The organism is Bacillus sp. B2-WWTP-C-10-Post-4, assembly GCF_009183805.1.
In the GTDB taxonomy this organism is placed as follows: Bacteria; Bacillota; Bacilli; order Bacillales; family Bacillaceae_G; genus Bacillus_A; species Bacillus_A cereus.
Genome location: NZ_WEII01000029.1, coordinates 1 through 51,493, shown reverse-complemented (window position 1 = coordinate 51,493; position 51,493 = coordinate 1). Strand labels below are relative to the sequence as shown.

Sequence of the window (51,493 nt, the reverse complement as noted above, 5' to 3'; positions counted from 1 at the left end):
GAAATAAGAAACGGATAATTGTCGGAATATATTCGATTTCCGTTCATTTTTATGAAATATGTGTACTTTTTGTTAGATTCCTTCATTTTGTGCATATACAATAAATGTATATAGAAATAAGAAAAGGATGATGTACGTGAAGGACACTGTTTTACAAGAAACGATTTCTCCACAAGAATTACATAAAGTTGTTCAAAAGAATACAGCTTATTATGACTTTAAGTGGGGTAAAGTAGAAAATCCAGCGCAAGGGAATACATGGAATTGGGTAGCCTTTTTCTTCCCAACTTTTTGGTTAGCTTATCGAAAAATGTATAAGTTATTTATTATATTTGCGTTATTGGCTATACCTAGTATAGTTATACCCCCTTTTATAGATATTCCAGATGGGATTTATGTAACATTTAATTTAGCTCTTCAATTAGGAATGATGATATTTACTGGATGGCAAGGAAACCGTTTATATTACAAGCATGCTGTTCGTGTTTTTCGTAAGGGAGAAGATGCGTCTGATCATGAGAAGGCGTATTTCTTACAATCAAAGGGTGGCGTGAGTATTGCTGGTATGATTGGTTTACAAGTTATAGTCGGGATTGTGTTTGGGTTAGCTGCGTTCGGGCTGTCCTTTTTACCAACTGAGCCGAATATTAAAAACGTTGTTCGTTCAACTGGTGAAGGGGTTACTTTAGAGATTATGACTGATAATCCAACCTGGAAGTTTGTGAAGAAAGAAAAAGATTATGATGTAGTAGAGTTTACTGGCTATGATTATACAGAGAAGAAAAACGTGAAAATTAAATTTGCTGTTTATTTCGATGAAGATTATTTCGAGTGGCAAGAGGTATATGAAAATAATAAGAAGTTAAGTGAAGAAGAAGTAGAAGAATATCAAATTTATATTGAAGAAAATAATTGGGGTTTCTAGAGGGAACTCGTTCATTTTGAAAAGAAGAATCTTGTGAAGGTTCTTCTTTTATTTATTAGGGGGAGAGAAATAATTTCAGCATTAATAGAAGCTCTAATAGGATCTATTAGTTTAAGTACGGGTTTACACACGAAAAAGATTGATGCTAACATACTTTACTTGCAGCAGTATGAATGGTTTCGAATCATATATGAAGACGAGAAGTATCGAAAGTTATTTATTACGAACTACAAAGTTCGCTCATATTTACAAAGTAAGCTAAGAGTTCGATTGCTCGTAAAAAATAAAAATGCACAACGAAGATTTTTAAAATTAGTAGAAGAACAAATAGAAAAACGGCATACAAATTGAAATTTTGTAAAATACAATAAAAAATGAGAATTTGAGGTAGGGTTGTCAATAACGTGAGACTATGGCACTATAAAGAAATGCTATACAAATTTTATTTATCGAGATGTAAACATCATTTTTGATTTTTACGTATAAATAATGAACGGAGGAAATGGATTTATGGCTACTTTACCAAATTGTCCAAAATGTAATTCAGAATATACGTATGAGGATGGCGTTCTTTTCGTATGTCCAGAATGTGCTCATGAGTGGGGCCAAGAAGCAGAAGCTGAAAATAATGATGGTGCAAAAGTTGTAAAAGATGCGAACGGAAACGTTCTTCAAGATGGCGATGCTGTTACTGTTATTAAAGATTTAAAAGTAAAAGGAACTTCTTCAGTTGTGAAGATCGGTACGAAAGTAAAGAGTATCCGTCTAGTTGATGGCGATCACGATATCGATTGCAAAATCGACGGTTTCGGAGCTATGAAGTTAAAATCACAGTTCGTTAAGAAGGCGTAAGTAAATAGAAGAGGAGGCGAATAGCCTCCTCTTTTTATTATGTCACTTTTTGTCGGTAAATCGATATTTCGTACAAAATCGTTGATATATTCTGAGTTATGATAGATATATTTGAAAAATCGTTGATATATTGCAAGTTATGATAGATATATTGAAAAAATCGTTAATATAAATTCACTCACCGAGAACTACGCACGATTTACCTCGCATCATAGTCAACCTCTTTCAATTGACATCGCTTATTAAAGAACGTTTTATATCCAAGCTGTAAAAAGATAATGACAGCAAAGGCAGTACTTCCAGAAATACCGAGTATGATGGCGATTTGATATTGAATGGCTGTGAATGGTGATACACCGGATAATATTTGACCAGTCATCATGCCTGGTAAGCTTATAATTCCCATTCCGACCATAGAATTAATTGTTGGTAAAATAGCAGAGTCAAAAGCGTCTCGAATGAGCGGAGCAGCAGCTTCTTTCGGTGTTGCTCCGAGCATAAGTGCACCTTCAATTTGACCTCTTTGCGATTTCATATTGTTTAAGAACGTATTTGCACCAAGAGAAACACCAGTCATGGCATTCCCAACTAACATTCCTGTAATAGGGACGATATATTGCGGAGCATACCAAGGGTCATGACCGATAATAACAAAGATAAATAGTAGAAGTGGCCCAATTGATCCGGCGACCATGGAAAGGGCGGCTACTCGTTTTAATTCTTTAGACATTGGGATGTTAACCCGTTTATAAATATTAAAAATTGCAAAGGTAGTAATAGAAGTGATGAGAGCGATTGTATAAAATGGATTACTGTTTTCAAATACGTATGTAAGGACATATGCAACAAGTACGAGCTGAATGGTCATACGGAATGTTGCGAGCGCGATTTGTTTTTCGCGAGGTATTCCTTTTAATTTTACAAGTCCAATTAAAATAAGAATGAAAATATAGGCAGCTGCAAGTTGCCAAATTTGGAGTTCAATAACGCCCTTCAACTGAGAGCACTTCCTTTCTAGTTGCACCCTTTGTTTTGCTAATTTCAATAATATCGTCTGCAATTTCTTCTGGAAGTTGTTGTGAGTGTGTGATGAAGATAACTGTTTTTTTCTTTTTTCGTGCTAGATCAGTAAATTGTTTCATAACGCGGCGTTCTGTATCACTGTCTAATGCTGAAGTTGGTTCATCTAATAAATAGACAGGCGGATCCATAAGTACGATACGTGCAAAGGCAAGTCTTTGTTTTTCACCGCCGGATAATGAGGAGGTGCTATCTTCTAATTGCTTGTCTAAGCTAACGGTTTGTAATGCACTCCGCAGGGCATCATCATTTGGAAATGGTTTTTCAGAAAGACGAAGTCCCATTAATAGGTTGTCTTTAACGGCTCCATCAAAAATAGGTGGAGTTTGCCCAAGCATAACTACGTCACGACGTAATTGAATAGGGTGATAATCAGAAATTAATTTTCCGTTATATTCAATTGTACCGGATGTTGGGGATTGTAAATCGTTTAACATGCGAAGCAACGTGCTTTTTCCGCTTCCGCTTTCACCGATAATACAAGTAATCTTTTCTTTTCGAATCTGTAAATAAGGAATGTGTAGTATATCTTTATATATAACGTCTTTTAATATAAACATAAATCGCTCCTTTCTGATTCTAGTTATATCGTATCAAAAAAAGAAGGGAAAATGGTTATAACGAACAACGTTTTTTCTTCGTCTTGAGTTTTATTAATAAGTTAAGTAAACAATCTAATTCTTGGCTGAAAGAAATCACTTTATCATGAGTGAATCCGTATCGTTCAACGAGATAGATTAGCTCTTTCTTTTTCGCTTCTATTCGATTGTTTAGTTTCGATAAGTTCATAAGTGGAATGTAATGCCTCCTACAAAAGTATTTATCACATGAAAAATAAGACCGAATGAACTCGGTCTTAAAGGAAGTAATAAAACAACTTACAAATAGCATACAATGTTTATCAATATTTTTTAATATAAAAATGAAAAATAAATCATTATAAATATTGAGAAAGATGTGTCTGATAATTTTTAAAAACTGATGCAAAGAGGCTGCCTACATAGTAGACAGCCTGTAAGGTATTAACCTTTATGATATTTGTACATCCAAAGAAGACCAGATTTTAATAATCTCGGTACACGTCCCATTAATGGTTGGTTTGCTAGTAAACCAAAACCGTGCTTCTTACCAAGAGAACCGAGAACACCTTTTAATTTAATTACAGGTAGTTCATCCGGGAGTGATTCATTATTCCAACGTTTTAATAATATTTGGACAATTTGTTCTCCTTGACCTTCAGCAAGTTGGGCAGATGGTGCATGTGGAAGTGCTGCGCAATCTCCTACAACGTAAACATGATCGTTATTTGGAATATTATGATATTTAGTTAAGACAACCCGTCCGCTACCATCTTGTTCAACTGGAAGGTTTCGAACAACTTCATTTGCTTGAATACCAGCTGTCCAGACGATTGCATCACATTCAAGTGGTTCATCGTGGTTGTACACAATATTTGGTTCTACTTTTGTAATGTTAGAGTTTCGTATGATGTTAACTTTATGCTTTACAAACCATTCTTCTACGTATCTACTTAATTTCTCTGGATATGGGAATAAAATTCTATCTTTTCGATCAAATAAATAGATTTTTAAATCAGAACGGCTTTCACGAAGTTCACTTGCTACTTCAACACCACTTAAGCCAGCACCAACGACAGCTACTGTTGCATTTGGTTCTAGACTATTTAATTGTTCATATGTCTTACGTGTTTGTTCAATTGATTGTAGACTATGTGTATATTCTCTAGCTCCAGGAACGTTATGATATTTATCTTCACAGCCAAGTCCGATAATTAAATCATCATATTGGATCGCTTCGCCGCCATCAAGATGAACAGCTTTTTCTTCGAGGTCAATATTTGTTACTGTGCCGTATTGAATATTGAGGCGTGGGTGTTCAGGAAACGGTATACGAATATGCGTTTCTGAAATAGTACCCGCAACTAATGCATAATATTCAGTTTTGAAGCAATGATATGGTACTTTGTCGATTAATGTCACTTGTACATCATCTGGAAGTTGGTTGCTTGGAAGTAGCCTTTGCAGAATTCTCATTCCACCGTAGCCGCCACCTAGTATTACGAGGTGTTTCATGATGGATTACCCCTTTTCTGTTGAAATATCCCCTAATCATAAAATTTTATATTAATAAAATATTTTGACTTTACTCAATCAAATTATATCGAATTTGTGAACAAATAACAATGCATGAATGAATACTCTGTTGTACAATAAGAAGAAAAGTAAACTGTTTTTCTTTTTAAGTTACTCTTTCATTGTAAGTAGCATGTTATATAGAAGAAATCATCTACTTTGAAGTGAAGTAATGAAGTAACTAAATAGTTTAGACTGTGTAACGAAAACAACAAGAAACAGCTTAGTTTTCTTCTTATAGATAAAGTGAAAAGGTAATTTGTTTTGTAGTACAGGGGGGAGAATTTTGATTAAACCATTAATTGAATTTTGTGTAGGTAACCTTGCAAGTGGTTCACAAGCAGCTCTAGAAAAATTAGAAAAAGATCCGAATTTAGATGTAATGGAGTATGGTTGTTTAGGATATTGTGGCATTTGTTTTGAAGGACCATTTGCACTTGTAAATGGTGAAGTTGTACAAGGTGCAACAGTAGAAGAGCTTGTTAATAATGTATATGAGTATTTGGATGAAAATCCAATGTTTTAAGGTGTTGCGAATTAGTAGCACCTTTTTCATTAGATAAAACTTTATTTCGTGGGGAAGACTAATACTGAGTATTAGTCTTCCCCAATCGAAAATAGTAGGATAAATAAAAAAAGGCCCTTTTTAGAAGGGCTTTTTTCTTACACAAATTGTGTAAGAGTGGCTCATCGCCAAACGTTGTCAAATATGAGAAACGGGGGACATTCATATTGTGTTCTAAAAGCATGCATTTTATACTTAACATAACAAATTATTTTTGGAGTGAATATAAATGAGCCAATTTTCTTTTACAAAAATGCATGGTCTTGGCAATAGTTATATATATGTAAATATGTTTGAAGAGCAAATTCCTGAAGAAGATTTAGCCCTTGTGGCCGAAAAGGTTTCAAATATTAATACTGGTATTGGAGCAGACGGGATGATTTTAATTTGCCCTTCAGACGTAGCTCCGGTGAAGATGCGTATGTTTAATAATGATGGTTCTGAAGGAAAGAGCTGTGGTAACGGTTTACGCTGCGTAGCGAAATATGCGTATGAGCATAAACTAGTAGAAGAAACAGTTTTCACAATTGAAACGTTAGCTGGTATTGTAACGGCTGAAGTAACAGTAGAAGATGGTGTCGTGACATTAGCAAAAATCGATATGGGAGCACCTCGTCTAACACGTGCAGAAATACCGATGCTTGGTGAAGGTGAAACACCATTTATTCGTGAAAACTTCTTATACAATAATCATCGTTATGCATTTACAGCTGTTTCAATGGGAAATCCGCATGCGGTTATTTTTGTTGATGATGTAGAAAAAGCACCTCTTACAACACTTGGACCAGTTCTCGAGACACATGAAATGTTCCCAGAGCGAGTAAATGTTGAGTTTATCGAAATTTTGAATAATGACGAGATGAACTTCCGCGTTTGGGAACGTGGATCTGGTGTAACGCAAGCTTGCGGAACAGGAGCGTGCGCTGCAGTTGTAGCTGCTATTTTAAATGGAAAGATGGAACGTGGTAAGGAAATTACAGTCCATTTAGCTGGCGGCGATTTAATGATTGCGTGGACTGAAGAAGGAAACGTGTTGATGAAAGGACCTGCGGAAGTAATTTGCCGCGGAGTGTATGAGTACAAGATAGAAGCGTAAAGATGTATAATGAACTAAGAACAGAAAGGAAGGTGTATTTCATGATTGAAGTAACAGAACAAGCAGCTTTTCAAATTAAAGATATGTTAAAAGATGCTGAAGATGGAGAGAAGTATGTGCGCCTTGCTGTACACGGCGGCGGATGTAGCGGTCTTTCTTACGGCTTAGGATTTGAAGTAGAACCAAAAGAAGACGACACAGTGCTTGAGTTTTTCGGTGTTGAATTTGTTATCGATACAGAAAGTGCTCCAATTGTTAAAGGAGTAAAAATTGACTATAAACAATCTATGCTTGGCGGCGGATTCACAATCGACAATCCAAACGCAATCGCATCATGCGGATGTGGATCATCTTTCCGTACAGCATCGAATGCTGGTAAGCCAGAAGAGTGCTAAGTTTTTAGCAGAAATAGAGAAAGACCTTTTTAGCGATAGAATAAAATCGTTAGAAAGGTCTTTTCTTTTTGCGTTAAAACAGGAAATGTATGTAAAGTTACTTTAGATCTTAATTTAAATGTTATTATATATGGTATATATGATTAACGCTGTGAATTCGAGATTCATATTGTTCATTTTAAGATAAGATTATGTAGAAAAAATGTAAACTTTGAACCGAATGGAACTGTTACGGATGTAGTGGAAGACGGTTTACCACGATAATAAATTAGTTACAGGAAGAATTGTAGTAAAGTTGTCTTTGATTTTATAAAGTTTTTGGGAGCATCTCCGAATATAGGTGAAAAAATAATTCTCTTAGCCATGTTAACTACAGTATTAGTATTTACCGAAGTTTCTTCCAAATTCAATAGCGTTATCGTGGATGTTGTTGTCGTATTATCTTTGTTGATATATACCGCAGTAGGGCAGCAATTGTAACTGGACGTAAAAGGACGCGGAGGAGTAGCAGCTTCCTTTTAAAAGAAGGAGGAAAATATGATGGAGGATATTCTTGAATTTATAGGGAGATACGTAATTAAACCTATTATTAGTTTAGTGAGATATCTTGTAATAGAGATTATAATTGAGGGCATAATAGAAGGCGTAATAAACGGTATAAGGAAATTACGTGATAAGTGGCGAAATTGGCGTGAAAGACGTTATTGGCGGTAGTGTAGCTGATGAGCGTGAGAAACAAAAACGTTATACAGAAGCTTAATGGAATGACAATTTCTAAAGTGAAGAAATAATTATTATCTTACAAAAGTGTAATGTTCATGTCATGTTTTTGAATTTCTTCTTTAAGCTCCGGGCTTTAAGATAAGAATATAAGAAAAAACATATGAGGTGAAGGAAATGAAAAGATACATTGCACTATTTAGTATTTTAGTTGTATTTGCAAGTTTGTTAGTTGGTTGTGATTTAAACCGTATGGGTAAAGATGAGTATTATGTTCAAATTACAGTAGATGGAAAAGAATTTGATAGTAAAGATAGTAATGGGCAGAAATTTAAAGATTATGAATATAAACTGACTGGCTTTGATAAAGACGGTAAAGAGAAAGAATTAGAATTCATAGCTCAAAAAAATCTTCGTAAAGAAGCATTCCTACGCGTATACCACTCAGATAAAAAAGGTGTAACAGCTTGGGAAGAAGTGAAAAAAGACGAGCTTCCAGCGAAAGTGAAAGAAAAACTAAGTGTGAAATAAGACAGATAAAAAGGAATTGACGAACAGGGTCAATTCCTTTTTTTGTTTTCAAATTCTTCTTCTGAAATGACTTTAAATCCGTGTCTTTTAAATAAAGCAGTTGTCACTCCGAAACCAGTTTGCTTATTACCGTTAAATTCTCCAGTGTAAATCGTAGAACTACCACAAGATGGGCTGCGTTCTTTTAAAATAATATATTCTGGGTGTAAATCTTTAATTTGTTCTAATGCTTTATAAGCACCATTTACGAAAGCTGCTGTGACATCTTCACCATTTTTTGTTATCACTTTCGCTTTTCCGTCTAAAACGTCGTCGCCATTCCCGCCAATAATTTCAGCGGAAGGACGAGGTGTTGGTAGTCCTCCTAATACTTCAGGGCAAATGAGGACTGTATCTTCTTTTTGCAGAAGCTCCTCTATTTTTGAAACAAGATTGTCATTCCCGTCATAACGGCAAGCAATCCCACCTAAACAAGCGCTAATTACAATCATATTTTCATCTCCATTAAAAAATATTAACTATCACGCCAATTTCGCTTCCTGCCTCTTACTTATAAATGAGGTGATATAAATGGGAAGCTTATATAATTTAATGAAACCATATAGTGAATTTCAAAGTAAAGAAGAGTTTAATACATATCAAAAACAAGTTTTGAAGTGCTACCGATTTCAATTGAATAAAACTGATTCTATCATTATTCATTTTTTAGGAAAATATGCGGTGAATGAGAAACAAAAAACAGTAGGAGTCGCTTGTCCATTAATGGGGACGATTGCGACGAATGTTGGAAAGAGTATTCGTACAGTACGCCGTTCAATTGCAAAGTTAGAGGAACTAGGAATTATAAAGCGTGTTGCAACAAAAGAAAGGCATAAACGCGGCGGGTATAGTGCGAACTTATATGTATTTCTTACATCTGCGATTGACCGCATGGATGACCGTATGAAAATGTCCGCTTGTAAAACTGAGGATAATGCAACTGGCTGTAGTAAAAATGAGCAAAAAATTGCTGGGAAAACAATTCTTTCTAAAAACATTTCACAAATAAAAGAGAAAAGAAAAGGAACGTATGAGCTTGATGAGACGTATTGCCGTCATGATATACCGAAGCCTTTTATATACGCACTGGTGCCGATGACGAGTAATCCGAAGAAAATTAATATATTTTGGAGTAAGGTCGAGCTTGCGTATAAAAAGAGTGGGTTACTAGAACAAGGTGTTTTACTAGAGCAAATATTAGCTGACGAAGAAGTGTATGGAAATTTAATTTGGCGCGTGAAAAGTGTTGTAAGAGCATATAAATATGGGGAAATTCGTAAAGACATTGGGGCACTTTTATACAGTACAGTGCGAGATTTATTTTTAGAGGTTGGATTAGAATGGGGAGCAGCATTAAGGAGAAGTAAGGGAATATCACTATTTGATCCATTCAAAAAAGAGTCATGCGTATAATACATGACTCTAAGTGGCTAATCGAACTTCCTTACAACTGGAATACGAATCGCTACAAATAGTACGAAGACGATAACAGCTATTGCACCACTTTTCATAACGGTTACGATTGGAATTCCCATTGCAAGTGCAAGTGATGTGAATGCATAAGAGAGCGGGATAAAGCCCATTGATGATAGCATAAGTAAACTCATTACGCGTCCCATCATTTCTTCTTTTACTGTCGATTGAATCATTGCCATAAGCGGTACAATCGCCATTGCGATTGTAATACCATAAAACATGCCGGCTAATAGTGCTTGCCAAAGTACGGTGCTAAAGTTGATGGCTAAGAAGAATACACCAGACAATAGCATCATGATAATACAAAATAGACCGCGTCTACGATTAATATTTTTTAAACCTACAATGATAGCACCGATTGCCATTCCGCCGCCTACAGATGCTTCTAAGTAACTAAACTGGAGCGAATCACCATGCAGAACGTTTTTAACAAAAAGAGGGAAACCAACTTGCATCGGGCCGATTAAAAATAAGTTTAAAAAAGCGCTACAAATAAGGAAAGTTGAAAGGAATGGCGATTCCTTTACATATAAGATTCCTTCTTTAATGGAAGTGAACATACCTTTAGCTGTATCTTTTTGTTCTGGCATCGTAAATTGTATTTTTTGAACGAGTATGGCAGCGACAATCAGTAATAAAATCGTAATGGAAAAGATTGTCTCATAGTTCGTAAATTTAATGAGAATACCACCAAGTACAGGGCCTAAGATGACCGATGCTTGGTTCGTCATTTGTGTAAGCGAATTTGCTTGTGTTAACCGGCTTTTTTCTACCAATTCCGGTAAGATAGATCCATCTGCTGACCAGAAGAAAGCATCAGCAAGTCCAAAGAATAAAGCGAATAAAGCAAATGTATATAGTGTTACATCACCAACGATAAACCATGTGAGAATGGTTGCGACAAGAATCGCTCGAATGATATTGGAGTAAAACATAATGTTTTTTTTCGGGAATTTATCAGCTACAGCGCCGCCGACAATCATAAAAATAAGCCTTGGAACACTAAGAGCTACGAAAACAACACCGAGTGAAGCTTCAAGGTTTAATGTTTTTGCTATGTACCACGTTTGTGAAAAAGTAAAAAAGGCTAAAGCAAAGCTTGAAAAAAGAGTAGCTGCCCAAAGAAAAAGGAAATTCGTATTTTTTAATAACGGTTTTCCGCTTCCTTCTAAAGCAGTTTTATTTTGTTGTAGTTCCTCCATATTGCTTCCTTTCTATGTGACGAATTTAAACTAAAAAACTTATTAACAATCGTTTTATACAGTTTCTAATATTTCTATACTGCACTTTCTCATTGTAGACAATAATAATGAATTTGCCCAGTAGCTATTTAACGACAAAAAAAGATGCCGAATGGGCATCTTTTTTTAGGCTAACGCAATATAAATATCCAATTGTGCATGATTTGGGTCTAATGCTCTTTCATCGTAAAGCTCAAAATCTGTTGTGAAGGCACGTTTATTTTCTTTCGACCATTTCCAAATATATTCCCAAGCTTCACAAACGACTTCAGCAACTGGTCCCTTTCTTGTTGTAAATACCGCATATGTAGCGGCAGGTATTGTTAAAGTTGTCATATTTTCAGGAACGTCTTCTAATGAAGAAACGGGCGTACCGATTGTAAATGTATATGTACCAGTTTCATCTGACTCGTAGTTTGAGTAGAAAGCGAATGTTTCTTTCGTTTGTTGATTTGGGATGTGATGCATCATTTGTTCTTGAAAGTATTGGTTCCAGAGTTGTGGGATTTGTCCTTCAGTAGATGCCTCTTTTTCATTAGTCGTCGTAACCGAAACGCCGATTGCGTGGAAAGCTTCTTTTTTTACGATAATGGGTTCGTGTAGCATAAAAAATTCCTCCCTTTAAAAAGAACGTTTGTTCTTATTTTAATATAACATATTTTTACATGTAACGGTTGTTATTTTTAGAAAATTTTAATCATAAAAAACAAACTGAAAATAACTAAAAAATGGTAAATTTTCTATTGTATGTATAAATAGGATGAGGAGTATGTTAAAATTTTTAAGTATCCTTTAACTGTTATATAAACCTATACAGCACGGTGTTTTTACTATATTAAAAGTATGGTAAAGGTTTGTATAAGTGTCCGGTATATATGCTATTTTTGATAAATTAAAATAGTAATATTCTATGAGATTTATATTGTTGACATTGGGATTTCAACGATACATTTTCGTAGGTCGGATTGTTGCGAGTGGATATATATTGCTATGTATTCGTCTACTAAATGAAAGGGTTACTGCAATTTAGTAGACGGATAGCAAGTATATAGAAAGGAGAAAGGTAGAAAATATGAAGCAAGTATTGAAGTGTTTTAATGTCGTAACAATGATCACACTTCTTCTATCCATCATATTGCCTTCGCCCAGTGCTTTTGCTACAGAGATAAATAAAAAAAGCTGGGATGAGTTACAAGGAAATGATGTGAAAATTAAGGCAGATCAAGTGAATGCTGAAATGTATAAGGGAGAAGTAGCGGAGAGGGAGCACGTATTTCAATATAAGATTGAAAATACGGGAGATACACCAATCCGAGAATTAGTAATTAAACAAAATAATGACAATGGAATTGAGTTTCTTTCGCAATCTGTGAAAGTAAACGGAGAGAAGTTACTTGAAAATAAGGTAGCGGATTTCTATGTAGAGGAAAAAGATAATGGAGGAAAGGTTCTTTCTTCTAATCTTAAAATTCAAGATTTAAAATCACATGAAAAAATGACTGTATTAATAAAAGCTCGTCGTGCGCAACATTTTAATAAAGAGTATAAGCAAAAAATTAGTGTGCAAAAGGATCAACTACAAATAGGAAACATGTCTGTAGATGTTGAAGGGCTTCCTTCTGAAGAGAAGTTAGAAGCTAATACCGATGATGAGGCTGACAGTAGTAAGAAAGCTATCGGATCAACAACTGATTCAAAAACTAAAGAAGTGGATGGAAAATTAAAAGTATCTGTAGAAGATAAAAATACATCTGCACAAAAAACAGAAATAGAGAAGATAAAACAACCTGAGGCTGAGAAGCAACTAGAAAAAGAGAAAAAGCAATCACCTTTAGCAGTAAAGCAGAGTGATGCAGAAGTACAAGCTGCATCAGAAAATGCTTCGAAGGTTCAAATCCAAACAGGAGATAAACAAGGATTTGGAGACCCGTTGTATTCTACAATTGCTCCTGGTAATTTAGTACAGACTGGTAATGTGACGCTTGGTTTGACATCTGATCATTATGGCAGACAAAGTATGGGTTATAAAACGAATAAAATGACGGTTGATGTTGATAACGATGATAGTACTTTTAATTCGTCAACAGGTGCATTTCCTAACATTCCTGCTGGAAGTAAAGTGAAAAAGGCGTATTTGTTTTGGACAGCTGCTATGGGGACTCCGAGTGATGCAAGGACAGATTATAGAGTTAGCGATGAAGATGTAAGACAACCCGTTAAAATGAAGATGGGAAATAAGCAATACGCTGAAGTAAGTGCTGATAGTATACGAAAAGCGGATTCTTTACCGTATATTGCAAATCACTATGGCAGTGGTGCAGGATACGTAGCGTATGCAGATGTAACAAATGTAATTGCACAGCAAGGTATTTCTCAAACGGTGACAGTTGCAAATGTGCCACAAATTAAATTTGAAAAAGGTAGTGGCTATTACTGGGGTAACTGGAATCTTATATTAGTTTATGAAAACTATAAAGAAACAGTAAAAGACATGAAGATTTGGGAAGGGCTAGTCTCTCAAAAAAGTACAGCTTGGACAGATATTAGTGTTAATAAAATAAACACACCAAAAGAAGGCGCTTTTAAGGCGAAATTTAGTTATTTTTCATCGCAAGGTGATCCAGCTGATAATGATGGATATGCCTATGATTATGGAGAGTATGATTTTGGGTTAGGGTATCAAAAGTTTAAAAATATTAAAGGTAAAGATAATGATGTTAATGACTCATCTATGACAGAAGTACAAGTAGATGGTACTAACGAATTTGTTACGAAAAAATACCCAGGATATAATCCAGATTGGACAAATTCTTTCAGTACAGATATTCATACGTATCACCTTGAAGGACCCACTCAAGTGAAAAATGATTTAAAAGAAGCAAAAATGCGTTTTAGAGCATATGGTGGTGGCGGTGATATTTACGTATTAAATAACGCTACATTCGTTACAGAACATAATGCTCCAAACTTACAAGTTGATAAAAAGGCATTAGATAGTGCCGGAAAAGAAATTAAGGACGTTAAAGCTGGTGAAGAGTTTACGTATCAAATTGAAGTGAAAAATGATACGAAAAATAACCAAGCGCCGGTATCAAATGTAAAAGGTTTTGATAAATTAGATGATCGTTTAGAGTATGTTCCAGGGTCTATTCAATATGTTTCTGGAAGTAATAAAGGAAATAAAACAGATAATGCAAGCGATGATGAAGCAGAGTTTGTAAATAATCAAATTGATTTCCGTGTTGGTGAAGGTGCAGATGCTAAAAACGGTGGTGTTTTAAAGCCGGGTGAAAGTACCGTTATTACATTCAAAGTAAAAGTGAAAGATTCTGTACAATCAGATACAACAGTAAAAAATGTCGTTGTTGTAAAGGGACAAGATAGTGCCGAGATAAAGTATGAAACTGAGGACGATGCAAATGTTACGGTTACTACCCCAAAAGAAGTTCCAGGGGAAATAGAGGCGAGAAAAATAGCTTCTAATAAAACACCGAAGTTAGGTGATGAGGTAGAGTATCGTATTACATTTAAAAATAAGATAAAAGATGGACGTCTAGATGTATTGACGATTGAAGACGAATTACCAAGTAGTCTTGAATACGTGAAAGATAGTTTGAAAGCCGAAGGTGTAAAACCAGAGCCAGTAGAGCTGAAGTTTGAAAATGGCAAAGTAATTGCAAAGTATCCAGAAATTATGGATATGGAAGAAAGAAGTATCGTCTTTAAAACAAAAGTAAAAGAAACTGCAAAAATTGGTGAAGAAATTGTTAACAAAGCAACCGTTAGTGATAAAACAAATCCACCAAAGGATCTAGAAGAGAAGATTACACCACAGCATAAGGCCGGTAAAATTGATGCAAAGAAAAAAGCAACAAATAAGAAGCCGAAGCTAGGAGAAGAATTTGAATATCAAATTAGCTTTAAAAATACGGTGGAAAACGGAAAACTAGATGCAATTACAATAGAAGATGAAATTCCAGCTAACTTAGAATTTGTTCAAGGCAGTGAGAGAGCTGAAGGTACTGAACCAAATCCAGTAGAGTTAAAAGTAGAGAATGGTAAGGTAATCGCAAAATATCCAGAAATTACGGATACAAAAGAGCGAAGCATCGCCTTTAAAGTGAAAGTAAAAGAAGAGGCAAAAGCGGGAGAAACGATTGTTAATAAAGCGGTTGTGAGTGAGCCAAATGGACAGTCTGAGCATCCAGAAGAAAAGATTACGCCGGATTATAAATACGGTAAAGTGGATGTAGAAAAAAACGTAACGAATCAAACACCAAAACTAGGAGAAGAAGTGGAATACCGAATTACATTTTATAATACGGTAGAAAACGGAAAACTAGAAACGGTGTTAGTAGAAGATACACTACCTAAAGGTGTTGAATACGTGAAAGATAGTTTGAAAGCTGAAGGTATAAAACCAGAGCCAGTAGAACTAAAAGTGGAAGATGGCAAAGTAATGGCAAAGTATCCAGAGATTATGGATACAGAAAAAAGAAGTATTGTTTTTAAAGTGAAAGTAAAAGATTCGGCAAAGGTAGGGGAGGCAATTGTAAATAAAGCAATTGCAAAAGATCCGAAAAATGAGCCTGTTGAATCGAAGGTTGTTATTACACCGCAAAGTAAAAAAGGTGAAATTGCTGCTACAAAGGTAGTTAATAATAAGAAGCCGAAGTTAGGTGAAGAAATCGAGTACCGCATTAGTTTTCATAATACGGTTGAGAACGGAAAACTAGAAACGGTGCGAGTGGAAGATACAATTCCAAAAGGTCTTGAATATGTAGAAAATAGCATCAAGGCCGAAGGAGAAGCACCTGGACCAGTAGAATTAGCTGTTGAAAATGGGATAGTCAAAGCTAAGTATATCGATATTATGGATATGAAAGAAAGAAGTATCGTCTTTAAAGTAAAGGTGAAGGAAGAAGTAAAAGTAGATAAAGAGATTGTCAATAAAGCAATTGTTGATGATACGAAAAATCCACCGATTGAACCGGAGGAAAGAATTACTCCGCAACATAAGGATGGAATAATTGATTCGAAGAAGACAGTAGATAATCCATCACCAAAACTAGGAGAAGAAGTAGAATACCGAATTAGCTTTAAGAACACGGTAGAAAACGGAAAACTAGAAAAGGTAATAATAGAGGATACAATTCCTAACGGTTTAGAGTATGTAAAAGGCAGTGAAAAGGCTGAAGGTGATAAACCAGCTCCATTAAAGTTAAGTGTGAAAGATGGAAAAGTTATTGCTGAATACGACAATATTACGGATATGAAAGAAAGAAGTATTGTCTTTAAGGTAAAGGTGAAGGAAGAAGCGAAAGTGGGGAAGGAAATCATCAATAAGGCAATTGTTGATGATATGAAAGATCCGAAAGAACCAGAAGCGAAAATTACACCATTACACAAAGATGGAAAAATTAAAGCGAAGAAAATCGTAAATAATGAAACACCGAAGTTAGGAGAAGAAGTAGAATACCGAATTAGTATGAAAAATACGGTAAAGAACGGAAAGCTAACAGACGTGACAGTAGAGGATACTTTACCAGAAGGTTTAGAGTATGTAGAAAATAGTTTGAAAGCAGAAGGTGCCGGAATAGATTCAGTAGAGCTGAAATTTGAAAACGGTAAAGTAATGGCAAAATATCCAGAAATTACGGATACAGAAGAAAGAAGTATCGTTTTTAAAGTGAAAGTAAAAGAAGAAGTAAAAGTCGGTAAAAAAATCATTAATAAAGCAACTATTGATGATTCGCAAAATAAGCCAGTTAATCCGACAGCGGAAATTACTCCTCAGTATAAAGATGGAAAACTTGAAGCAAAAAAGATAGTAAATAATGAAACGCCGAAGTTAGGAGAAGAAGTGGAATACCGAATTAGCTTTAAAAATACGGTAGAACATGGAAAGCTAACAGAGGTAAAAATAGAAGATGATTTACCAAATGGATTAGAGTATGTGAAAGATAGTTTAAAAGTAGAAGGTTCTAAGCCAGATCCAGTGGAATTAAAAATGGAAAACGGTAAGGTAATGGCAAAGTATCCTGAGATTACAGATACAAAAGAGAGAAGTATTACCTTTAAAGTGAAAGTAAAAGGTAAAGTGAGCGATTCAATTGTTAATGAAGCGATTGTGAGCGATACGAAACATCCGCCAGAAACACCGACAGCAGAAATTATTCCGCAACATAAAGACGGAAAAGTGAAAGCGAAGAAGACGGTAAATAATGAAACGCCGAAGTTAGGAGAAGAAGTAGAATACCGAATTAGTTTTAAAAACACGGTAGAAGACGGAAAACTAGCAGAGGTAAAAATAGAAGATACTTTACCAGAAGGTTTAGAGTATGTAGAAAACAGTGTGAAAGCAGAAGGTACTAAGCCGGATCCAGTAGAATTGAAAATGGAAAATGGTAAGGTAATGGCGAAGTATCCAGAGATTACGGACACAGAAGAAAGAAGTATCACTTTTAAAGTGAAAGTAAAGGAAGAAGTGAAAGTCGGTAAAAAAATCGTTAACAAAGCAATTGTTGATGATACGAAAAATGAACCAGAAACACCGACGGCAGAAATTACTCCGCAGCATAAAGACGGAAAAGTGGAAGCGAAGAAGACGGTAAATAATGAAACGCCGAAGTTAGGAGAAGAAGTAGAATACCGAATTAGTTTTAAAAACACGGTAGAAAACGGAAAGCTAGCAGAGGTAAAAATAGAAGATAATTTACCAAATGGATTAGAGTATGTGAAAGATAGTTTACGAGCGGAAGGTACTAAGCCGGATCCAGTAGAACTGAAAGTGAAAGATGGAAAAGTAATCGCCAAATATCCAGAGATTACGGATACAGAAGAAAGAAGTATCGTCTTTAAAGCGAAAGTAAAAGAAGAATTTAAAGTTGGTGAAGGCCTTGTCAATAAAGTAGTTGTTGATGATACAAAAGATCCAACAACTTCAGAAGTAACAATTATGCCAGAATATAAAGACGGTAAGCTTAAAGCAGAGAAATTTGTAAACAATAAAAAACCGAAATTAGGAGAAGAAATAGAATACCGAATTAGTTTTAAAAATACGGTAGAAAACGGAAAACTAGTAGAGGTTAAAGTAGAAGATGAAATTCCAGCTGGATTAGAGTATGTAGAAAACAGTTTACAAGCAGAAGGATCTAAGCCTAGTCCGGTAGAATTGAAATTTGAAAACGGTAAGGTAATGGCAAAGTATCTAGAAATTACGGATACAAAAGAAAGAAGTATTATCTTTAAAGTGAGAGTAAAAGAAGAGGCAGAAATAGGCAAGGAGATTGTTAATAAAGCAATCGTAGTAGATACAAAAAATGAGCCCGAAGAGCCTCATGTGGAAATTACTCCGCAATATAAAGATGGTAAAATTGCTGCGCAGAAAGTGGCGAATAATCATAAACCGAAACTAGGAGAAGAAGTAGAATACCGAATTAGTTTTAAAAGCACGGTAGAAAACGGAAAACTAGCAGAGGTAAATATAAAGGATGTATTACCAAATGGTTTAGAGTATGTGGAAGGCAGTATCACGGCAGAAGGTTCTAAACCGAAACCAGTAGAGCTACATGTGAAAAATAATAAGGTAATGGCAAAGTATCCAGAAATTACAGATACAGAGGAAAGAAGCATTGTCTTTAAAGCGAAGGTAAAAGAAAGCGTAAAAGTGGGAGAAGAAATCGTAAATGAGGCAATTGTAGATGATACAAAGAATCTGCCAGAAGAGCCTTATGTACCGATTACACCACAATATAAAGATGGGAAAATTGAGGCAAGAAAAGAAGTAAGTAACCATGAACCGAAGTTAGGTGAGGAAATCGAATATCGAATTATTTTTAATAACACGGTGAAAGATGGAAAACTAGCAGAGGTAAAAATAGAAGATAAAATTCCAGCTGGATTAGAGTTTGTAGAAGGAAGCGAAAAAGCTGAAGGTGAAGAGCCAAAACCAGTGGAGTTGAAAGTAGAAAATGGTAAGGTAATGGCAAAGTATTCAGAGATTATGGATACGCAAGAAAGAAGTATTGTCTTTAAAGTGAAGGTAAAAGATTCGGTTACAATAGGGAAGGACATTACAAATAAAGCGATTATCCATGTTGATGATCCGAACCATCCAGTAATTGATCCGACAGCAAAAATTACACCACAATATAAAGATGGTAAAATTGCTGCTCATAAAAAGGTGAATAATCATAAACCGAAGCTAGGTGAAGAAATCGAATATCGAATTTCATTTAATAATACGGTGAAAGATGGAAAACTGGCAGAGGTTAAAATTGAGGATGAAATTCCGTTTGGTTTAGAGTATGTGAAAGATAGTCTAAAAGCAGAAGGTGATAAGCCGGCCCCAGTAGAGTTGAAAGAAGAAGCTGGTAAGGTTAGTGCGAAGTATGAAAATATCACTGACATGAAAGAAAGAAGCATTATCTTTAAAGTGAAGGTGAAAGATTCTGTTGAAGTGGACAAGGCAATTGTAAATAAAGCAATTGTTGATGATACAAAAAATCCACCAGAGCGACCAGAAGTAGATATTACACCGCAGCATAAAGATGGTAAATTTAAAGCTGATAAAAAGGTAAGTAAAAAAGATCCAAAGCTAGGAGAAGAAGTAGAGTACCGAATTAGTTTTAAAAATACGGTAGAAAACGGAAAACTAGCAGAAGTGAAAATTGAGGATCAACTACCAAATGGATTAGAGTATGTGAAGGATAGTTTAAAAGCAGAAGGTAATGAACCAAATCCGGTAGAGTTAAAAGAAGAAGCTGGAAAAATTACAGCGAAGTATGAAAATATTACTGATACAGCTGAGCGTAGCATTATATTTAAGGTAAAAGTAACAGAAGCAGTAAAAGTCGGGAAGAAAATCGTGAATACGGCAATTGTGGATGATGATAATCCGAAGAATCCTCCGCAAAAACCAGAAGCGATTATTACACCGGAGTATAAGAATGGAAAAATAAAAGCTGAGAAAACAGTAAATAACCCAGCTCCAAAATTAGGAGAAGAAGTAGAGTATCGAATTACGTTCCGTAACGTAGTTGAGCACGGAAAATTAGCGAAGGTGAAAATTAAGGATGAATTACCAAACAGTTTAGAGTTTGTAGAAGGTAGCGAAAGAGCTGAGGGGGATAATCCAAAACCGTTGCATGTAAAAGTGAAAAACGGCATAGTACTCGCAGAATATCCAGAAATTACGGATACGAAAGAAAGAAGTATCGTCTTTAAAGCAAAAGTGAAAGAAAAAGCTAAAATTGGCGAAGCGATTGTGAATACGGCGGTTGTGGAAGATACTATAAATCCACCAGAGAAACCGAATGTCGCGATACAACCTCAACATAAAGAGGGTGTATTACAAGCTGAAAAGACAGTGAGTAACCATGAACCGAAGTTAGGAGAAGAAGTAGAATATCGAATTAGTTTTGAAAATACGGTAGAAAACGGCAAACTAACTGAGGTGAAAGTAGAGGACGAAATTCCAGCTGGTTTAGAATACGTACAGGATAGTATAAAGTCTGATGGGCCGGAACCAAATCCAGTAGAACTTAAAGTTGAGAATGGAAAAGTAACAGCAAAGTATCCAGAAATTACGGATACGAAAAAAAGAAGTATCATCTTTAAAGTGAAAGTACAAGAAACGGTACAAGTAGGAAAAGAAATTATAAACAAGGCGGTTGTGGATGATAATAATCCGACAAATCCACCAGTTGAGTCACTTATACCAATTACACCTCAATATAAAGATGGGAAACTAGAGGCAAGGAAAGAAGTAAGTAACCATGAACCAAAGCTAGGGGAAGAAATCGAATATCGAATTACTTTTAACGGCACAGTAGATGGCGGGAAGTTAGTTGATGTAAAGATTGAAGATGAAATTCCGTCTGGTTTAGAGTATGTGAAAGAAAGTCTGGAGGCCGTAGGTGATAAGCCTGTGCCAACAGAACTTAAAGTCGAGAATGGAAAAGTAACAGTGAAGTATCCAGAAATTACGGATACGAAAGAAAGAAGTATCATCTTTAAAGTAAAGGTAAAAGAATCAGTAAAAGTTGGAGAGGAAATAACAAATAAAGCGATCATTCATGTAGATGATCCAGATCATCCAGTTATGGAACCGACAGCGACAATAAAGCCAGAATATAAAGATGGTAAGTTAAAAGCGACGAAGACAGTAAATAATAAAGAACCGAAGCTAGGAGAAGAAGTAGAATACCGAATTAGTTTCAAAAATACGGTAGAAAACGGCAAACTAGCAGAGGTAAAGGTAGAAGATGAAATTCCAGCCGGTTTAGAGTACGTGCAAGATAGCATTAGATTTGAAGGGGCTGAACCAAATCCAATAGAGTTAAAAATGGAGTTTGGAAAAGTAATAGCAAAGTATCTAGAAATTACAGATACGAAAGAACGTAGTATTATTTTTAAAGTGAAGGTAAAAGCAGCACCAAGTAAAGGGATAACAAATAGAGCGGTAGTGGACGATAAAATAAATCCACCACTTGAGCCTACAGTTACAATTTTACCGAAAACAAAAGAAGATCTTAAGATACCAGAAGAGCCGAAGGAACCAGAAGATCCGAAAGAACCGAAGGAACCAGAAGTGAAACCGGAAGATCCGAAAGAACCGAAGGAACCAGAAGTGAAGCCGGAAGATCCGAAAGAACCGAAAGAACCAGAAGTGAAACCAGAGGAACCGAAAGAGCCGAAGGAACCAGAAGTGAAACCGGAGGAACCGAAAGAGCCGAAGGAACCAGAAGTGAAACCGGAGGAACCGAAAGATCTGAAGAAACCAGAAGTGAAACCGGAAGTAAGACTGGAAAAGTTAATTAAAGAACCGCAAGCAAAAGTAGAAAAAGAATTACCGAAAACAGGGGCAGCACATTCATGGATGATGTCAGTTGGTGCGGGAATTTCATTCTTAGTTGGCGGAGTATTATTCGTATTAGGTAGAAGAAGAAAACAATAATTTTTTAGACGAAAAGCACACTGAGTTCGATAGTTTATTGGACTCAGTGTGCTTTTATGTTATATAAAAGGAAAGCTCCTTCCACGTATGGAAGGAGCTTTATTTTTGCATATTAAAACATACTTGAGCTATGCATCGGTTGAAGTTTTGCATTTGGATCGAAGTAAGCTTTTGCATTGTTTACTGCTGTCGGTGCTTCGCCAAATCCACAAGCGATAAGTTTTACTTTTCCTTCATATGTACAAATGTCACCAGCAGCGTAAATGCCAGGAATATTTGTTTCCATTTTTGAATTTACAAGGATGCTGTTTTTTTGTATATCTAAGCCCCAGTTTTTAATTGGGCCAAGAGAAGAAACGAAGCCGTAGTTTACGATTACGTCATCAACATCGATGATAATTTTTTCCTCCGTTTTTACATGTTGAAGAACGACTTGTTCAATCTTGTCATCACCAATGAGTTCTACTGGAACGTATGGTGTACTTACTTCTGCACGAGAATTCATTAAGCTTTCTACGCTATGTTCATGCGCACGGAATTTATCACGACGATGAACGATTGTAACTTTTTCAGCAATCGGTTCTAACATCATTGTCCAGTCTACTGCTGAGTCGCCACCGCCAAATACTACGACGCGCTTACCAGCAAATTTATTCATATCATCAACGAAATAATGTAAGTTTTTCTTTTCGTATTTCGCTGTACCTTCTAATTCTAAGCGGCGTGGTTGGAAAGCACCATTGCCAGCAGTAATGATAACTGATTTAGAATAGTGAGTTTGCTTATTCGTAACAAGTTTAAATATACCGTCAGCTTGTTTCTCAAGCGTATCGACAGCTTCTTCTAAACAAACAGTTGGGTCAAATTTCTTCATTTGCTCTTTTAAGTTATCAACTAATTCTTGTGCGCGTACTTTTGGAAATCCAGCCACATCATAAATGTATTTTTCAGGGTAGAGTGCGGATAATTGTCCGCCAAGTTGAGGTAAGCTTTCAATGATTTTTACACTTGCTTGTCTCATACCGCCATAAAATGCTGTGAACAGTCCCGTTGGACCACCACCAATAATTGTTATGTCGTAAACTTTTTGATTTTCTGCCACTTTCATTCCCCCTATAGATGGAATTTTGATATTGATTTCATATATTGTTCATATGTACATGAAAATCCTGCAAATGATGACACTTTCAAATAAATGATAGCATATTTGAGTTCATAATACTTCTGAAAACGACTGAATTGTGTGTAAGTTTTCGCATAGGTTCTTTTTTATTGTATAAAATATACAGAAAGGAAAATACATGAAAAAAAGGCTAAAAAACCCTTGAAAACGCTATGTTATTTTAAAATATTGATAATTCTCCAGACGCTTGAATTCTGGAATAAAACCGACTAATATAGGGAAGTATTATGTTAAATTTCTATGACAAAATTCGTACGATTTTTTGACTGCGTTTTGTTATGATATAGAATGTGATAAATTCCACATTCTTGACAAATAGAGTTTTTAGTACTTGGTATTATTTTTCATTACTATTATATAAAGAAAAGGGTTGTGATTTGGTGAAGACTCCAAAAATCGTAGTTTTAGGTGCAGGTTATGGCGGGATGATTACGACTGTTCGTCTGCAAAAAGCATTATCTGTAAATGAAGCTGAAATTACGCTAGTAAACAACAACAGCTATCACTACCAAGCGACTTGGTTACATGAGAGCGCAGCTGGTACATTACAAGATGAAAAAATCTGTCTAGATATTCAAGACGTTATTGATACAAATAAAGTGAACTTTGTACAAGACACAGTAGTAGAAATTAAAGCTGCTGAAAAACGCATTATCTTAAAAGATGGCGAGTTAGAGTATGATTACTTAGTAATTGGTCTTGGTTTCGAATCAGAAACATTCGGAATTACAGGATTAAAAGAGCATGCATTCTCAATCGCTAACATTAATGCAACTCGTGAAATTCGTGAGCATATGGAAGCTAGTTTCTCTAAATATGCAACTGAACAACGCGATGAGTTAGTAACAATCGTTGTTGGTGGTGCTGGATTTACTGGTATCGAGTACGTAGGTGAGCTTGCAAACCGTGTTCCTGAACTTTGCAAAGAGTATAATGTACCACGTGAAAAAGCACGTATCATCTGTGTAGAAGCTGCTCCAACAGCACTTCCAGGTTTCGATCCAGCGTTAGTAGAATACGCTGTAAAACAACTTGAGAAAAAAGGTGTAGAATTCCGCATCGGTACAGCAATTAAAGAAGCAACTGAAGAAGGTATTATCGTTGCGAATGGCGATGACACTGAATTAATTAAGTCTGAAACAGTAGTTTGGGCTGCAGGTGTTCGTGGTAATGGTATTGTGGAAGAGTCTGGCTTTGAAGCAATGCGCGGGCGTGTAAAAGTTGATGAGTACATGCACGCTCCAGGATACGAAGATGTATTCATGGTTGGTGACGCAGCGTTAATCATTAATGAAGAAATTAACCGTCCTTACCCACCAACAGCACAAATTGCAATTCAACAAGGTTACAATATTGCACACAACTTAACTGTATTAGTTCGTGGCAAGGGCGAAATGAAGAAATTCGCATTCGATAATAAAGGATCTGTATGTTCTTTAGGTCATGACGATGCAATGGGCGTTGTTATGGGTAAAAAGTTAACAGGTTGGAAAGCTTCCTTCATGAAGAAAGTAATCGATAACCGTTACCTATTCTTATTAGGTGGACCTTTATTAGTTCTTAAAAAAGGTAAATTAAAGTTCTTTTAATATATAGTAGAAAAAGCAGAAACGGCTAAGAGCTGTTTCTGCTTTTTTCATATTAAAAATATAGTATAATATATAAAAAAGAAAGAATATTCTGTCCGTTCTGATGGAGGAGGTTATTACATCATGGAGAAACGAGGGAAGGTATGGCTAGCTGTTAGTGGTTTAGTAGCTACAAAAGATGGTAGGTGGCTATTTGTTAAGAAGAAATACAGTGGATTAAAAGGGAAATGGTCTTTACCGGCTGGTTTTGTAAATGAAGGTGAGACGGTTGATGAAGCTGTGAAACGCGAAGTGTTAGAAGAGACAGGCATTGTCGCTCATGTGAAGGGGATTATTGGTGTTCGATCGGGTGTTATTCGTAATGAGATTAGTGATAATATGATTATTTTCCTTTTGGAACCTGAAGGAGAAAATATTATTGTACAGGAGAAAGAATTGTCTGAAGTGGCGTTCTTACATCCGGATAAGATTGTAGACGATCCGAATACGTCTGTGCTTATTAAATATTTGTTAGAAGGAAGATCAGAACTACATCTTGAAGTGGACAAAACATTAAATCCAGGTGAACCATTTGGTTATACAGCTTATCACGTATTTACGGCACGTGCGAAGGAGAGGGGAAAAGAGTGAGTATACCGGTACTACTTATTTCAATGATGTTATTCTTTATTTTGTTCTTTGGAATTGGATTTTTACTCAACATGATTTTGCGAGCTACTTGGGTAATGGTTATTGTGTATCCGATTGTTTGTATGCTTATTATTAATAAAGCGAGTATGTGGGATTATTTTTCAAAACCGAAAGAAACATTTTCTTCATTTGGGACAAGTGTATCGCACTTAGGACAAGCAGACGTATTTATTCTATCTACTGGATTAGTAGGGGCTGCTTTAGCAGGAGTCGTAATCAAGAAACTTCGGAAAAGCGGATATCAAATGTTTTAATCTCCAATTAAGTTGGAGATTATTTTTTTTGCATATTCCTTCATCGTATAGGGAATGATTAACGATGAAGGAGTGTGGAATATAAAAATGTTAAAACGATATTGTATTCGCATTATGATGACTTGTTTACTTGCAATTGCATTATGCGTAACATGGAATGCTTTCACAGGAGTTTCTTTATTAGAGATTGTAAAGATATATGAAGGAATGAGTGCAAAAGAAGTACATGCAGCAGAAGTTAAGAGAAATGTTGCTCCGAGTAAAGAAGTGATAAATGCTTTAGAGCAGGCAAACGACTGGTCTAAATATCGTTCAATTGAAATGACTGCAACAGGTTATACATCGGGGATTGAGTCAACTGGTAAGAGGCCAGGGCATCCAGAGTATGGTATTACATATTCAGGTGTCAAAGTGAAAAGGGATTTATATTCCACAATTGCTGCGGACTTACGCGTATTCCCGATTGGAACGATTCTCTTCGTGCCAGGTTACGGGTATGGTGTAGTAGCTGATAAGGGCGGTGCAATAAAAGGAAACCGTCTTGATCTATATTATGATACGGTGAAAGATGTTTATAGCCAATGGGGTAAGAAAAAAGTAAATGTGTACGTAGTAAAAGTAGGAAATGGTAAGTTTACAGAAGAAGAGTTAACGATGTTAAATCAAGACGAAACGATGCAAGTGTTTCGTGGTCAATATTTAAAACAAAGATAGTCTAGTCGTAATTACGCTAGACTTTTTTTCTTGGCTTATTTCATGATAGAGGAGATTTTGGATCTGCGATTTTACACGCCATATAACTGTAGTTAGAATTATCGCATTTTATCGAAAATAAAGTTATAATGGTGGTAGAGAAATTTAGGGGGTCTGAACATGTTTCAAGTACAAAAAGAATTAGCAGGTCATGAAGCGGTAATTGTTGCTTTATTTGAAGAAGAGAAAATGAGTAGTTTTGTACAAGAACTGGACAAAGCGTTTGAAGGGCAATTACAAGTTTTACTAGAAGAGAAAGAATTATCTACGAAGAAAAAGGCCATTTCGAAAGTATATAGCTTAGGGAAAACAAATGTGAAACGTTATTACTTTGTTGGTTTAGGAAAGAAAGAATCTTACACGACAGAAACGTTACGTGCGGCTCTTGGTAAGGCGTTTAAAACACTGCAAGCAGCAAAAGTACAAGATGCAGCAATCTTACTTGATTCTTTCGTAACAGAGAAATTAGACGCGATTGATGTCGCTCATATTGCGGCAGAGGTACAAGGCCTTGGTACATATGAGTTACAAACGTATAAATCAGATAAAAAGGATCGTGTAGAGTTAGAGAAGTTCACGGCTATTACAGCGGAAGATGCACAAGAAATTGAAGCAGCATTAACAGTTGGCTACGTACATGGACGTGCAACAAATTCAGCTCGTACACTTGTAAATATGCCGCCAAACGTATTAACAGCGACAAAGCTTGCTGAGTATGCTGTTGAATTAGCGGAGAAGTATGATATGGACTATAAAGTTCTTGAGAAAGAAGAGATGGAAGACCTTGGTATGGGTGCGTTACTTGCAGTAAACCAAGGTAGTGTAGAGCCACCAAAAATGATCGCTCTTATTTATAAAGGAAAAGAAGAGTGGAGAGATGTCATTGGGTTCGTTGGAAAAGGTATTACATACGATACAGGTGGTTATTCTTTAAAACCACGTGAAGGCATGGTTGGTATGAAAGGTGATATGGGCGGTGCAGCTGCTGTATTAGGTGCGATGGAAATTATCGGTGAACTTCGCCCAGAACAAAATGTGATCGCTGTTATTCCTTCAACTGATAACGTTGTAAGTGGTACGGCATTTAAGCCAGACGATGTAATCACATCTATGAGCGGAAAAACAATTGAAGTATTAAATACGGATGCAGAAGGTCGTCTAGCTTTAGCTGACGGTATTACGTATGCGAAAAAACTTGGTGCAAACTACCTTGTTGATGTTGCAACATTAACAGGCGGTGTAATTGTTGCACTTGGAAACTATACGACAGGCGCAATGACAAATAATGAAGAGTTATTTGAGCAAGTGCTAGAGGCTTCTATGGAAACAGATGAGCCAATTTGGCAACTACCGATTTTTGATCGTGATAAAGAACGTGTGAGAAACAGTAAGTTTGCTGATTTAAATAACTCACCAGGCCGTGAAGGACATGCGGTTATGGCAGGTACATTCCTAGGCGAATTCGCTGAAGATACACCATGGGTACACTTAGATATCGCTGGAACATCAGAAACAAAAGGTGCGCACGACTTAGGTCCAGCTGGAGCAACTGGCGCAATGGTACGTACACTTGCAACACTTGTGGAGCGTTTTGGAGAAGAATAAGAGTATAAGTGAAGACTGTTCCGATATTTTGGAACAGTCTTCTTTTTATAGGTTTGTTTATCCTACTATTTGCCGGGTAGTAAGACCCATAACTCAAAATTCAGCGAAAGGAAAGCAGTTAGGTCGGATTGCCGGTAAACGCTCGATTGGTGAGGGCTGATTAAAGTTTCACTTTATAAAGAAATCGTATACAAAACCCCATTTAAAGCAAAAGAAGTACGGCCCGTTTCTTCAGAGACAACTAATATAAGTGCATCACTCTTTTCTGATAAGCCAATTGCAGCTCTGTGACGTGTTCCTAGCTCAGGATCAACTTCTGTACTTTTCGTTAAAGGAAGAATATTAGCAGCTGAGACAATATGATTATTTTTTACGAGAACGGCACCGTCATGAAGAGGGTTACCTGGATAAAATATTGATTCGAGTAATGGGGCAGTTAAATGAGCGTTTAATGTCGTTCCAGTTTGAATGAGAGCTTCAAGCGTCTCGTTTCGTTCCACGACGATAAGAGCACCATGTTTTCTGGCGCTTAAATGTTGGATAGCTGTCGTAATAAAAGATGAACTTTCCGTATAAGGTGATAAATATGCCTGAATATAGTATGTAGCTGCCAATGTTTGTACATTTGCTAACATATGATGAATATCTTCCATTTTGCATAAAATACATTCGTCTTCTTTATCGATTGCGTTCCTCATAATCGATAGTTCTTTTTCAGCAATTTCAATCATTTGCTTTGTTTGTATTTTGAGCTCTTCTGACAAGCCCCATTCGTGCATAATCCTCATTCCCTTTAGTGGAGTATTTAACAATAGTGTATACAAATATTCCTAGTAAAATCCTGTTAGATTTTATAAAATATTGAGATACAGCATGTTTTTTTCATATAATAAAGGTATGACGAGCGAGAGGAGAGAGAAGAATGAATTGGAAACAAGAATTTAGTCGCTGGCTTTCTTACGCACAATTAGATGCAGAATTAAAAGAACAGCTAGAAAATATGAAGCAAGATGAGAAGAAAATCGAGGATAGCTTTTATAAAAATCTAGAGTTTGGCACAGGTGGTATGCGTGGTGAACTTGGTGCTGGTACGAACCGTTTAAATGTATATACAGTTCGTAAAGCAACAAAAGGATTAGCAAGCTTTATCGAAAAGTTAGGTGAGGAAGCGAAAAAACGCGGTGTTGTTGTAGCCTATGATTCTCGTCATAAATCACCTGAGTTTGCAATGGAAGTTGCTGCTACACTTGGTGCACGCGGTATCACAACATATGTGTTTGAAAGCTTACGTCCAACGCCAGTACTTTCTTTCGCAGTTCGTCATTTACATACAGTAAGTGGAATCGTTCTTACGGCAAGCCATAATCCACCTGAATATAACGGATACAAAGTATACGGTGAAGATGGTGGACAGTTACCTCCAAAAGAAGCAGATGAGTTAATTAGCTACGTAAATGCAGTAGAAGATGAATTAACAGTTGAAGTCGCTGATGTAGAGCAATTAAAAGCTGACGGTTTATTACATATTATTGGACAAGAAGTAGATGATGCATATGCTGCAGAATTGAACAATGTCATCATTAATAAAGAAATGGTGCAAAAGGTCGGCAAAGACTTAAAAATCGTCTTTACACCATTGCACGGAACATCAAATATTTCTGTACGCCGTGGTTTAAAAGAGGTTGGATTTACAGATGTAACAGTTGTAAAAGAGCAAGAGTTACCAGATCCAAACTTCTCTACAGTAAAATCACCGAACCCAGAAGAGCACGCAGCGTTTGAGTATGCAATTCGTGACGGTGAAAAGGTAGGCGCAGATGTATTAATCGCAACTGATCCTGACGCAGACCGCCTTGGTGTAGCAGTGCGTAATCATAATGGTGAGTTCCAAGTATTAACAGGAAACCAAACAGGTGCATTAATGCTTGATTACTTACTATCTCAAAAGAAAGAAAACGGAACGCTTCCAGAGAACGGTGTCGTATTAAAAACAATCGTAACGTCTGAAATTGGTCGTACAATTGCAAAAGCATACGGTTTAGATACAGTTGATACGCTAACTGGATTTAAATTTATCGGTGAGAAAATTAGACAGTATGAAGAAAGCGGACAATATGAATTCCAATTCGGTTATGAGGAAAGCTATGGTTATTTAATCCGCCCATTCTGCCGTGATAAAGATGCAGTACAATCTGTTCTATTTGCATGTGAAGTAGCTGCATACTACAAATCACAAGGGAAAACGTTATATGACGGTCTATTAGAAGTATTTGAGAAGTACGGCTTCTTCCGTGAAGACCTTGTATCGTTAACGTTAAAAGGAAAAGATGGAGCGGAAAAAATCCAAGAGATGATGGCAACGTTCCGTGAGAATCCTCCGAAAGAAGTGGCGGGCTTAACAGTCGTAGCAGTTGAAGACTATAAAGCGAGCGTTGTTACATCTTTACAAGATGGACATAAAGAAGAGATTCACTTACCGAAATCAAATGTGTTAAAATATCAATTAGAGGATGGTTCATGGTTCTGCCTACGCCCATCTGGAACTGAGCCGAAGATTAAGTTTTACTTTGGTGTAAAAGATAGTTCTTTACAAAATAGTGAACAAAAGTTACTTACTATTAAAGAAGACATTATGAATCGTTTATAATACAAAGTAATTTTAAGTAGTAAGGAACAAAAGGGAGCGAAATCTCCCTTTTGTTTTATGTAGGAAATGCTTGCTATTGATTCCGACAGGAGAGAGGGTATTTTGTGATGAAAAAAGTAAGAAAAGCGATAATCCCAGCAGCTGGATTAGGAACACGTTTTTTACCAGCAACGAAAGCAATGCCGAAAGAAATGTTACCGATAGTAGATAAACCAACGATTCAATACATTGTAGAAGAAGCAGTGAAATCGGGAATCGAAGATATTATTATTGTTACTGGTAAAACAAAGCGCTCTATCGAAGATCATTTTGATAACGCATTTGAACTAGAACAAAACTTATTAGAGAAGAAAAAATATGAGTTGCTTGAAAAAGTACAAGCTTCTTCAAAAATGGTAGATATTCATTACATCCGTCAAAAAGAGCCGAAGGGACTAGGACATGCTGTTTGGTGTGCACGTAAATTCATTGGTGATGAGCCATTTGCAGTGTTACTAGGTGATGATATTGTCCAAGCTGAGAAACCGTGTTTACGTCAATTAATGGATGAGTATGAAAAAACACTTTCTTCTGTTATTGGTGTACAAACTGTTCCAGAAAATGAAACACACCGCTACGGAATTATCGATCCATTAGAACAAGAAGGTCGTCGTTACCAAGTTCGCAATTTCGTTGAGAAACCAGCACAAGGTACAGCTCCTTCAAACTTAGCGATTATGGGGCGCTACATTTTAACGCCTGAAATCTTTATGTTCTTAGAACAGCAACATGTCGGTGCTGGTGGTGAAATTCAGTTAACAGATGCAATCCAAAGCTTAAATGAAATCCAACGTGTATTTGCCTACGATTTCGAAGGAAAGCGCTACGACGTAGGTGAAAAGCTAGGATTCGTTCAAACGACAATCGAAATGGCTCTGCAACACCCAGAATTACGTGATGACATGGTTGCGATGATGAAGAAAATTTTAGAAGAACAAGCGAATCAAGAGTCATAATAAAAAAATGAGTTATTTCAGTATACTGAAATAACTCATTTTTTTATTATGAAATCGTCGAATGAGAATGCTGATAAGCAGAACGACGCACAGCATAATATATGCGAGGTGCGATAATAGCACCGATAATTGTAAATGCAATATCTTTTACTGCAAACCACATCATAATCATCCAAGCAGCTTTATAGCTCATATTACCGCCCATAAAGAGATTGACTGCCCCGTACATGTAAGTAGTACCGATTATATAAGTTAAAATAATTCCTGTGAAAGAGGCAATTGCAAATGTAATGAATGTTGGTCTTTCTTTTTGTTCTACTAGTTTTCCGGATACGTAAGCAACGATAATAAATGCGATAATAAAACCACCAGTAGGATCTAAAAGTGCTCCAAATCCAGCTTTGAAGTTAGCGAAGATTGGTGCGCCGGCTACGCCAACGAGCATATATACAGTCATGGATAAGGCACCAAGTCTACTTCCAAGAAGAAGACCTGCTAAAATTGCGAAAAATGGTTGCATAGATAATGGGATGCCTGCTACTTGAAGGAATGGTGCCCAAGATACAATATTTGCACCGATTGCCATAAGAGCAACGAACATGGCAGCTAATGCTAAATCTAAAACATGAAATCTTCTCATAATGTTAACCTCCTGTTGTTTTTAGGTTAACATTATCGTAGCGAAAATATTTACTTGTTGTCAATTAAAATATTTTGATAAGAAGGCTTTAAATAGTCTCTTAGCAACGTATATGGAATACGAAATTGCGGAATTCCACTTGAATAGGGAGCAATCTCATATAAAGGGAAATAAATGACGAGATTGTCTGGCTCTAAAAAGAAGTGGAATTTTTTCATACTCATTACTTTTTCAGTTGCATCAGGAAAATAAATGCTTTCATTTTGTTTAATTTGTCGTACAATCTCCGCACGGATTACATCTTTATATTTATCCTTTTGTTCAAATAAGTCGTCTAAGTGCAGTACCTTTTTTTCGTTTAAATCGAATGTATTTGCCTTCCACGTATAAAGACCGTGTGCTCCGCCAGTATATTGATAGTAATTCACATATAGGCTAAGAAAAGGTGGTTTGTTTAAAGAGACTTTATAATCAACATTTGCTACGTACGGATGAAATGGTGTACTAGATCCTTCTGTCTCTTTATAATATTTTTTTGCTTCTTTTTCTAATTTGGTTTTAAATTTGTCAGTGGATTTTTTGTAGTATAAATTGAGTTTATTTTGAAATTTAGAGTCAGAAAATTCGTGAAAAGAAGGCCTGTTTATTTGATATTCTATATAAGGTTTCTTACCTTTTTGCGTTACAGTCTTAACATCGATTGTCAGGTTAGATGCTTTGGCTGTTATTGCACAATTTGGTACAATAGTCAGCAAGGAGAACATAAGCAGTAATATACAAAATTTCTGTTTCATTTAGGTGAAGCCTCCTTATATAAGTGTTATAAGTAGTTTGAAAATAAATAGGTAAAATTATACATTTAATTAAAGTAAGAGAAGGGGGAAGCGATATGGCAAAAACTTTAATGGATTCACTTGGAATTGAGTTGTTAGAGATGACAGAAGATAAGGTGGTTGCTACGATGCCTGTTGATGAGCGTACGCATCAGCCATTTGGATTTTTACATGGTGGTGCATCGGTTGCATTAGCAGAAACAGTGGCAAGTGTTGGTTCATATAATTTAATTGATCAAGAAAAATGTATTTGTTTCGGATTAGAAATTAATGCGAACCACATTCGCTCAAAGAAAGATGGAATTGTAACAGCGATCGGAACACCAATACATAGAGGACAATCGACAATGGTTTGGGATGTTCGCATTATTGATGAAAATGATGATTTACTATGTATATCAAGATGTACAGTAGCAATTAAAGAAAAACGTGAAAAATAAAAAAGAGGCGCTCTTATGAGCAGCCTCTTTTTCTTATAATTAGAACTGGATTTTCTTCTCTAAGAAACCTTTTAGTTCGCTAATTGGCATACGAACTTGTTCCATTGTGTCACGGTCACGTACTGTAACAGCTTTGTCTTCAACTGAGTCGAAGTCGTATGTGATACAGAATGGTGTACCGATTTCGTCTTGACGACGGTAACGTTTACCGATAGAACCAGTTTCATCAAAGTCTACCATGAAGTCTTTAGCTAATTCTGCGAATACTTCAGTAGCACCTTCAGATAGCTTTTTAGATAATGGTAAGATAGCTGCTTTGTATGGTGCTAAAGCAGGGTGGAAACGAAGAACTGTACGAGAATCGTTTTCTAATTGCTCTTCTTCATATGCATCACATAAGAATGCTAATGTTACGCGGTCTGCGCCTAAAGATGGCTCGATGCAGTATGGTACGTAACGCTCATTCGTTTGTGGATCGATATAGTTAAAGTCTTCGTTTGAGTGTTCCATGTGACGTTTTAAGTCGAAGTCTGTACGAGATGCAACGCCCCAAAGTTCGCCCCAACCGAATGGGAATTTGAATTCAATGTCAGTTGTTGCATTACTGTAGTGAGATAACTCTTCTTCACCGTGGTCACGAAGACGCATGCTCTCTTCAGACATACCAAGTGAAAGTAACCAGTTTTTACAAGTTTCACGCCAGAATGCGAACCACTCTAAATCTTCACCAGGCTTACAGAAGAATTCAAGTTCCATTTGTTCAAATTCACGTGTACGGAATGTGAAGTTACCAGGTGTGATTTCGTTACGGAAACTCTTACCGATTTGGCCGATACCAAATGGAAGCTTTTTACGCATAGAGCGTTGAACGTTTTTGAAGTTTACGAAAATACCTTGTGCTGTTTCAGGACGAAGGAAGATTTCGTTTGTGCTAGACTCTGTAACACCTTGGAATGTTTTGAACATTAAGTTGAACTGACGGATTTCAGTAAATTCTTCACTACCGCAATCAGGACATTTTACTTCATGTTCTTTCATTAAGTCAGCCATTTGGTCGAAAGTAAGACCGTCAACAACCATTTCGATGCCTTTTGCATCTAAAGCATCCTCAATTAATTTGTCAGCACGGTGACGAGCTTTACATTTTTTACAGTCGATCATTGGATCGTTGAAGTTACCAACGTGACCAGAAGCGATCCAAGTTTTAGGGTTCATTAAAATAGCTGCGTCTAAACCAACGTTGTGTGGAGATTCTTGAATGAATTTTTTCCACCAAGCTTTTTTAACATTATTTTTTAATTCGATTCCAAGTGGACCGTAATCCCAAGTGTTTGCAAGACCACCGTAAATTTCAGAACCAGGGAAAACAAAACCGCGATGTTTCGCTAAGTTTACAACTTGTTCCATTGAATACATAAGAAAATCCTCCTTTTGAAAGTTAACGTATTGGCGATGACATACTCTGATACTTTGGAAACGGGCAGTATATGTTAAAAAGAACATAAAAAAACGCTCATCCCAAGGCTTATTTGCCTAGGGACGAGCGTTTGCCCGCGGTTCCACCCTAGTTGATACACAAAAGGTGCATCCACTTTATCATGTATTGCTCAGGACTGCCGTTTCCTTGCGGCTTCAGGCTTTCACTATCCCTGAATCGCTTTTTATGCAAGTACTTATAAGTCCGTCATCGCTACTTATATTAATAATAATGAACATATTCTAACACGTTCTTTTTTAAATCTCAATAGAGGAACGCGTCTATCTATGATAGAGTCTCGCCTATTTTTTCGTTATTTATTCGGTAATTTTGTTTAATATGCTTAATTGCTTCGCGCTTACTTAATGGAGCGAGCTCATTGTTTTGCACGTATTCCCAAACTACATCCTGATTTGTTTTTGCATATTCACGAAGGACCCAGCCAATTGCTTTTTGAATGAAAAATTCTTTTGAAGAATGTAGTTGTCCGATAATCCAGAAAAGAAGTTCTTCATCCATCTTTTGTTTATATTTGAGTTGGAATAAAATAGTGGCACGTTGTAACCAAATGTTATCTGATGCAATCCATTTTGGGATATAGGCAGAAATCAATTCTGGATGTTGTAAAAAGATATTACCTAAAAATGTAGGTACGATGCTATCGACAGTGTCCCACCAAGATTTTGTTACAATCAATTCTTCTAAGAAGGGGATATGTGTTTCGTTTATATGCTTTTTATATTTTTGCATAATATCAAGTGCAGCCGCTTGGAATTCACGTTCTGGTAAGTCCCAAAGTTCACGTACGATAATTTGGAAGTCTCTTTTATCTGGGAGAGTATGTATTTGAATGATGTCTTTTAATAATTGGCGTCTTTCCGGTGTTTGAATACCTAGAAATGGGAAGTGATTTTTCATATAACGAGCCATAGGTTCTGCTTTTTCAAGATTTTGATGAGCTGTAAAATGCTCTTGTAATGCTTTTACAAATGGATGCATACGTGTTTCTCCTCTCTTATTTTCTTTCTTCTCTTATTATACAAAGAGTTTGGATAAATTTTAAAACATAACTTGCAATGTAATGAAATATGTTGAAAGTAGAGAGGAGAGGATAAGATGGAGGATCAAGGCGTACTAGCAGGTTTCTTTGCTCTTAGTTTTGCGTTTATTCTTGTTATATTGATTTGGGCAATTATTTCATATTTGTTAACGGCTTTTGCACTTTATTCGATGGCGAAAAATGATGGTGCAACGGACGGGGTGCTTGCGTTTATTCCGTTTTTGAATAGTAAGACGTGGGGGGACTTAGCGAAAGATAAATTACCAGATTTTTTGAAAGAAGAAGCAGGGTGGAAAGTATTCGGCATATATGTTGCATGTTTCATTTTTAATTTCGTACCAATTATAAGTTTACTAGCAACAGCTGTATCGATTGTATTGTCCATTTATCTTATCTACGCTATTTTAGACAGATACGGAACGAACTCTATATTATTTACGATTATTCATGTAATCACATTTTCGGTGTTCTTACCGATTCACTTATTTATTATTCGAAATGAACCGGTGAGATATAAAGAGTAGATTTTTCATTTTTGTTGATAAGTAGCTATAAGTAAAAAAGCGCCCTGATTATCAGAGCGCTTTTTCTACTACATAAGGTAGCGTAAATAAATATAAATGTGAGAAATGATTAATGAAACGATCATAATTGGGAAACCGACTTTTAGGAAGTCCATGTAACTAAATTTATGTCCTTCGCGGCTCGCGATACCTGCAACGATTACGTTAGCAGAAGCTCCGATTAATGTTCCGTTTCCGCCCAGACAAGCACCTAGTGCTAATGCCCACCATAATACATCGATTTGTGCGTCAGATGGTGATAAGCCTAGCCCAACTGCCATATCGTTAATAAGTGGAATCATTGTTGCGACGAATGGGATGTTATCAATTGTTGCAGAAGCGATACCAGATACCCATAAAATAAGGATGGATGCGTAAGAAATATCTCCGCCTGTTATACCAATTACTTTTTGAGCTAACATTTTGATAAGACCGATATCGATAAGTCCTCCAACAAGTACGAATAACCCTGCGAAGAAGAAGATTGTTACCCACTCTACGCTTGCAAATACTTCTTCAATTTCATGCTCTTTCACACCAATTAACATAAGTATAGTAGCACCAGTTAAGGCGATAATAGCGGCATCGATATGGAAAATAGAATGAGTCATGAAACCTACAATCGTAAGTCCAAGTACCGTTAAAGATTTTTTCATTAATACTGGGTCTTTAATGTATTGTTTTTCATCTAAGCTCATTAATTTTTTAACTTGTACAGGATCGGCAATTAATTGTTTGCGATACATGAAGTAAAGTATTATCGCTGTAACTGCAATAATAATAATTACAATGGGTGCTAGATTCAATAGGAAAGCATTGAAGTCTAAATGCTTATTTGCAGAACCAATCATAATGTTAGGTGGATCACCAATTAATGTTGCTGTTCCTCCAATGTTTGAAAAAATAATTTCAGAAAGTAAATAAGGAACAGGATTTACTTGCAGTATGCGCGTAATAGATAAAGTAACTGGAACAACAAGAAGTACAGTTGTAACGTTATCTAAAAATGCGGAGCCAAGCGCGGTAAGTAAGGAAAGTGAAATTAAAATTTTAATTGGATTTCCTTGTGCCCCTTTTGCTGCTTTAATGGCAACGTATTGGAAGACACCTGATTTACTCGTAATGTTCACCAAAATCATCATACCGATGAGTAGCGTAATCGTTCCCCATTCAATATGTTTCGTAAAGGCGTTATGTAAATCGACGACCCCCACAATTACCATGAGTGCTGCACCAAGAAGTGCGATGACAGCGCGATTAATTTTTTCAGAAATAATAATGGCATATGTAATTAAAAAGACTGCGATAGCAAAATAATACTGCCAGTTAGCGAGTTCTTGCGTTGTTTCGTGCAAAAATCTCATCTCCTTTCATTCACTTTTTCTTAGTGTGTCAAAAATGCTCTAGAAGAAACACACATAACGTCATTATAAAGTAGGAAAATGGCGGATGTAAATGAAAGGAGAGATTTTGTCATATTTTCTGCATAGGTCATTTTTTCTTATTTTTTAAAATATTTGTGGGCATTTGACATATATATAAGATACATCCAATCTGAATATTTAAAATGGAATTAGCATTCGAGCTTGTTCGTGTAGGAGTGTCAAATAGAAAGGAATGACAAAAATGATAAGGAAGGGATCGTATGGATGAACAACGATTTTTATTTTTAGACTTTGAGTTTACGATGCCCCAGCATAGAAAGAAACCGAAAGGATTTTTTCCAGAGATTATTGAGGTAGGACTCGTTTCAGTTGCTGGCTGTAAGGTAGAAGATACGTATTCATCACATGTTAGGCCGAAAACATTTCCCTCTTTAACGGATCGATGTAAGAAGTTTTTAGGAATAAAACAAGAAGTCGTGGATAAAGGGATTTCATTTCCTGAACTCGTTAAGAAGCTTTCAGAATACGAAACGAAATGTAAACCGACAATTGTAACGTGGGGAAATATGGATATGAAAGTGCTGAAGCATAATTGTGAAATGGCAGGGATAGCTTTTCCATTCTTCGGACAGTGTCGTGATTTATCGCTTGAGTATAAGAAGTTTTTTGGAGAAAGAAATCAAACAGGATTATGGAAAGCAATTGAGGCGTATGGAAAAGTAGGGACAGGGAAGCATCATTGTGCGCTTGATGATGCAATGACGACGTACAATATTTTTAAACTAGTAGAAAAAGATAAAGAGTATTTAGTAAAACCAGCACCTCCAACATTAGGAGAACTTGTTGATTTTTCAAAAGTGTTAAAGAAAGTGAGCACACAGTAACGACCAAATTGCACATTATGTAATTTGGTCGTTTTGTTTTTTAGAGTTTGTAGTCTTTCTTTAATTGCTCTAATGTGTCTAGACTACGAACCGCAAAAGGTGAATCATCTTCAGAAAATGAATTCATTTGAGTTTCTAATGCTAATTTTAGTGAATCTGTATAATCCGGAATTTCTCCTTCATATTTCTTCACCATTTGTTCTGGAATGTTCGTTTGCTCACGAAAAGCTAAAGCACGTCTTTCGTGGAAAAATGGTACGTCAGCTTGTTTTACGTTATGTAAGTCACCTTGCACCGGATGTTTTAAAACAGCTAATACTTTTACGACGTAACTGCCAGGGCGGCTATTTGTAACCTCGCCAATGTATTTTCCTGTTTTATAAATACCAGTAACGATTTCACCAATTTCAAATGTTTCTCTCATATTTTTCACCTCAAGTTTATAGTAAGGAAAGTGAGGGAAGGAGTCAAAGAAATCCTTCGTTTTCAGAACGCCCCTTGAGAATATGGGGAGGTTGCACTATAATTTAAAATGATATAACAGAAAATTCTGATGTTTTATAAATCCTATAATAAGGAGTGTTCTATATGATGCCTTTATATTTTCCGGAAGATAAAACAGAATATATTATTCCAGGGATTGTTTGTGTTCTATTTATTATCGGTGCTATTGCCACGTGGCGCATGTTTATTCGTATATCAAAAAGAGAAGCAGACCGATTACAGAAAGTTGAAGAAAAACTATTAGCTGAAAAGAAACAGTAACGCATTTTTGTATGTTTCCCTCTATGCTCGGACAATCTAAGGGCAGAATATATTTTGGAGGGAATAGAATGAAGAAACGGCTTTTTTTCAGTTGTTGTTTATTATTTCTGATGGCAGGTTGTGACCAAGGAAAGCCGAAAGAAATTGACGTGAAATTACATAATGCTTCAGGAGATGAAGTAGGGACTGCGAAAGTAGTTCAGCAAACAAGCGGAGTGAAAATTAAGATTAAAGGGGAAGGTTTCACGCCAGGCCCGCACGGCATACATGTGCACGAAATTGGTGAGTGTAAAGCACCACGATTTGAATCATCTGGGAATCATTTTAATCCTGATAATAAAAAGCATGGACTCCTTAATCCGAAGGGTGCAGAAAACGGTGATTTACCGAACGTAGTTGCAGATGGTTCTGGAAAGATTAAAGCAGAAATCGATGCACCTCACATTACACTTGAAGAAGGGAAAACGACGATTCATAGAAAAGATGGAGCGTCTATTATTATTACAGAAAACCCTGATGATGGTATGACTCAACCGACAGGTAAATCAGGGGATCGAATTGCTTGTGGCGTAATTGTAAAAAAAGCATCGGATATGAAGAAAAAGTAAAAGCTACCGTGAATGGTAGCTTTCTTTGTGAAATGTAATTGAAAATATATCAGCGATTATTGGAATATATCGACTTACCGACAAAATATGACAAAGGAGTCTGTCCAAGAATGATTCGGGACAGACTCCTTTCTTATTATGAAAACGTATGACGCAGTCTGTTTAAAATTTCTTCTAAAACAGATCGTGGACAGCCGATGTTAATTCGAATATGTTCTTCGCCACCTAACCCGTATTTCTCACCAGGTTCAACGATGATTTTTCCTTTTTCCTCAAGTAGTGCGGTACGCTCGTTTTGAGAAAGCTTTAGACGAGAACAATCAATCCATAATAAAAAGCTACCTTCTGGCTTCGTTACGGAAAGAGCAGGTATGTGAGTTTTAATATATTCACAAGCAAATTGAGCATTATCTTCTATATATAATCGAATTTCGTTTAGCCAATCATTACATTCTGTATAGGCGCTTTGCATCGCTGTATAAGCGAAGATATTTAACCCGTGGAAGCCTTGTCTATACTGGATAGCTGTAAAGGCATGACGGAGCTTTTCGTTTGGAATGATAATGATCGACGCTTGTAATCCAGCGATATTAAATGTTTTACTTGGAGCCATGCAAGTGATAGTGCGCTCTGCTAATTCTTCAGATAAGGAAGCGAACGGTGTATGTGTATGGTCTGCATAAATGATATCGGAATGAATTTCATCCGCCACAACGATTACGTCATATTTAGTACATAACGATCCGAGCTGCACAAGTTCCTCTTTCGTCCAAACGCGTCCGATTGGGTTATGAGGGCTACAAAGAAGCAAGAGTTTGATGCCTTGCTGAAACTGCTTTTCTAAATGCTTGAAGTCTATCACATATGTATCATTTTGTTTCTGTAATGGACTCACGCATAACTGCCTGTTGTTTGTTGTGACCATTTCGAAAAATGGAGGATAAATAGGTGGTTGTACGAGAACAGATTCGTTTTCTTTGGTGAAAGCCTGTATGCTCGTACTAAGAGCTGGAACGATTCCGGCGCTAAAGACAATCCATTCTTTTTGAATATCCCAGTTGTATTGTTGTTTTGTCCAGTTACAAATAATATCTCCAATATTTTCGGGAGGAAGTGTATAGCCAAAAATCGGATGTTCGATTCGTTGTTTTAAGGCAGTTTGAATTGGTTTTGGTACTTCAAAATCCATATCAGCAATCCAAGCATGGATAAGTTCTTCGTTTTTATATGTATCCCATTTTATACTATGCGTTCCACGTCGATTGATTGCTTTATGAAATAGTTGCATAAGTTTGCTCCCTTCTTCTGTAAAACCAATAAGTTATGAAAGTTCTCTCTCTTCTTATAGAATAGCTGATGTGATAGGATAAAGAAAAGTATTAAAAAGTGAAAAGGCGGGAAGCGAATGGGTACATATGAAAAGATGATAGAGGTTGTGAAGAATTGGGATCCGTTTCAAATGGGACCGGAGTTTTATGAAACAGAAGCGAGCGATGTTGTGAGCGTCATAAGTGTGTTTGACGATCCAAAATATATCGCAAAGAAGATTCAACATATATACTTTATGTCTTTCGAGGAAGTACCTGCGCTTGAAAAATGTGAGAAATTAGCTGTGGAATTACTTGTAATAAAAGAAGGCGGAAGCTGTTCATTATAGGCTGTCGGGATTTCCGACAGCCTTTTTTATATTATCCCGCTATTTGCTGGGTAGTAAGACCTTCAACTCAAAATTTAGCGGAAGCAAAGAAGTTAGGTGGAGGCTGATTAAAGTTTCATTTTATTGCGCGGAAAAAGCGATAATTTCTTCATAAACATGTTCAGGCTTTTCTTCAGGTAGTAAATGTCCTGTATTTTCGTAAGAAATAAATTTTGAATTCGGTAAATCTTTGTGTAGACGATGACCTACATGTACAGGGACGACGCGGTCTTTTTCACCCCAAATGAGTAGGATAGGTGTTTCGATTTTTTGTAATTCAGTTGAAGATAAGTCACCTTCACGGTCTCGTATCATGCGAGTTAAAGCGGGAAATATACGGTCGTCATAAAAAGGAGCGGAGTAACCTTTTTTCATTTCATCGTCAATTAATGAGTGATCATGAACGACATTCATTAAGTTATGAACAATGCCGCGCCTTATAATCCAGTTCTTTACGTATAAATGAAAGAACGGTAAATAAGAAGAGTATAGTAAAGGTAAGGTTGCGCGCGCTAAATAGCTCGAGCTACATAGTAAAATCGTCTTTGAAATGAGTTCAGGACGTATACGGTTTACATAGAGAGAAATTTGCCCACCCATAGAATGCCCAACTAATACAATGTTTGAGAGAGATAAATGTTCAATTAAATCAATAATAATCGTTGCTAAATTGTGATAAGAATACTTAAACAGATGAGACTTATCACTTTTTCCGAACGGTGGCAAATCAAGAGCAATGACTGTTCCTTCCTTCGATAGTAAAGGAATTAGACGGCGGTAACTGAATGAGGAAGATAAAAAGCCGTGAACGAGTATGAAAGTAGGACGTTCTGTTTTATTATCATGTTCATACAATTCGTAATGAACAGTAGTGCCGCGAGTGGAAAAAGTGAAATAAGGACAAGTATATTTATGATTCATTTTTTGTCACTCCATTGATTTTTGTTCATATCATCTCCAAGGAAGAAGAAAATATGTTAACAAAAAAAGGCAAGATGACGATGTCATCTTGCCTTTCGTTTATTCAGTATTACCCGCGAACAATATTAGGCGGTGTTTTTCCTTGTAACCCTGCAACTAAATTTTCAGCGGCGGTCATGGCCATTTGCTGACGAGTTTTTAATGTTGCAGATCCGATATGTGGTAAAGTCACAACATTTTGTAATGATAAGAGTGGATTATCTTTTTGAATCGGCTCTTGTGTAAATGTATCGATACCTGCTGCAAAGATTTTCTTTTCTGTTAAAGCATGGATTAACGCTTTTTCATCTACTGTTTTGCCGCGAGAAGCATTAATGAAGATTGCTGTGTCTTTCATTAATGAAAATTCCTTTTCTCCGATAAGGTGATATGTTTCATCTGTTAATGGAGTAAGAAGAACAATAAAGTCAGACTGATTCAGTAGCGTCTGTAAATCACAATATGTAGCATCGAATTTTTGTTCAGCTTCTTCTTTACGACGGCGGTTATAGTAAAGAACATTCATATCAAATCCGAATTTTGCTCGTTTTGCAACGGCTTCTCCAATTCGGCCCATACCGATAATACCAATTGTGCTATGGTGTACATCTAGTCCGAAGTGTTCTTTTCCGATTTCAGCGTTCCATTCACCATTTTTCACGTAAGAATCGAGTTCGCAAACGCGGCGCCCAGCTGATAGCATAAGGGCGAAAACGAGATCAGCTACTGTATCATCTAATACGTATGGTGTATTTGTTCCGATAACATTTCGGTTTTTCATCGCTTGTAAATCAAAATTATCGTAACCGACAGAAATGTTGCTCACTACTTTTAAGTTAGGAGCTACTGTCAGTAATTCTTCATTAATAGCAGATCCGAAATTTAATAACCCATCTTTATCTTGTATTTTCTCTAATAGAATATCACGAGGTACTTTCTCATTTTGATCCCATTTTTCATAATCACAGTGTTCTGATAAATAGTTTTCTACAAATGTTGGAACTGGTTCAGCAATATAAACTTTTGGTTTCACGGTTCCATCCCCTTTCGCTTTATCCCGCATTTTTCCGCTGATTAAAGTTTCACTTTATTTTGACATAATTCAATAGAAAAATCTTCTTTTCAAACTTGAAAGGGTATTTGTATAATTTAGACACAAACGAAAAGGAAGGATGATTTATATGGTGACAGAAAAAGAATTAGAATTATTAGCTTGTCTTGAAAAGAGTAGTCGATTATCTGTAGATACATTAGCGAAGCTGTTAAATATAGAAGTAGAAGAAGTAAAGAAGATGGTTGCGAGATTAGAAAATGAAAAGATTATTGTGGATTATGTAACACATATCGATTGGACGAAAGTGAAAGAACATACAGGTTTAACGGCAATGATCGATGTGAAAGTTACGCCAAAGCACGGCGTTGGGTTTGATGCGGTTGCTGAGCAAATTTATCGTTATTCAGAAGTGAAATCCGTTTATTTAATGTCAGGGACATATGATCTTTCTATTACATTAGAAGGGAAAACGATGGGGGAAGTAGCGATGTTTGTTTCTGAGAAATTAGCAACAATTGAATCTGTCGTTTCTACAACTACTCATTTCATTTTGAAGAAGTATAAACATGAGGGTGTTATTTATGAAAAAGACGATGATGATAAGCGAATTGTGGTGACACCATGAAGCAATTTGAACTATCTAGATCAGCAGAATCTTTAAAACCATCTGGTATTCGAAAATTTTTTGATTTAGCAGCAAATATGAAAGGTGTTATTTCCCTCGGGGTAGGAGAGCCAGATTTTGTTACCCCTTGGAATGTAAGGCAAGCATGTATTCGTTCTTTGGAACAAGGGTATACGTCATATACAGCAAATGCAGGATTATTAGAGCTCCGTCAAGAAATAGCAAAGTATCTAAAAAAACAATTTGCAGTATCTTATGACCCAAGTGATGAAATCATTGTTACAGTTGGAGCGAGCCAGGCGTTAGATGTAGCGATGCGCGCCATTATAAATCCTGATGATGAAGTGCTCATTATTGAACCAAGCTTCGTTTCTTATGCACCACTTGTGACATTAGCTGGAGGAGTTCCAGTTCCTGTGGCGACTACTTTAGAAAATGAGTTTAAAGTACTACCAGAACAAATTGAAGCAGCTATTACAGCGAAAACAAAGGCGATTTTGCTTTGTTCACCAAATAACCCGACAGGTGCAATGCTAAATAAATCCGAGCTTGAAGAAATAGCAGTGATTGTTGAGAAGTACAATCTAATTGTATTATCTGATGAAATTTATGCAGAGCTTGTATACGACGAAGTATATACAAGTTTCGCGAGTATTAAAAATATGCGTGAGCATACGATTTTAATTTCGGGATTTTCAAAAGGGTTTGCGATGACAGGATGGCGTCTCGGTATGATTGCAGCTCCTGTTCAATTTTCAGAATTAATGCTCAAAATCCATCAGTATTCCATGATGTGTGCACCGACGATGTCTCAGTTCGCAGCACTTGAAGCGTTACGTGCGGGGAATGATGAAGTAATTCGGATGAGAGATAGTTATAAGAAGCGTCGTAACTTCATGACGACATCTTTCAATGAAATGGGCTTAACGTGTCATGTGCCAGGCGGAGCATTTTATGTTTTCCCTTCTATATCTTCAACAGGATTATCTTCAGCGGAATTTGCAGAACAGTTATTGCTGGAAGAAAAAGTGGCTGTTGTCCCTGGTAGCGTATTTGGCGAAAGTGGTGAAGGTTTTATTCGTTGTTCTTATGCAACATCGCTTGAACAACTTATGGAAGCAATGAAGAGAATGGAACGGTTTGTAGAGAATAAAAAAAGGACAAAACGTAATACGTTTTGTCCATAAAAGGGGGGGAATACTAGAAAGCCATGTGTTAGTAGTCTATCCCAATATTGGATAATTATACTTCTTTAAGGGAAATTTTTCATGAATTTTGAATGAGTTCTGTCATAGTGGTATAATTTACTAATATAAGGTATACGCATTCTAGATAACGTTATCTAGAATGCGTACTAACCAATCGGATATTTAAAATAAATATATCTGCTTTGCTCTCTATAATTGTAGAGAGAATGGTAAACGTATGGGAGTGTTTCATATGTCAGAACAATATACAACAGGAGTGGTTGTAACAGGGAAAGTGACTGGAATTCAAGATTACGGTGCGTTTGTAGCGTTAGATGCAGAAACACAAGGGCTTGTGCATATATCTGAAATTACAAATGGATATGTAAAGGATATTCATGACTTTTTAAAGGTCGGCGATACAGTAGAAGTAAAGGTACTTTCAATTGATGAAGAGCACAGAAAAATGAGTTTATCGTTAAAAGCGGCGAAAAGAAAACAAGGAAGGATTCTTATACCGAATCCATCTGAAAACGGATTTAATACGCTGCGAGAAAAGTTGGCAGAATGGATTGAAGAGTCCGAGTTAACAAAGTAAAAGAGGAACGCATATGAGCGTTCCTCTTTTACTTTATCTTATGATATATATTTGCAAATATGATTGCATGCAATCATATTCGTATGTCGGAGGTGAAAGGACATACTGATTATCGAATTTCGTTTGTTTCTGGGTGCGTACCAAGATTTTCAGATGGTTTAAACAGTAAACCAAGGTTGATAAGCCCAGATATACCAACGATGCCGTAAATAATACGTGCAAGAGCTGAATTTTGTCCACCGAAAATGGCTGCTACTAAGTCAAACTGGAAAAACCCGATTAGTCCCCAGTTCACAGCGCCAATTACAGTAAAGACTAATGCGATACGTTGTAAAGTACTCATGAAAAAGCCCCCCTTAATTGTGAAGCATGAGCAAGCGATGAGTTAATTAACTCTTTTATAGAATGGGGTAGTTATGTTGTTTTTATACATAAAAAATGTTTGAAAGAAGATGTATATACATCTATACCGAAAAATGCGAATTTTTATGCAAAAAATGAACTTTTTCTAAAAAATATATATTGGTTACGTTTACAATGTTTGAATCGCTTGATTTACAACTTCAGTTTCGCTAAAGTGAATACAGAAATACATATCCATAATTGGAGGGAAAAAGATGAGTACACATGTAACGTTCGACTATTCTAAAGCGTTATCCTTCATCGGTGAACATGAAATCACTTATTTACGTGATGCAGTGAAAGTAACACATCACGCAATCCACGAAAAAACTGGAGCTGGGAACGATTTCCTTGGGTGGGTAGACCTTCCGCTTCAATATGACAAAGAAGAATTTGCTCGCATTCAAAAATGCGCAGAAAAAATTAAAAATGACTCTGACATTTTACTTGTTGTAGGTATCGGTGGTTCTTACTTAGGAGCACGTGCAGCAATCGAAATGTTAAACCATTCTTTCTACAACACGCTTTCTAAAGAACAACGTAAAACTCCACAAGTGCTATTTGTTGGACAAAACATTAGCTCCACTTACATGAAAGATTTAATGGACGTATTAGAAGGTAAAGACTTCTCTATTAACGTTATTTCCAAATCAGGTACAACAACAGAGCCAGCACTAGCATTCCGTATCTTCCGTAAGTTATTAGAAGAAAAGTATGGAAAAGAAGAAGCTCGCAAACGTATTTATGCAACTACAGATAAAGCGCGTGGTGCATTAAAAACATTAGCTGATAACGAAGGTTACGAAACATTTGTTATTCCAGATGATGTTGGAGGTCGTTTCTCTGTATTAACGCCAGTTGGTTTATTACCAATCGCAGTAAGTGGCTTAAATATTGAAGAGATGATGAAAGGTGCAGCTGCTGGTCGTGATGACTTCGGAACATCAGAACTAGAAGAAAATCCAGCTTACCAATATGCAGTAGTTCGTAACGCTTTATACAATAAAGGAAAAACAATTGAAATGCTTGTTAACTATGAACCAGCACTTCAATACTTCGCTGAGTGGTGGAAACAGTTATTTGGTGAAAGTGAAGGAAAAGATCAAAAAGGTATTTTCCCATCTTCAGCAAACTTCTCAACTGATTTACACTCATTAGGTCAATACGTTCAAGAAGGTCGTCGTGACTTATTTGAAACAGTCCTTAAAGTAGGTAAATCTACACATGAACTAACAATTGAATCAGAAGAAAACGATTTAGACGGATTAAACTACCTTGCTGGTGAAACTGTAGACTTCGTAAACACAAAAGCATACGAAGGTACATTACTTGCACATAGCGACGGGGGAGTACCAAACTTAATCGTCAATATTCCTGAATTAAATGAGTACACATTCGGTTACCTTGTATACTTCTTCGAAAAAGCATGTGCGATGAGCGGCTACTTATTAGGCGTGAATCCATTTGACCAACCTGGAGTAGAAGCATATAAGAAAAACATGTTTGCTTTACTTGGTAAACCAGGATTTGAAGAATTAAAAGCAGAATTAGAAGAGCGTTTAAAATAATAAAAAGCGACCGGAATCCGGTCGCTTTTTATTATTTTATCGAAAAGTCCATCAGTATATTCAAACTAAAGTGGGTATGCTAAAGGAAAAGTCTAGGAGGGATGGGCTTGATTCCGATTCAATCAAATTTAGAAGGACGTACATATGCGTTATATAAGTTAGAAGAGATTATGAAACCACTTGGATATAGCATTGGTGGTAATTGGGATTATGATAAAGGATGCTTCGATTACAAAATCGATGAAGAAGATGGGTATCAATTTTTACGAGTTCCATTTACAGCCATTGATGGAGAACTAGATGTACCAGGCGTAATAGTTCGTCTTGGAACGCCGTATATTCTTTCGCACGTATATCAAGACGAACTAGATGATAATGTGAATACTTTAACAGCTGGAACAAGTGGAATGGATCAATTTGCTGAGCCGAAAGATCCAGATGGAGATGTGAAAAGAAAATATATCAATATTGGGAAAGTGCTCATGCAAGAATTAGAGCGTCATTTTACTAATGGTGAATAACAATGAGTATGTCGCTTTCAATGAGAACAAAGGAATGAACTGGATTAATCATATATTGTTCGTCGCGCTTTATACCTAGTAAGAGAATGTTTTGCTTTAAAAGAGTATAGCTACAATTGGCAAAAGTTTGTCCGGTGCAGGACGATGGAAGCTCCATCAGTTGTAATTTATTATCAGAGATTTCGTCGTAAAGTGAAAATAGTACACCTGAAATGGAAGGGAATAAAAGAGAAGCGGTAAATACATAGCTCGTTAATTTATTTCCTTCTATAATTTCTGACACGCCAGCTCTCGTTGCATTTTGTATTTGTTCAGAAGTAAGAAGTTCAGCGATGCAGTGAATGTTTGGGTTGAGCCCTTTTGCAGTTAAAATATTTAAAATGGACTGTGTATCCGCTAAGCTTTCGTTTTTTTCTTTATCAGCTGTTATTAATATGGTGTGTGCCGTTGCAATATTAGCCTTTAATAAAGTTTGATCGTGATGCGGACAACCTTTTATAAATTCTAAATGATGAAATGGTTTTGGGAGTAAAGAAAGTGTTTCATCAATTAAAACGATATCAAGGTTTGGTTGTAATACGTGCATTTGCTTTACAACATGTTTTGCGCGCTCATTCCAGCCAACGATAATCATATGACCGTTAGAAGTAGCGGCTTCTTCACCTTTAATTTTCATATATTGTTTATTAATCATTTCAGTAGCAAACAGCACCATATAATAAGAACAAAAGCCAGTTCCTAATAAAATAATACTTATACCTATTAGTTTTCCTATCGTCGTATGGGGAGCAAAGTCGCCATATCCAACTGTAAAAATGGTAACGATTGACCACCAAATTCCGTCAAACCATGTAGTGAAATGAAAAGGTTCTAATCTATGTATAAGAAAACCGGAAAAAGCAGTCAGTACAATAATAAAACAAATTAAACGAAAAATAATGGAATCACGAAATGTATCTACTAAATTCGGACGGGATTTCAATTGCCTATTCCTCCTTACTTTGTAGGACTACATTCATTGTTGCCATTATAGAAAAAAGAAAAACTCTCTAATTAAAGAGAGTTTGTTTTACGTTACATACTTTCCACTTCAGTTTGTTGGACACTTTCAAGATGCTGGAGAGCATAGTAAACATCAGCGGTATGTCTTTTTTGATCAATGGACAGTTTAAGATGTAAATAGTGAGAACCGTTTTCTAATGTTTTAAGCTTCATATTCTTAACTTTTATATCCATTTCTTTTATTTCTTCAATTACGATTGGGATATTGTCCATATTTCGTACAACAAGTTTCACAGCGATATCACGTTGACGAAATGATCTAGGGCCTACATATTTCATTGCGAGTGGTATAAGTTCGACACTAATCATAAGGAAACACATTCCGAATATCGCTTCAATATAGAATCCGGCCCCAACAGCAATACCAATACCAGAAGCACCCCAGATCATAGCGGCAGTCGTGAGCCCTGCAATGCTATCGTTGCCTCTTCTTAAAATTACGCCAGCACCTAAAAAACCAATTCCTGATACAATTTGAGCGGCAAGTCGAAGTGGATCCATATTCATATGATCGGTATGTGGTAAGTTATAAGCTGCTTTAATAGAAACAATCGTTAGGAGGCAACTAATAATAGAAATAACTAAACACGTTTTTAAACCAAGTGGTTTCCGTTTTAATTCGCGTTCTAAACCAATGGCAAATCCTAAAATAGCCGAGAGACCTAGTTTGATTAATAAATCGGTATAGTCCATATATATTCCTCCTTGTATGATATGCTATATGAATAAAACGCTTATTATAGAAAGAAACGTCTTTTGATAGAGTAACTTTATATAAAATATATGTAGGAATTGCTCATACATGAAAGAGATATTTCGTTTAAGTATATGATATAAAAAAAGAAATGTGGGCAGTTTTAAAAAAAGTTTATAAAAGGTGTTGCATTTCATTTTTCACCATGATATATTAATAACCGTCGCTGATGCGGAAACGCAGAAAACGACAAAAAAGAAATTGAAAAACTTAGTTGACATTGAAAGATGAAAATGTTAACATAAGGAAGTCGCAAATGAGCGACCAAGTAGTTCTTTGAAAACTGAACGAAACAAACAACGTGAAACGTCAATTTTTATTTTAGATGCTAGACAAACTAACTTTATTGGAGAGTTTGATCCTGGCTCAGGATGAACGCTGGCGGCGTGCCTAATACATGCAAGTCGAGCGAATTGATTAAGAGCTTGCTCTTATGAAGTTAGCGGCGGACGGGTGAGTAACACGTGGGTAACCTGCCCATAAGACTGGGATAACTCCGGGAAACCGGGGCTAATACCGGATAATATTTTGAACTGCATGGTTCGAAATTGAAAGGCGGCTTCGGCTGTCACTTATGGATGGACCCGCGTCGCATTAGCTAGTTGGTGAGGTAACGGCTCACCAAGGCAACGATGCGTAGCCGACCTGAGAGGGTGATCGGC

The 51,493-nt window shown here is 36.4% G+C and carries 48 protein-coding genes, 1 rRNA gene and 1 pseudogene; 29 read left to right on the top strand and 21 right to left on the bottom strand.

Going from position 1 to position 51,493, the window contains the following annotated elements; genetic code table 11:
- Positions 1-127 precede the first annotated feature (127 nt).
- From GBN78_RS13990 to phnA, 3 genes are all read left to right on the top strand, one after another.
- Positions 128-925 carry a DUF2628 domain-containing protein gene (locus GBN78_RS13990; protein WP_128267187.1) on the top strand — a complete coding sequence of 266 codons (798 nt, stop codon included), beginning with the start codon at positions 128-130 and terminating at the stop codon, positions 923-925.
- Between the two features lie 69 nt (positions 926-994).
- On the top strand, positions 995-1,276 hold the full coding sequence (locus tag GBN78_RS13985) for a hypothetical protein (protein ID WP_033657549.1): 282 nt from the start codon (positions 995-997) through the stop codon (positions 1,274-1,276).
- A gap of 159 nt (positions 1,277-1,435) precedes the next feature.
- Positions 1,436-1,777 carry an alkylphosphonate utilization operon protein PhnA gene (phnA, locus tag GBN78_RS13980; protein WP_000212737.1) on the top strand — a complete coding sequence of 114 codons (342 nt, stop codon included), beginning with the start codon at positions 1,436-1,438 and terminating at the stop codon, positions 1,775-1,777.
- A gap of 199 nt (positions 1,778-1,976) precedes the next feature.
- Here phnA and GBN78_RS13975 read toward each other — a convergent pair whose 3' ends face one another.
- The 4 genes from GBN78_RS13975 to GBN78_RS13960 form a co-directional block, all read right to left on the bottom strand.
- Positions 1,977-2,774 (bottom strand): ABC transporter permease, encoded by a 798-nt coding sequence (locus tag GBN78_RS13975; RefSeq protein WP_000679260.1) that lies wholly within the window; start codon positions 2,772-2,774, stop codon positions 1,977-1,979.
- Positions 2,758-3,417 (bottom strand): ABC transporter ATP-binding protein, encoded by a 660-nt coding sequence (locus tag GBN78_RS13970; RefSeq protein WP_000470268.1) that lies wholly within the window; start codon positions 3,415-3,417, stop codon positions 2,758-2,760. Before GBN78_RS13970 ends, GBN78_RS13975 begins: the two co-directional genes overlap by 17 nt.
- Before the next feature lie 55 nt (positions 3,418-3,472).
- Complete coding sequence (locus tag GBN78_RS13965) at positions 3,473-3,646, bottom strand: aspartyl-phosphate phosphatase Spo0E family protein (protein ID WP_001054087.1); 174 nt, start codon at positions 3,644-3,646, stop codon at positions 3,473-3,475.
- A 233-nt stretch (positions 3,647-3,879) separates the two neighbouring features.
- The gene (locus tag GBN78_RS13960; protein ID WP_000682078.1) at positions 3,880-4,950 is read right to left on the bottom strand and encodes an NAD(P)/FAD-dependent oxidoreductase; all 1,071 of its coding nucleotides are present in this window, start codon (positions 4,948-4,950) and stop codon (positions 3,880-3,882) included.
- A gap of 346 nt (positions 4,951-5,296) precedes the next feature.
- Here GBN78_RS13960 and GBN78_RS13955 point away from each other — a divergent pair, with 346 nt between their 5' ends.
- From GBN78_RS13955 to GBN78_RS13935, 5 genes and pseudogenes are all read left to right on the top strand, one after another.
- Positions 5,297-5,536: a YuzB family protein gene (locus tag GBN78_RS13955; protein WP_000595026.1), complete on the top strand. Its 240-nt coding sequence runs from the start codon at positions 5,297-5,299 to the stop codon at positions 5,534-5,536.
- Between the two features lie 268 nt (positions 5,537-5,804).
- The gene (dapF, locus tag GBN78_RS13950; RefSeq protein WP_000077397.1) at positions 5,805-6,671 is read left to right on the top strand and encodes a diaminopimelate epimerase; all 867 of its coding nucleotides are present in this window, start codon (positions 5,805-5,807) and stop codon (positions 6,669-6,671) included.
- A gap of 41 nt (positions 6,672-6,712) precedes the next feature.
- The gene (locus GBN78_RS13945; RefSeq protein WP_000573825.1) at positions 6,713-7,066 is read left to right on the top strand and encodes a HesB/IscA family protein; all 354 of its coding nucleotides are present in this window, start codon (positions 6,713-6,715) and stop codon (positions 7,064-7,066) included.
- Between the two features lie 685 nt (positions 7,067-7,751).
- Positions 7,752-7,820, top strand: a pseudogene (locus GBN78_RS30625) (methyltransferase); the annotation flags it as partial.
- A 143-nt stretch (positions 7,821-7,963) separates the two neighbouring features.
- Entirely contained in the window at positions 7,964-8,317 is a 354-nt protein-coding gene (locus GBN78_RS13935; RefSeq protein ID WP_000833146.1) for a YxeA family protein, read from the top strand.
- A gap of 29 nt (positions 8,318-8,346) precedes the next feature.
- On the opposite strand, the gene GBN78_RS13930 is transcribed toward GBN78_RS13935, so the two are convergent.
- Positions 8,347-8,808, bottom strand: a complete 462-nt coding sequence (locus GBN78_RS13930) for a 2-thiouracil desulfurase family protein (RefSeq protein ID WP_000635484.1) — start codon at positions 8,806-8,808, stop codon at positions 8,347-8,349.
- A 79-nt stretch (positions 8,809-8,887) separates the two neighbouring features.
- Between GBN78_RS13930 and GBN78_RS13925 the strand changes: the two genes are divergently transcribed.
- Positions 8,888-9,769, top strand: a complete 882-nt coding sequence (locus tag GBN78_RS13925; protein WP_044584947.1) for a helix-turn-helix domain-containing protein — start codon at positions 8,888-8,890, stop codon at positions 9,767-9,769.
- Between the two features lie 17 nt (positions 9,770-9,786).
- On the opposite strand, the gene GBN78_RS13920 is transcribed toward GBN78_RS13925, so the two are convergent.
- Both GBN78_RS13920 and GBN78_RS13915 read right to left on the bottom strand, forming a co-directional pair.
- On the bottom strand, positions 9,787-11,034 hold the full coding sequence (locus GBN78_RS13920; protein ID WP_000391937.1) for an MFS transporter: 1,248 nt from the start codon (positions 11,032-11,034) through the stop codon (positions 9,787-9,789).
- A 165-nt stretch (positions 11,035-11,199) separates the two neighbouring features.
- Positions 11,200-11,679: a GyrI-like domain-containing protein gene (locus tag GBN78_RS13915; protein ID WP_000902162.1), complete on the bottom strand. Its 480-nt coding sequence runs from the start codon at positions 11,677-11,679 to the stop codon at positions 11,200-11,202.
- A 466-nt stretch (positions 11,680-12,145) separates the two neighbouring features.
- Here GBN78_RS13915 and GBN78_RS13910 point away from each other — a divergent pair, with 466 nt between their 5' ends.
- Positions 12,146-22,033, top strand: coding sequence for an isopeptide-forming domain-containing fimbrial protein (locus tag GBN78_RS13910; protein WP_152127479.1), 9,888 nt, complete (start codon positions 12,146-12,148; stop codon positions 22,031-22,033).
- A gap of 112 nt (positions 22,034-22,145) precedes the next feature.
- Here the strand turns inward: GBN78_RS13910 and GBN78_RS13905 are convergent, their stop codons facing one another.
- Positions 22,146-23,135 (bottom strand): NAD(P)/FAD-dependent oxidoreductase, encoded by a 990-nt coding sequence (locus GBN78_RS13905; protein ID WP_000829788.1) that lies wholly within the window; start codon positions 23,133-23,135, stop codon positions 22,146-22,148.
- A 461-nt stretch (positions 23,136-23,596) separates the two neighbouring features.
- Here GBN78_RS13905 and GBN78_RS13900 point away from each other — a divergent pair, with 461 nt between their 5' ends.
- From GBN78_RS13900 to pepA, 5 genes are all read left to right on the top strand, one after another.
- Complete coding sequence (locus GBN78_RS13900) at positions 23,597-24,805, top strand: NAD(P)/FAD-dependent oxidoreductase (RefSeq protein ID WP_000856612.1); 1,209 nt, start codon at positions 23,597-23,599, stop codon at positions 24,803-24,805.
- A gap of 123 nt (positions 24,806-24,928) precedes the next feature.
- Positions 24,929-25,435 (top strand): NUDIX hydrolase, encoded by a 507-nt coding sequence (locus GBN78_RS13895; protein WP_000415321.1) that lies wholly within the window; start codon positions 24,929-24,931, stop codon positions 25,433-25,435.
- On the top strand, positions 25,432-25,749 hold the full coding sequence (locus tag GBN78_RS13890) for a YuiB family protein (RefSeq protein ID WP_000027016.1): 318 nt from the start codon (positions 25,432-25,434) through the stop codon (positions 25,747-25,749). Before GBN78_RS13895 ends, GBN78_RS13890 begins: the two co-directional genes overlap by 4 nt.
- A gap of 87 nt (positions 25,750-25,836) precedes the next feature.
- Entirely contained in the window at positions 25,837-26,463 is a 627-nt protein-coding gene (locus GBN78_RS13885; protein WP_000920098.1) for a 3D domain-containing protein, read from the top strand.
- A 159-nt stretch (positions 26,464-26,622) separates the two neighbouring features.
- A complete protein-coding gene (gene pepA, locus GBN78_RS13880) occupies positions 26,623-28,107 on the top strand; it encodes a cytosol aminopeptidase (RefSeq protein ID WP_000487957.1) in 1,485 nt (494 codons plus the stop codon).
- A gap of 173 nt (positions 28,108-28,280) precedes the next feature.
- Here the strand turns inward: pepA and cdaS are convergent, their stop codons facing one another.
- Positions 28,281-28,886 (bottom strand): sporulation-specific diadenylate cyclase CdaS, encoded by a 606-nt coding sequence (gene cdaS, locus GBN78_RS13875; RefSeq protein WP_000545253.1) that lies wholly within the window; start codon positions 28,884-28,886, stop codon positions 28,281-28,283.
- 143 nt (positions 28,887-29,029) lie between these two features.
- On the opposite strand from cdaS, the gene GBN78_RS13870 reads away from it, so the two are divergent.
- Positions 29,030-30,754 carry a phospho-sugar mutase gene (locus GBN78_RS13870; RefSeq protein ID WP_030029055.1) on the top strand — a complete coding sequence of 575 codons (1,725 nt, stop codon included), beginning with the start codon at positions 29,030-29,032 and terminating at the stop codon, positions 30,752-30,754.
- A 107-nt stretch (positions 30,755-30,861) separates the two neighbouring features.
- Positions 30,862-31,749, top strand: a complete 888-nt coding sequence (gene galU / locus GBN78_RS13865; RefSeq protein ID WP_030029053.1) for a UTP--glucose-1-phosphate uridylyltransferase GalU — start codon at positions 30,862-30,864, stop codon at positions 31,747-31,749.
- 46 nt (positions 31,750-31,795) lie between these two features.
- On the opposite strand, the gene GBN78_RS13860 is transcribed toward galU, so the two are convergent.
- Both GBN78_RS13860 and GBN78_RS13855 read right to left on the bottom strand, forming a co-directional pair.
- Positions 31,796-32,389, bottom strand: a complete 594-nt coding sequence (locus GBN78_RS13860; protein WP_001252163.1) for a biotin transporter BioY — start codon at positions 32,387-32,389, stop codon at positions 31,796-31,798.
- 50 nt (positions 32,390-32,439) lie between these two features.
- Positions 32,440-33,183, bottom strand: a complete 744-nt coding sequence (locus tag GBN78_RS13855; protein WP_000810318.1) for a DUF3298 and DUF4163 domain-containing protein — start codon at positions 33,181-33,183, stop codon at positions 32,440-32,442.
- Between the two features lie 95 nt (positions 33,184-33,278).
- Here GBN78_RS13855 and GBN78_RS13850 point away from each other — a divergent pair, with 95 nt between their 5' ends.
- The gene (locus GBN78_RS13850) at positions 33,279-33,662 is read left to right on the top strand and encodes a hotdog fold thioesterase (RefSeq protein WP_001140612.1); all 384 of its coding nucleotides are present in this window, start codon (positions 33,279-33,281) and stop codon (positions 33,660-33,662) included.
- Positions 33,663-33,701: 39 nt separating this feature from the next.
- Here the strand turns inward: GBN78_RS13850 and GBN78_RS13845 are convergent, their stop codons facing one another.
- Complete coding sequence (locus GBN78_RS13845) at positions 33,702-35,078, bottom strand: glycine--tRNA ligase (protein ID WP_000287147.1); 1,377 nt, start codon at positions 35,076-35,078, stop codon at positions 33,702-33,704.
- Between the two features lie 346 nt (positions 35,079-35,424).
- Positions 35,425-36,138 (bottom strand): DNA alkylation repair protein, encoded by a 714-nt coding sequence (locus GBN78_RS13840; protein ID WP_000553304.1) that lies wholly within the window; start codon positions 36,136-36,138, stop codon positions 35,425-35,427.
- 117 nt (positions 36,139-36,255) lie between these two features.
- Here GBN78_RS13840 and GBN78_RS13835 point away from each other — a divergent pair, with 117 nt between their 5' ends.
- Positions 36,256-36,723, top strand: coding sequence for a hypothetical protein (locus tag GBN78_RS13835; protein WP_000390061.1), 468 nt, complete (start codon positions 36,256-36,258; stop codon positions 36,721-36,723).
- A 68-nt stretch (positions 36,724-36,791) separates the two neighbouring features.
- On the opposite strand, the gene GBN78_RS13830 is transcribed toward GBN78_RS13835, so the two are convergent.
- A complete protein-coding gene (locus GBN78_RS13830) occupies positions 36,792-38,117 on the bottom strand; it encodes an ArsB/NhaD family transporter (RefSeq protein ID WP_000545230.1) in 1,326 nt (441 codons plus the stop codon).
- A gap of 290 nt (positions 38,118-38,407) precedes the next feature.
- Here GBN78_RS13830 and kapD point away from each other — a divergent pair, with 290 nt between their 5' ends.
- Positions 38,408-39,031: a 3'-5' exonuclease KapD gene (gene kapD / locus GBN78_RS13825; protein ID WP_000344358.1), complete on the top strand. Its 624-nt coding sequence runs from the start codon at positions 38,408-38,410 to the stop codon at positions 39,029-39,031.
- 40 nt (positions 39,032-39,071) lie between these two features.
- On the opposite strand, the gene kapB is transcribed toward kapD, so the two are convergent.
- Positions 39,072-39,455, bottom strand: a complete 384-nt coding sequence (gene kapB, locus GBN78_RS13820) for a kinase-associated lipoprotein KapB (protein WP_016118805.1) — start codon at positions 39,453-39,455, stop codon at positions 39,072-39,074.
- Between the two features lie 164 nt (positions 39,456-39,619).
- Between kapB and GBN78_RS30210 the strand changes: the two genes are divergently transcribed.
- Together GBN78_RS30210 and sodC are read left to right on the top strand one after the other, a co-directional pair.
- Positions 39,620-39,796, top strand: a complete 177-nt coding sequence (locus GBN78_RS30210; RefSeq protein ID WP_000982755.1) for a hypothetical protein — start codon at positions 39,620-39,622, stop codon at positions 39,794-39,796.
- A gap of 68 nt (positions 39,797-39,864) precedes the next feature.
- Entirely contained in the window at positions 39,865-40,404 is a 540-nt protein-coding gene (gene sodC, locus GBN78_RS13815; RefSeq protein WP_000746512.1) for a superoxide dismutase [Cu-Zn], read from the top strand.
- 136 nt (positions 40,405-40,540) lie between these two features.
- Here the strand turns inward: sodC and GBN78_RS13810 are convergent, their stop codons facing one another.
- On the bottom strand, positions 40,541-41,692 hold the full coding sequence (locus tag GBN78_RS13810) for a MalY/PatB family protein (protein WP_001175817.1): 1,152 nt from the start codon (positions 41,690-41,692) through the stop codon (positions 40,541-40,543).
- Positions 41,693-41,809: 117 nt separating this feature from the next.
- Here GBN78_RS13810 and GBN78_RS13805 point away from each other — a divergent pair, with 117 nt between their 5' ends.
- Positions 41,810-42,061, top strand: coding sequence for a YugE family protein (locus GBN78_RS13805; protein ID WP_000537645.1), 252 nt, complete (start codon positions 41,810-41,812; stop codon positions 42,059-42,061).
- Between the two features lie 120 nt (positions 42,062-42,181).
- Here the strand turns inward: GBN78_RS13805 and GBN78_RS13800 are convergent, their stop codons facing one another.
- The gene (locus tag GBN78_RS13800) at positions 42,182-43,021 is read right to left on the bottom strand and encodes an alpha/beta fold hydrolase (RefSeq protein WP_001015858.1); all 840 of its coding nucleotides are present in this window, start codon (positions 43,019-43,021) and stop codon (positions 42,182-42,184) included.
- Between the two features lie 109 nt (positions 43,022-43,130).
- On the bottom strand, positions 43,131-44,123 hold the full coding sequence (locus GBN78_RS13795; RefSeq protein WP_002005894.1) for a 2-hydroxyacid dehydrogenase: 993 nt from the start codon (positions 44,121-44,123) through the stop codon (positions 43,131-43,133).
- 118 nt (positions 44,124-44,241) lie between these two features.
- On the opposite strand from GBN78_RS13795, the gene GBN78_RS13790 reads away from it, so the two are divergent.
- The 3 genes from GBN78_RS13790 to yugI all read left to right on the top strand — a co-directional run bounded on the left by GBN78_RS13790 (position 44,242) and on the right by yugI (position 46,524).
- A complete protein-coding gene (locus GBN78_RS13790) occupies positions 44,242-44,739 on the top strand; it encodes an Lrp/AsnC family transcriptional regulator (protein WP_000255696.1) in 498 nt (165 codons plus the stop codon).
- On the top strand, positions 44,736-45,926 hold the full coding sequence (locus GBN78_RS13785; protein WP_000808524.1) for an aminotransferase: 1,191 nt from the start codon (positions 44,736-44,738) through the stop codon (positions 45,924-45,926). The genes GBN78_RS13790 and GBN78_RS13785 overlap by 4 nt, the downstream gene beginning before the upstream one ends.
- A 253-nt stretch (positions 45,927-46,179) precedes the next feature.
- Positions 46,180-46,524, top strand: coding sequence for a S1 domain-containing post-transcriptional regulator GSP13 (gene yugI, locus GBN78_RS13780; protein ID WP_000003764.1), 345 nt, complete (start codon positions 46,180-46,182; stop codon positions 46,522-46,524).
- A 109-nt stretch (positions 46,525-46,633) separates the two neighbouring features.
- On the opposite strand, the gene GBN78_RS13775 is transcribed toward yugI, so the two are convergent.
- Positions 46,634-46,867: a DUF378 domain-containing protein gene (locus GBN78_RS13775; RefSeq protein WP_000105788.1), complete on the bottom strand. Its 234-nt coding sequence runs from the start codon at positions 46,865-46,867 to the stop codon at positions 46,634-46,636.
- A 274-nt stretch (positions 46,868-47,141) separates the two neighbouring features.
- On the opposite strand from GBN78_RS13775, the gene GBN78_RS13765 reads away from it, so the two are divergent.
- Both GBN78_RS13765 and GBN78_RS13760 read left to right on the top strand, forming a co-directional pair.
- Positions 47,142-48,494 (top strand): glucose-6-phosphate isomerase, encoded by a 1,353-nt coding sequence (locus tag GBN78_RS13765; RefSeq protein ID WP_000103658.1) that lies wholly within the window; start codon positions 47,142-47,144, stop codon positions 48,492-48,494.
- Between the two features lie 107 nt (positions 48,495-48,601).
- Complete coding sequence (locus GBN78_RS13760; protein WP_000612334.1) at positions 48,602-49,015, top strand: YugN-like family protein; 414 nt, start codon at positions 48,602-48,604, stop codon at positions 49,013-49,015.
- Here GBN78_RS13760 and GBN78_RS13755 read toward each other — a convergent pair.
- Positions 49,002-49,997 (bottom strand): potassium channel family protein, encoded by a 996-nt coding sequence (locus tag GBN78_RS13755; protein WP_000842320.1) that lies wholly within the window; start codon positions 49,995-49,997, stop codon positions 49,002-49,004. The two genes, GBN78_RS13760 and GBN78_RS13755, sit on opposite strands and share 14 nt — an antisense overlap.
- Positions 49,998-50,089: 92 nt before the next feature.
- Positions 50,090-50,770 carry an MgtC/SapB family protein gene (locus tag GBN78_RS13750; protein WP_000386676.1) on the bottom strand — a complete coding sequence of 227 codons (681 nt, stop codon included), beginning with the start codon at positions 50,768-50,770 and terminating at the stop codon, positions 50,090-50,092.
- 404 nt (positions 50,771-51,174) lie between these two features.
- Here GBN78_RS13750 and GBN78_RS13745 point away from each other — a divergent pair.
- A 16S ribosomal RNA gene (locus tag GBN78_RS13745) occupies positions 51,175-51,493 on the top strand; the annotation flags it as partial.

What these genes read in the sequence shown, in the direction of transcription:
- GBN78_RS13990 (WP_128267187.1), top strand. Translation starts at nt 128, where the DNA reads ATGATGTACGTGAAGGACACTGTTTTACAAGAAACGATTTCTCCACAA.
- phnA (WP_000212737.1), top strand. Translation starts at nt 1,436, where the DNA reads ATGGCTACTTTACCAAATTGTCCAAAATGTAATTCAGAATATACGTAT.
- GBN78_RS13970 (WP_000470268.1), bottom strand. Translation starts at nt 3,417, where the DNA reads ATGTTTATATTAAAAGACGTTATATATAAAGATATACTACACATTCCT.
- GBN78_RS13965 (WP_001054087.1), bottom strand. Translation starts at nt 3,646, where the DNA reads ATGAACTTATCGAAACTAAACAATCGAATAGAAGCGAAAAAGAAAGAG.
- GBN78_RS13960 (WP_000682078.1), bottom strand. Translation starts at nt 4,950, where the DNA reads ATGAAACACCTCGTAATACTAGGTGGCGGCTACGGTGGAATGAGAATT.
- dapF (WP_000077397.1), top strand. Translation starts at nt 5,805, where the DNA reads ATGAGCCAATTTTCTTTTACAAAAATGCATGGTCTTGGCAATAGTTAT.
- GBN78_RS13945 (WP_000573825.1), top strand. Translation starts at nt 6,713, where the DNA reads ATGATTGAAGTAACAGAACAAGCAGCTTTTCAAATTAAAGATATGTTA.
- GBN78_RS13935 (WP_000833146.1), top strand. Translation starts at nt 7,964, where the DNA reads ATGAAAAGATACATTGCACTATTTAGTATTTTAGTTGTATTTGCAAGT.
- GBN78_RS13930 (WP_000635484.1), bottom strand. Translation starts at nt 8,808, where the DNA reads ATGATTGTAATTAGCGCTTGTTTAGGTGGGATTGCTTGCCGTTATGAC.
- GBN78_RS13925 (WP_044584947.1), top strand. Translation starts at nt 8,888, where the DNA reads ATGGGAAGCTTATATAATTTAATGAAACCATATAGTGAATTTCAAAGT.
- GBN78_RS13920 (WP_000391937.1), bottom strand. Translation starts at nt 11,034, where the DNA reads ATGGAGGAACTACAACAAAATAAAACTGCTTTAGAAGGAAGCGGAAAA.
- GBN78_RS13915 (WP_000902162.1), bottom strand. Translation starts at nt 11,679, where the DNA reads ATGCTACACGAACCCATTATCGTAAAAAAAGAAGCTTTCCACGCAATC.
- GBN78_RS13910 (WP_152127479.1), top strand. Translation starts at nt 12,146, where the DNA reads ATGAAGCAAGTATTGAAGTGTTTTAATGTCGTAACAATGATCACACTT.
- GBN78_RS13895 (WP_000415321.1), top strand. Translation starts at nt 24,929, where the DNA reads ATGGAGAAACGAGGGAAGGTATGGCTAGCTGTTAGTGGTTTAGTAGCT.
- GBN78_RS13885 (WP_000920098.1), top strand. Translation starts at nt 25,837, where the DNA reads ATGTTAAAACGATATTGTATTCGCATTATGATGACTTGTTTACTTGCA.
- pepA (WP_000487957.1), top strand. Translation starts at nt 26,623, where the DNA reads ATGTTTCAAGTACAAAAAGAATTAGCAGGTCATGAAGCGGTAATTGTT.
- cdaS (WP_000545253.1), bottom strand. Translation starts at nt 28,886, where the DNA reads ATGCACGAATGGGGCTTGTCAGAAGAGCTCAAAATACAAACAAAGCAA.
- GBN78_RS13870 (WP_030029055.1), top strand. Translation starts at nt 29,030, where the DNA reads ATGAATTGGAAACAAGAATTTAGTCGCTGGCTTTCTTACGCACAATTA.
- galU (WP_030029053.1), top strand. Translation starts at nt 30,862, where the DNA reads ATGAAAAAAGTAAGAAAAGCGATAATCCCAGCAGCTGGATTAGGAACA.
- GBN78_RS13860 (WP_001252163.1), bottom strand. Translation starts at nt 32,389, where the DNA reads ATGAGAAGATTTCATGTTTTAGATTTAGCATTAGCTGCCATGTTCGTT.
- GBN78_RS13855 (WP_000810318.1), bottom strand. Translation starts at nt 33,183, where the DNA reads ATGAAACAGAAATTTTGTATATTACTGCTTATGTTCTCCTTGCTGACT.
- GBN78_RS13850 (WP_001140612.1), top strand. Translation starts at nt 33,279, where the DNA reads ATGGCAAAAACTTTAATGGATTCACTTGGAATTGAGTTGTTAGAGATG.
- GBN78_RS13845 (WP_000287147.1), bottom strand. Translation starts at nt 35,078, where the DNA reads ATGTATTCAATGGAACAAGTTGTAAACTTAGCGAAACATCGCGGTTTT.
- GBN78_RS13840 (WP_000553304.1), bottom strand. Translation starts at nt 36,138, where the DNA reads ATGCATCCATTTGTAAAAGCATTACAAGAGCATTTTACAGCTCATCAA.
- GBN78_RS13835 (WP_000390061.1), top strand. Translation starts at nt 36,256, where the DNA reads ATGGAGGATCAAGGCGTACTAGCAGGTTTCTTTGCTCTTAGTTTTGCG.
- kapD (WP_000344358.1), top strand. Translation starts at nt 38,408, where the DNA reads ATGGATGAACAACGATTTTTATTTTTAGACTTTGAGTTTACGATGCCC.
- kapB (WP_016118805.1), bottom strand. Translation starts at nt 39,455, where the DNA reads ATGAGAGAAACATTTGAAATTGGTGAAATCGTTACTGGTATTTATAAA.
- GBN78_RS30210 (WP_000982755.1), top strand. Translation starts at nt 39,620, where the DNA reads ATGATGCCTTTATATTTTCCGGAAGATAAAACAGAATATATTATTCCA.
- sodC (WP_000746512.1), top strand. Translation starts at nt 39,865, where the DNA reads ATGAAGAAACGGCTTTTTTTCAGTTGTTGTTTATTATTTCTGATGGCA.
- GBN78_RS13810 (WP_001175817.1), bottom strand. Translation starts at nt 41,692, where the DNA reads ATGCAACTATTTCATAAAGCAATCAATCGACGTGGAACGCATAGTATA.
- GBN78_RS13805 (WP_000537645.1), top strand. Translation starts at nt 41,810, where the DNA reads ATGGGTACATATGAAAAGATGATAGAGGTTGTGAAGAATTGGGATCCG.
- GBN78_RS13800 (WP_001015858.1), bottom strand. Translation starts at nt 43,021, where the DNA reads ATGAATCATAAATATACTTGTCCTTATTTCACTTTTTCCACTCGCGGC.
- GBN78_RS13795 (WP_002005894.1), bottom strand. Translation starts at nt 44,123, where the DNA reads ATGCGGGATAAAGCGAAAGGGGATGGAACCGTGAAACCAAAAGTTTAT.
- GBN78_RS13790 (WP_000255696.1), top strand. Translation starts at nt 44,242, where the DNA reads ATGGTGACAGAAAAAGAATTAGAATTATTAGCTTGTCTTGAAAAGAGT.
- GBN78_RS13785 (WP_000808524.1), top strand. Translation starts at nt 44,736, where the DNA reads ATGAAGCAATTTGAACTATCTAGATCAGCAGAATCTTTAAAACCATCT.
- yugI (WP_000003764.1), top strand. Translation starts at nt 46,180, where the DNA reads ATGTCAGAACAATATACAACAGGAGTGGTTGTAACAGGGAAAGTGACT.
- GBN78_RS13775 (WP_000105788.1), bottom strand. Translation starts at nt 46,867, where the DNA reads ATGAGTACTTTACAACGTATCGCATTAGTCTTTACTGTAATTGGCGCT.
- GBN78_RS13765 (WP_000103658.1), top strand. Translation starts at nt 47,142, where the DNA reads ATGAGTACACATGTAACGTTCGACTATTCTAAAGCGTTATCCTTCATC.
- GBN78_RS13750 (WP_000386676.1), bottom strand. Translation starts at nt 50,770, where the DNA reads ATGGACTATACCGATTTATTAATCAAACTAGGTCTCTCGGCTATTTTA.